The organism is Sinorhizobium glycinis (genome assembly GCF_001651865.1).
GTDB lineage: Bacteria > Pseudomonadota > Alphaproteobacteria > Rhizobiales > Rhizobiaceae > Sinorhizobium > Sinorhizobium glycinis.
The window spans coordinates 1-57671 of record NZ_LPUX01000060.1 but is presented as its reverse complement, the minus strand read 5'-3'; the positions used below and the strand labels follow the sequence as shown (position 1 = coordinate 57671).

Genomic DNA, 57671 nt, shown 5'->3' with positions numbered 1-57671 from the left:
GTGACCGAGGCTGGCGGCAAGTGGTCGATCGAACGATTGCGCCCCTATGTCACGCATCTCGTCGGGGTCTTCGGCGCCGAACGGGTGATGTTCGGCAGCGATTGGCCGGTTGTGCTACTTGACGCCGACTACTCCGAGTGGTTCGCCGCCGCCCGGGCGCTCACTTCCAATCGCACGAAAGCGGAACGGCAGGCGATTTTCCTGGGGACTGCCGCCGGTTTTTACGGAATTTCCGCGCTTTGAGGTACGAACATCATAGCGCGACAGGCCCGCATAATGTTATCTCAATAAATTAGTAATATGATTTCCGTGAGCAGGCCGTCCTCAAATCACGGGGGCGTCTTTGTTGCACTGCACAAAAAAAGTGGTAGTCTGGAAGCGATTGCGGACACCAAGACAAACACTCGCAAGGCTTGCGTCCGACCTGGGAGCGGCGCCGAGATTGATTGAAACAAGGGGTACGCGTCCCATGTTCTACCAGCTCTACGAAATGAACCATGCCATGATGGCTCCGTGGCGCACGGCCGCGGATGCCATGCGGCTCGCCTTCAAGAATCCGATGAATCCGGTCTCGCACACCTATTTCGGCCGCACCGCGGCCGCAGGGCTGGAAGTCTTCGAACGCGCCACGCGCCGTTACGGCAAGCCCGAATTCGGCCTGCCCGAGACGGTCGTCGACGGCCAGCCGGTGCCGGTCCGGGAGAAGATCGTCTGGCGGGCGCCCTTCTGCAATCTCATCCATTTCGAGCGCTCGCTCCCGAAGGGGCGGACGCCGGATCCGAAGGTGCTGCTCGTCGCGCCGATGTCCGGCCACTATGCGACGCTGCTGCGCGGCACCGTCGAGGCGCTGCTGCCCGAGTCCGACATCTACATCACGGACTGGATGGATGCCCGCATGGTGCCGCTCAGCGAAGGCACCTTCGATCTCGACGACTATATCGACTACGTCATCCAGATCCTGCATCACCTCGGGCCCGATACCCACGTCATCGGCGTCTGCCAGCCGGCCGTTCCGGTTCTTGCCGCGGTCGCTCTGATGGAGGCGGAAAACGACCCGCTGTCGCCTGCATCCATGACGCTGATGGGCGGCCCGATCGACACGCGCATCAACCCCACCGCCGTCAATCAGCTGGCCGAGCAGCGGCCGGTCGAATGGTTCCGCGACAACGTCATCATGCCGGTGCCGTGGCCGCAGCCCGGCTTCATGCGCATGGTCTATCCGGGTTTCCTGCAGCTTTCCGGCTTCATGTCGATGAACCTTGACCGCCATCTGGTCGCTCACAAGGAGTTTTTCGCTCATCTCGTCAAGAATGACGGCGATGCCGCCGACAAGCACCGCGATTTCTACGACGAATATCTCGCGGTCATGGACCTGACGGCGGAATTCTACCTGCAGACGGTGCAGGTCGTGTTCATGCAGCATGCTTTGCCGAAGGGCGAAATGATGCACCGCGGCAAGCGCGTCGACCCGACGGCGATCCGCAAGGTGGCACTGCTGACGGTCGAGGGCGAGAACGACGACATATCCGGCCTCGGCCAGACCCAGGCGGCGCAGACGATCTGCACCAACATCCCTGAGCATATGCGTCAGCACTACATGCAGCCGGATGTCGGCCACTACGGCGTCTTCAACGGCTCTCGCTTCCGCGGCGAGATCGCACCCCGCATCGTCGCCTTCCAGCGCCAGCACTCGCGTCACTCACGACCGGTGAAGCAGATCATCAAGGGCGGAAAATCGGCCTGAGGCGCGCATCAAGCGGCCGATCCCGATAACACCCGGAGGCCGTGCGGCAGCGATTTGCTGCCGCAGAGTCAAGGGCTTGTCCGATTCCCATCCGGCGCATCTTGCAGACATCTCCGGTCTTTCCCACATCGTTTTCATCGGGCCGCAACGGGCGGCCCGTTGACTGCGAGGAATACGGAAGATGAACCAATCTGCATTGATCCGTCCGGACTGGACGCCTGCGACCATTGCATTGATGGTGCTCGGTTTCATCGTGTTCTGGCCGCTCGGCCTGGCGATGCTCGCCTACATCCTTTTCGGCGACAAGCTGAAGACCTTCAAGAAGGACGCCAACGACAGCGTGGACCGCATGTGCGCCGGCTTCCGCCGGAACCATCGCGGCCATTGGGCCCACCATCGGACCGGCAATGTCGCCTTCGACGACTGGCGCGAGGCGGAACTTGCCCGCCTCGACGAGGAACGCCGCAAGCTCGACGAGATGCGCGCGGAGTTCGACGCCTATGTCCGCCAGCTCCGGCGCGCAAAGGACCAGGAGGAATTCGACCGCTTCATGCGCGAGCGCAAGAACGGTCGCCCCGGGCCTGCACCCGAGACGAACTGATTGAGAGAAACGGGATCCCGGCGTTTCACATGAAACGCCGGGACAGACTGTAGGGCAGCTGCCAGCGGTCGGCGAATCGGCTAGAAAGGCCTCATGTTTCCTTCTTTCAAGCGCCGCCGCGGCAGTGAAACGCGCCTTGATGTCACACGCGACATCGAGGTGGCCGGCAAGCGCCTTCCCTTGACCATCCGGCAGAACGCACGCGCGACGCGGATGACGCTGCGCATCGAGCCGGGCGGGCGCGCCCTGAAGCTCACGGTTCCCGAAGGCCTGCCGGAGCACGAAGTCAGCGCATTCCTCAGCCGCCATCAGGGCTGGCTGATGACCAAGCTCGCCCGCTTCTCCGGCGAAAGCGAACTCGAGCACGGCGGGACCATCCTGATCCGCGGCGTCGCCCATCGCATCGAGCGGACCGGGCGGCTTCGCGGCCTGACCGAATCCGTTATCGCCGACGACGAGGCGGTGTTGCGGGTGGGCGGCGCCGAGGAGCATTTGCGCAGGCGCATCGCTGATTTCCTGAAGAAGGAGGCGCGCGCGGAACTGGAACGCCTCGTTGCCGTCTATGCAGGCCGGATCGGCCGGCGGGTGCGCTCGCTCAGCCTCAAGGACACCCGCAGCCGCTGGGGATCCTGCTCCGCCGAGGGAGACTTGAGCTTTTCCTGGCGGATCGCGATGGCGCCACCGAAGGTGATCGCCTATCTCGCCGCCCATGAGGTGGCGCATCTCCAAGAGATGAACCACGGTCCGGATTTCTGGGCGCTATGCGAAAGGCTGTGCCCGGATACGAATGACGCCAGGCGCTGGCTGAAGCGCAACGGCACCATGCTGCACGCCATCGATTTTGGTTAGACGAGATCGATGCTGATGGGTTGGGCGGTGCCGCGTAGAGGATTAAGATTGCCCCTCACCCTAGCCCTCTCCCCGCGCGCGGGGAGAGGGGACCTCTGCGGTGCGGCATATCCCTTCTCCCCGCTCGCGGTCCGCTCGCGGGGAGAAGGTCGCGGCAGCGGGATGAGGGGGCAAGCCCACCGGCCGACGCGTTTTCCGTCAGTAGGATAAAATCGTCCGAGCTGGAAACGTCCATCACCGCGGCTCATGAAAGATCACGCCCTGCACTGCAACGGTTTTGCTCGACTCGGGCGGCATTTCGTGCAAGGTCGCTTCCCATGAAAACGGAAGTGAAGATATGTGGACTGAAGACCACGGAGGCCGTGGAGCACGCCGTGGCACATGGCGCTTCGCACACGGGTTTCATCTTCTTCCCCAAGAGCCCGCGCAACATCGAGCCGGACGACGCCGGTCGTCTTGCCGAGCGCATTCGCGGCCGGGCGAAGATCGTGGCCGTCACGGTCGACGCGGACAATGACGATCTCGACGAGATCGTTTCCGCGCTCAGGCCGGACATCCTGCAGCTCCACGGCGCCGAGGATCCGGAGCGGGTGCTGACCGTCAAGGCGATCTACGGTCTTCCGGTCATGAAGGCGCTGTCGATCCGCGAGGCGGCCGATCTCGACAGGATCGACCCCTATCTCGGCATCGCGGATCGTTTCCTCTTCGATGCCAGGCCGCCCGCCGGGTCCGAACTGCCGGGCGGCAACGGCGTTGCGTTCGACTGGAGACTGCTCGACGCGCTTGACGGAAGCGTCGATTACATGCTTTCCGGTGGACTGAATGCAGAAAACATCGGCGAGGCTCTTGCGCTGACCGGCGCACGTGCCGTCGATATATCCTCCGGGGTCGAGAGTGCGCCGGGTGTCAAGGATTTGAAGCTCATGGATGCGTTTTTCGATTCGGTGCGCCGCGCCGAAGCCGTACGGCCACGATCAGGGAGCAAGACGTGAATCAGCTGCCAAAACCGAACTCCTTCAGGGCCGGACCGGACGAGGACGGCCGTTTCGGTATCTTCGGCGGTCGTTTCGTCGCCGAGACTCTGATGCCGCTGATCCTCGATCTCCAGGACGAATGGAGCAAGGCCAAGAACGACCCGACCTTCAAGGCGGAGCTCGAAGGGCTCGGCGCCCACTATATCGGCCGACCCAGCCCGCTCTATTTCGCCGAGCGGCTGACCGCCGAGCTCGGCGGCGCGAAGATCTATTTCAAGCGCGAGGAGCTGAACCACACCGGCTCGCACAAGATCAACAATTGCATCGGCCAGATTCTGCTCGCCAAGCGCATGGGCAAGACCCGCATCATCGCCGAGACGGGTGCCGGTCAGCACGGCGTTGCCTCGGCGACCGTCGCGGCCCGCTTCGGCCTTCCCTGCGTCGTCTACATGGGCGCGACCGATGTCGAGCGCCAGGCGCCGAACGTCTTCCGCATGAAGCTGCTCGGTGCCGAGGTGAGGCCGGTGACCGCCGGCAACGGCACGCTGAAGGACGCCATGAACGAGGCGCTGCGCGACTGGGTGACGAATGTCCACAGCACCTATTACCTGATCGGCACCGCCGCCGGCCCGCATCCCTATCCGGAGATGGTGCGCGACTTCCAGGCGGTGATCGGCCAGGAGGCCAAGGAACAGATTCTCGCTGCCGAGGGCCGCCTGCCCGATCTCGTCATCGCGGCGGTCGGCGGCGGTTCGAACGCGATCGGCATCTTCCACCCGTTCCTGGACGACGAAGACGTGAAGATCGTCGGTGTCGAAGCGGGCGGAAAGGGACTTGACGGCGACGAGCACTGCGCCTCGATCACTGCCGGATCGCCTGGTGTCCTGCATGGCAACCGCACCTACCTGCTTCAGGATGGCGACGGCCAGATCAAGGAGGGCCACTCCATCTCGGCCGGTCTCGATTATCCGGGTATCGGTCCGGAACATGCCTGGCTCAACGATGTCGGCCGGGTCGAATATGTGCCGATCATGGACCATGAAGCGCTCGAAGCCTTCCAGACCCTGACGCGGCTCGAAGGCATCATTCCGGCGCTCGAGCCGTCGCATGCGCTGGCCGAAGTCGTCAAGCGTGCGCCGAAGATGGGCAAGGACGAGATCATCCTGATGAATCTATCCGGTCGCGGCGACAAGGACATTTTCACCGTCGGCAAAATTCTGGGAATGGGGCAGTAACGAGTATGACCGCACGCATGGAGCAGAGGTTCGCCGACGTCGCGGCGGAAGGTCGCCCGGTCCTTGTCACCTATTTCATGGGCGGCGATCCCGATTTTGAAACGTCGCTGGCGATCATGCAGGCGCTGCCGAAGGCGGGCGCCGACGTGATCGAGCTCGGCGTGCCCTTTTCCGATCCGATGGCCGACGGGCCGGCGATCCAGCTCGCCGGCCAGCGCGCGCTGAAAGCCGGGCAGACGCTCGCCAAGACGCTCGAGCTCGCCCGCCGTTTCCGGACCGAGGACCAGCGAACCCCGATCGTGCTGATGGGCTATTATAACCCGATCTATATTTACGGCGTCGAGCGGTTCCTGAATGACGCCGTCGAGGCGGGTGTCGACGGGCTGATCGTCGTCGATCTGCCTCCGGAAATGGACGACGAGCTGTGCATCCCGGCGCTGGAAAAGGGCATCAGCTTCATTCGTCTGGCGACGCCGACGACGGACGACCGCCGTCTGCCCAAGGTTCTCGAAAACACATCCGGTTTCGTCTATTACGTTTCGATGACCGGCATTACGGGTTCGGCTCTGCCCGATCCATCGCTGATCGCCGGTGCCGTGGCGCGGATCAAGTCGCATACGAAACTGCCCGTTTGTGTCGGCTTCGGCGTCAAGACAGCCGAACATGCGCGGGTGATCGGCGCCTCGGCCGACGGGGTCGTGGTGGGGACGGCTATCGTCAACCAGATCGCCTCGAGCCTGACGGAAGAAGGCCGCGTTACGGAGGCGACGGTGCCGGGCGTCGAGGCGCTGATTCGCGGGCTTTCGGCCGGGGTGCGGGCGGCACGCCTTGCGGCAGCCGAATAATCGCCCATATTGGCGCGCAGAAGCCGAGGGACAGCTTCAGGAGTCTATAAGTGAACTGGATCACAAACTACGTTCGGCCGAAGATCAATTCGATGCTCGGCCGCAGGGAAGTTCCGGAGAACCTCTGGATCAAGTGCCCTGAAACCGGCGAGATGGTGTTCCATCGCGATCTCGAAGAGAACAAGTGGGTCATCCCGCAATCCGGCCATCATATGAAGATGCCGGCAAAGGCCCGTCTGAAAGATCTCTTTGACGGCGGAATCTACGAAACGCTGCCGCAGCCGAAGGTGGCGCAGGATCCGCTGAAGTTCCGCGATTCGAAGAAATATCTCGACCGCTTGCGCGACAGCCGCGCCAAGACCGAACTTGAGGACACGATCGTTGCGGGCCTTGGCCTCGTCCAGGGCGTCAAGCTGGTCGCCGTCGTACACGAATTCAACTTCATCGGCGGCTCGCTCGGCATGGCGGCCGGCGAAGCGATCATCAAGGCCTTCGAGAAGGCGATTGCCGAGAAGTGCCCGCTGGTGATATTCCCGGCCTCCGGTGGAGCCCGCATGCAGGAAGGCATCCTCTCGCTGATGCAGCTCCCGCGCACCACCGTTGCGGTGAATCTGCTGAAGGAAGCGGGGCTTCCCTATATCGTCGTCCTGACCAATCCCACCACCGGCGGCGTGACCGCATCCTATGCCATGCTGGGCGACATTCACCTGGCGGAGCCCGGTGCGGAGATCGGTTTTGCCGGCAAGCGGGTGATCGAGCAGACGCTGCGCGAAAAGCTCCCCGACGGCTTCCAGACCTCCGAATACCTCCTGGAGCACGGCATGGTCGACATGGTGGTCAAGCGTCACGACCTTCCGGCGACGCTTGCGCGCGTGCTGAAGATCCTGATGAAGAAGCCGGCAGAGGCCGCAAGGCGCGAGAGCGGCTCCCAGGTTTCGCCTTTGCCGCTCGCAGCCCGGGCATAGCCCGCCGCCCAACTCCTGTGTATTGAGCGTTGCGCGTCCCATCGGGACGCGCAAACGCCGCCGTTAGCGTTTTGATTTGCTGCGAATCCGTTTTAAGGAATCATTGAGCAGCGGATCATCTTTTTCGAGGCAGGAACATGGCGGCGGCACAGGTCAGCGAGGCGGCACAGGAGATCGACAAGCTTCTTGCCCTGCATCCCAAGGGATTCGACCTGTCGCTCGACAGGATCACGCGGCTGCTAGCCGCGCTCGGAAACCCGCAGGACCGGCTGCCGCCGATCATCCACGTCGCCGGCACCAACGGCAAAGGCTCCGTCACGGCATTTTCGTGCGCGATCCTCGAGGCGGCGGGCCTCAGCGTCCATGTCCACACTTCACCGCACCTGGTGAACTGGCACGAGCGCTATCGGCTGGGCGTCAAGGGCGGCAGGGGTGCGCTTGTCAGCGACCCTGTCCTCGCCGATGCGGTGCGGCGCGTCGCAGAGGCCAACAACGGCCAGAAGATCACCGTCTTCGAGATCCTGACGGCGGTCACCTTCCTGCTTTTCGCCGAGCATCCGGCCGATGTCGCGGTCATCGAAGTGGGCCTCGGCGGCCGCTTCGATGCGACGAACGTCATCGCCCGGCCGGCGGTCTCCGTGATCATGCCGATCTCGCTCGATCACCAGGCCTATCTCGGCGATCGGGTGGAACTGATCGCCGCCGAAAAGGCCGGAATCATGAAGCGCGGCTGCCCGGTGGTGATCGGCCATCAGGAGGAGGACGGCGTGCGCGAGGTGCTCGTCGATACCGCCGAGCGGCTTGGCTGCCCCGTGTCCGTCTACGGCCAGGATTTCATGGCGCATGAGGAATTCGGCAGGCTGGTCTTCCAGGACGAGAACGGCCTTGCCGACCTGCCGCTGCCGCGCCTGCCGGGCCGGCATCAATATGCCAATGCGGCGGCGGCGATCCGCGCCGTCCGGGCGGCCGGCTTCGACGTGCCGGAGGCGGCGATCGAGAAGGGCCTGGCCGGCGTCGAATGGCCGGGCCGGCTGCAGCGCCTGGCCGGCGGCAAGCTTTCGCATTACGGGCCGCCGGCCGCCGAGATCTGGATCGACGGCGGCCACAATCCCGGCGCCGGCCAGGTGATCGCCGAAGCGATGGCCACCTTCGAGGAGCGCGATCCGCGACCGCTCTTCCTGATCATCGGCATGATCAACACCAAGGATCCTGTCGGCTATTTCAAGGCCTTCCTCGATCTCGCCGAGCAGGTCTTCACGGTGCCGATCCACGGCTCGGATGCGGGGCTGGATCCGGTGGCGCTGGCCGCCGATGCAGCCTCTGCCGGGCTGGAGGCAAATGCCACCTCCTCGGTCGCGGAAGCGCTCGGCCTCGTCGCCGAGCTTACCGAAGAGGACCCGGTGCCGGCGCGCATCCTGATCGGCGGTTCGCTCTATCTGGTCGGCGATGTGCTTTCGGAGAACGGCACGCCGCCGCGGTAGGAAGACGAGTTCGGCTCAGCCGCGTCTGCCCCTCATCCGGCCTGCCGGCCACCTTCTCCCCATTCTAGAGCATTTTGCAGTCAGGTGGAATCACCTGACGTCGCACAAATGCGGCAAAAACAAAGGTTTAGAGCGGCGACGCGAACGTATGTGAGCGCATCCCGCTCTAGTCTAATGGGGAGAAGGGATTTGCCGCGGCCGCTCAAGTCCCCTCTCCCCGCGTGCGGGGAGAGGGTAGGGTGAGGGGCAAGCGCAAGCCTTCGCTGTCTCCTACGAGCAAGAAAAAAGCCCGGCGAGCCGGGCTTTTCCATATCCCTTGCCAATGATTCCGCAGCTTAGACCGCGTTGGAAATCCAGGAGCTCAGCGCGGTCTTCGGCGCAGCGCCGACCTTGATGTCGGCAACTTCGCCGGACTTGAACATGGCGAGCGTCGGAATCGAGCGGACGCCGTACTGGGCGGCCAGTTCAGGATTTTCATCGATATTGAGCTTGGCGACCTTGACCTTGCCAGCAAGCTCGGTGGCGATTTCTTCGAGGCTCGGCGCGATCATTTTGCACGGGCCGCACCATTCGGCCCAGAAGTCGACGACGACCGGCTCGGCGGAATTCAGGACTTCCTTTTGAAAATTGGACGCATCGACTTTTACAGTTGCCATCGGCTGCTCCTTCGGAATGGCATTGTCCAGATGTTGTGCCTCATGTGAGGCCTCGCCACCGGATTTTCAATATCGTGTATCTCACTTTGTCGCGAGGTCTTCAAGGCTCCCGTCCAGCATCCTGTCGGGAAGCACCCGAACCGCCGGACCCTCGGTGAAGATCAGCACCGAGCGGAATTGCTTGCCAGGATAGAGCGGTTTCAGCAGTTCGCGATAAATGGCGAGCTGCCGCCGGTAAACGGGCGGAACGTCGTCGGCGGACGCCGGCACCTCGCGGTTCGTCTTGTAATCGGCGATCGTCACGATCTCGCCGGCCATCGCCAAGCGGTCGAGCCGGCCGGACACGGCGAACTCGTGGCTGCCGAGCTTGAGGGTCCCCATGACGGACACTTCCGCGCGGCTGTGCTCGCCAAAAAGAGGCTGCAGGTCCGGATGATCGAGCACGTCCATCACGGCACCGGCGAGGGCCTGCCGCTCTGCCTCCGGCCAGCGCGGCACGGCGCGGCTGAGATAGCGTTCCGCCGCACTTCGGCGCTCCGTCGGGTCGATCGTCGGGAGCACCTGCAGCAGCCGATGCAGGATTGCGCCGCGCAGCATCGAGAATTTGGGTGTCGCCGGTTCCGCAAAGAGAGCCGAGCCGACGATCATCTCCTGATCAGGATCGTCGATTGCCACGCTCGTTCCCGAAGGGGCGAGCGGCCGCGGCAGTCGTCGCTGCGGCGGCAAGGGGGTGAAGAGCGCCCGCGGCAGGCCGGAGGCAGCTGCTTCCGCCTGGCGTCCCGCATCGCCACTTCCCGGGATGGTGACCGGCACATGCGCTTCGCGCCAGGCATGACCCGTCCATTCCTCGCCTCCGGCGCAAAAGACCATCGGCGTCGACCTGCCTTTCGGATCGTGCGCCAGCGTCCCCTGAACCATGGCATGCCAGGTATCGAGGTTCTGCCGCTGGCCGCGATAGCCGCAGACGATCAGCCGGTCCGCGGCGCGCGTCATCCCGACATAGAGGAGGCGGCGGTATTCCTCCTCCGCCAGGCGCTTCAACCGGTCGTTGTCGGCGGCGATGAGCGAATTCGTCGCCGAGCCGGGCGCCCGCCAGACGGGCATGCTGACGAGCGAGCCGTCGGCCCGGCGCTGCTCCAGGAAGCGCAGGTCCGAGACCTGCTGGCGGACGAATGCCTCGCCGCCGCCGTCGACCAGGAAGACAACCGGGGCCTCGAGGCCCTTGGCGGCATGCACGGTCATGACGCGCACCTCGTCGCGCTCCTTGTCCTGCTCGCGCTTGACCGTCGGCGCTTCGATTTCGAGCGTCGAGATGAAGGCCTGCAGGCCGGGCAGCCCGCTCCGCTCCTGGTCGAGCGCGAAGGTCAGGAATTCGTCGAGGATGTCGCTGACTTCACTGCCGAGCCGCGCCAGGAAGGCGCGCCGGCCGCCGTTGGCCCCGAGCACGCGTGCATAGAAATCATGCGGCAGCAGGTTGCGGGCGAGCTCGCCGAAGCCTGCGAGGGTCCGCACGACCCGGTGATATCGGCTCGATTCCTCCGCGCCGAGCCGTTGCAGCCGCTGCCAGAGGCTTTCGCCCTCCGCCCGGCGCGCCGCCAGTTCGAAGACATCGTCCTCGCCGAGATTGACGAGCGGGCTCTTCAGCAGCGCCGCGAGCGACAGGTCGTCCTCGGGCAGGAGCACGAAGCGGCCGAGCGCCATCAGGTCCTGGACGGCGATATGGTTGGTCAGCACCAGCCGGTCTGCGCCGGCGACCGGAATATTGCCGCGGCGCTTCAGGGCGCGCGTCAGGGCGTTGACGAAGGCATCGCGCTTCCGCACCAGCACGATGACGTCGCCGGGCCGCATCGGCCGCCGGACACCCTTTTCGATCACTGTCTCCTTGGCGATCCAGTCCTCGAGCACGGCTGCGATTCGGCGGGCGAGAATGTTGACCGGCGCGCGCTCCGGCGTCGCGTCGAAGGGCGCCGTCCATTCTTCTTCGGACACGGTCGGCTCGGGTGCGATGACGTCCCAGATATCGACCGCTCCCGGATGGCCGATCCGGTTCGAGGCATGCACGATCGCCTCGTTCCGGGCGCTTAAGCCCTTGGCGTTGCCCGGATTGGCAAAAACCGTATCGACGGCGGAAAGCACGTCGACGGTCGAGCGGAAAGAGAGCTGCAGCCGGATGGGGCTGAAATACTTGTTGCCGGCGCGCACCCGCCGCTCAGTCAGCGCGCTTTCGCGCGCAAAGCGCTCGGGACGCGCGCCTTGAAAGGAATAGATCGACTGCTTTTCGTCGCCGACCGCAAAGATCGTTCGGTCGTCCATTCGCGCTGATTCGCCGGCGAAGAAATCGGCGGCGAGCGCTTGGATGATCGTCCATTGCGTGGGGCTCGTGTCCTGCGCCTCGTCGACGAGAATGTGGTCGATGCCCTGGTCGAGCTTGTAGTGGACCCAGGCGCCGACGTCGCCGCGCGATAGCAGCGCGGCCGTCCGGTTGATCAGGTCCTCGAAATCGAGTTGGCTGCGCCGCTTCTTGAGGTCTTCATAATCGCAGTTGAGTCTTTCCGCGAAGATCAGCGCCGCGCGCGTCGCCTCAAACATGCGCAGGATGCTGAGGCGATCGGCGCAGGAGACGATGTGCTTGCGCGCTTCGTCGATCAGCGGTGCCAGCTGCGGCGCCCGGGCCAGCATCGCCTTGTTGAAAAACGCAGACTCCGCCTTCGGCTTGCCGCCGCCGTTGAAGAACACGCCCAGCAGCCCTGCAAAGCGCTCTTCCGTATCATCGAGCTTCCCGATGGCCTTCAAGCCCTCTGCAATCTCGCCGGGTTTCACCCCACCGAGGCTCAGCGCCAGCTCGATATATTGCTGAAGCTGGGCGCCGTTGAGACCGGCGAGCGGCCAGGCTCCGGCCATCACGCTCTCCGCCGATTCTTCCGGGGAAAGGCCGAGAAAAGCGCGCAGGTGCCAGTCCCGCCCGCCGTGCTCGGTCGTGCGGTCGAGAAAAGCCTGGAGCGGTCCGCGGTTCGCCACGATCGCCTCGAGCAGTTTTTCAAGGCCGGTGTCGTCGGCGAGGTCGAGGACGGTTGCGAAGGCATCGGCAAGCTCAGCCTCGCCCTCCTCGGCGGTCGCGGTCAGCAAGGCGCGCCGCGCATCGGCGAGCAGCACCGCCGCAGCACGATCGTCGAGGACCGAAAAGTGTCCGGCCACGTTGGCCTCGAGCGGAAACTGGTGGAGCAGCGCTTCGCAAAAGGCGTGGATCGTCTGGATCTTCAGACCGCCAGGCGTTTCGAGCGCCTTTGCAAAGAGCCGCCGCGCCTCTTCGATCTTCGCGGTGGAGGGACGCGTTCCCTCGATCGCCTCGATTCGCTTTTCCAATGCGGGGTCATGGAGCGTCGCCCACTCGGCGAGGCGCTCGAAGATGCGGTTGGACATCTCGGAGGCTGCGGCCTTCGTATAGGTCAGGCAGAGAATGGCGGAAGGCCGGCACCCGGCAAGCAGCAGCCGGATGACGCGTTGCGTCAGCACATGGGTCTTGCCGGAGCCGGCATTGGCCGAGACCCAGGCCGAGCGGGCCGGATCCGAGGCAAGCGATTGCCGCTCGGACGTCCAGTCGAGCCACGCCTTGGGCGTCCTCTCCTCCGGGCCGAAGGCATCATTCCTCATCGTCGTCCTCGCCGTCAGCGGTCGCCCATTCGGCGACGCGCGCCAGGTGATCGTATTCGCCGCCATAGTCCCGTTCCTTCTGGACGATCAGCCGCGAGGCGAAGCCGTATCGTCCGCTGGTGAGCGCGGCGAGCAGCTTCTTCAGTTCGGCAAGCGATTCCTCCGCCAGTTGGTCGGCGGATTTCGTCTCCTTCGACTTGCTGTTCTCGTTGTTGACCGTGTCGATGGCAAAGCGGCTGCCGGGCTTGAGGCGCACGTAGCGCAGCGAATGCGGCCGGGCCGGCCCGACCGTACCGAAGGCTCCCGCCTTGAGCGCGGCCGCTTCGAGCGCGAGCTGCGGGTCGAGCAAGGCCCGCGCTTCCCTGGCCGAGGGGCTGGAGCCGGTCTTGTAGTCGATGATGTCGACGCTGCCGTCCGCGAGCCTGTCGAGGCGATCGGCAATGCCGGTCAGCCTTATGTCCGAGATGCCGATGTCCATGGCAGCGGGGACTTCGGTGAAAGACCTGACGATGCCGGGCCGGCGTTCGCGTTCCCAGGAAAGAAATGCCCTTGCCACGGCTTCGAAGCGCGGCCGCCAGATCGTGTCGATGTGCGCGGGGAGATTCTCCTCGTCGAAGGCTTCCCGGATCAGCCGCGCCATCGCCTCTTGCCCCTCGCGGGAGGCGGGATCGAAGCCGCCCTTGACGAAGCGGTCGACGATCCGGTGATAGAGCAGGCCGCGTTCGGCAGCACCCGGATCTTGATTGAAGGAGTCGATCGGTTCCAGCCGCAATATGCGGCGCGCATAGATGGAATAGGGGTCGCGGCGAAGCTTCGTGACTTCGCTGAAGGAATATTTGCGCGGCTGCAGTTCGGCCGGCGGCTTCGGCTGCGGTCGCTCGCTGAGCGGCTGGCGCTCGCCGTCGTCGAGGATGCGCATCCAGTGAAGATAGCTGGCCCCATTCGCCTTGAGCTGTTCGGTCAAAGTCTTCCCGCCGAGGGCCTGCAGCCGCTGCAGCCATCGCGAGGCGACCGTCGGCGCCGAGCCCTGGCGCATGGATCGGGAAAGGACCAGGCGGCGCGTTCCGCAGGCCATCTGGAAATCATGGGCCAGCTGGCCGATGCGCCGCTCCGGCGGTTCGAGGCCGATGCCCGATTTCATCGTCCGCGACAGGAACGGGTCGTTCGACGTCTGCCCCGGCCAGGTGCCTTCGTTCATTCCGCCGAGCACGACGAGATCGACGCTCTGCAGGCGCGATTCCAGCGCCCCGAAGATGAAGACGCGCGGGTGCCGCATCGATCGCGGCTTGACCGCTTCGCTGGCGGCAAGCGCCTCGATGATATCGCACCATTGCGCCCCGTCGGTCTCCAGCTGCCCGTCGGTTTCGATGATGCCGCGAAGCAGCGTCGCCAATGCTTCGCCGGCTTCCGAACCCCAGAGACCGCCGAGGCTGCCGCGCTCGTTGATGGCGACGGCTTCCAGCGTGCGGCCGGTGCGTTCCGCCCAATCGGCCAGGGTCAGGACTGTCGTGTGATGGCGACCGCTTTCCGTGACGCCGCAGATGGTATTGGTCAGCGGCTCGACCGCTGCGGAAATTCGCCGTGCGAGGGCCCGTGCGAGTTCGATATCGTTCTGATCGATGCCGCCGCGCCACGGCCTCGGATGCCGCTCGGTACGCTGTCTGGCGAGCGCCCTGTCGAGCACGGTGTCGAGGGCGGAAATATCGGGAACGTCGGTGCCGCCGCGCAGCGCCAGAAGCTCCAGCACGTCGGCGGCGCGGCGTGCGGCTTCCGCCGTCTGGCCGAAACGGGCGAGCGGATGCTTGAGCAGCGCGACCAGGGCTACGGGATCGTCCGGCCTGAGGGTCGCCTCGATCAGCAGCCGCGTAAGCCCGCCCGCCGCCGTTGCCGAGAGCGGAACGCCGGCAGAATCATCGGCTTCGATGCCGAATCGGGCGAGCTCGGCGCCCACCCGCCGCGCAAGGCCGCGATCGGGTGTGATCAGCGCCGCCTGGCTCTCTTCGTCACCTTCGAGCGCGAGCCTCAGCGCAATGGCGATCGCGGTCGCCTCTTCGCGCTCGTTCGCCGCCTCGATCAACGCCACGTCGGCGAAGGCGGCAAGGAGCCTCTCCGGGTCGAAACCGTCGCGGGCCTCGGTCCAACCATGGGTGGCCTCAGCCGGCAGCAGCGACCGCGAAAGAACCGCGCTGCGATAGCCGAGATCGTCATCAAGCGACCCCAGCACCGGGACGTCGCGCCGTTCGATACGCATGCGCGTCAGCAAGCGGTGAAAGCCATATTGCGGATGGGTGCGGCTTGCCGGGTCTGGTCCCTTCGAGCCTGTTCCGTCGCCGGCGATCAGGTCCCATTCCGCGTCGCTCATCATGAGGTCCAGGCCGGGAAGCACGATCGTGCCGTTCGGCAGCGCCTTCACCGCGGCGATCAGGGCGGCCGTCGCAGGAATCGAGCCCGTCGAGCCGGCGATGATGATCGGCCCTTCGACCTTGCCGGCGGCGATGCGCTGCGTTTCGGCCTTGAGCACGGCGTTGCGATGCCGCGCCGGCGAGGAATGCTTGAGCTCGTTGAGCCGCTCCGGCCAGTAGGTTCGGGCGATCTTCAGGAAGGCGAGCGTCAATTGCCACCAGAGCGCATGTTCGCCGGCATCGAGCCCGTCGAGCGCATCCCAGTCGAGCTCCTCCGTCTCGATCGCGTCGATCAGCTCGGAGAGATTGCGCGCGAGCCAGATCGCGTCGGCGGGGCTCGCGGGCGCAAGCAGCGGGCTTTCGGCATGAACGTCGAGGACCACCTGCGGCAGGCGGTTGCGCCAGGCAAGAATGAGCCGACCGAGCTCGATCAGCCGTGCGGTGCCGGAAAGCGGCGGCGCAAGATCGAGGATCGCCGGCATCTCGGCATCGAAGAAGCCGCTGTCGTCGTCCGTCTCGCCGAGCGGGCGGATCACCGGCAGGATCGCCGAGCGGCCGCCGAGCAGATCGACGAATTCCGAGCGCAGCACACGGGCCGCACGCCGGGTCGGCACGAAGATCGTCACGCCGGCGAGCGCCAAGGGATCGGCCGGATCGTATCGGAAACCCGGCGTCAGTACGCCGCCCAAGAGCTTTTCCGCCAGCGTTTTCAGGAAGGGCAGGCCGGCAGGAATGGTGAAGACGTTACTGGCAGGGCCGGGCACCTTACCCTCCCGGTTCGAAGCGCCGGACCACGGCCTCCGCCTCCTCGATCGCGTCGGGCGTGCCGACGGTCATCCATTGGCCTTCGAGCATCAGGCCGAACAGCCGTTTCCCGGCGATCGCCCGGTCGAAATAGATGTTGAGGTTGAACGCCTCGGTGGGCGCATCGGCGAAAAGCCGCGAGTCCATCGCGATCGCGCCGGCATAGACGACCGGATTCTCCAGGCCCTCCTCATAGCGCGTCAGCCGCCCGTCCTCGGATAGCGAGAAGTCCTTCTTGCCGTTGTGTCCTGTCGTATCCTCCAGGCGCACGCAGAGCAGCGCCATGTCCATGCGCTCGGGATCGAAGAACTCGGTGAGCCTCCTGAGGTTGCAGGGTTGCCCGGCTTTCTCGCCGACCCAGAAGAGATCGGCATTCATCACCAGGACAGGCCCGTTATCCAGAAGCTTCAGCCCCTTGGCAAGCCCGCCGCCGGAATTCATCAGTGCCTCCCGCTCGTCGGAAATCACGATGCGCGGCGTCTCGCGCCGCATGAGATGGGCCTCCATCTGGTCGGCGAAGTGATGGACGTTCACCGCCGCCTTGGTCACGCCGGCGGCCGCGAGCAGGTCCAGCACATAGTCGATCATCGGCTTGCCGGCGATCCGGACGAGTGGCTTCGGCAGTGTGTCGGTGATTGGCCGCAGGCGGGTGCCCAGACCGGCCGCGAGCACCATGGCATTGGTGATAGGCATGCTTTCCCGTCAGTTGGCTGATTCGCTAGCCAGGATTCCAGCCTTAATGCACCATTCGCGCAAGGGTGTCAGCACTTCATGCGTCAGCGCATGCTGCAGATAGGCGAAGGTGCGCGGCATGTGCTTCATGTAGCCGGGCTTGCCGTCGCGCTCTTTCAGCCGCACCCAGATGCCGGCGAGCTTGCAATTGCGTTGCGCCGCCATGATGTGCCAGTCGCGCAGGAAGGCGGTTTCGTCGAAGATGCCCAGCAGCTTGCGTTCGGCGACATAGGCGCTGAGCAGCCGCTCGGCCAGTTCGGGATCGACGCTCACGCGCGCATCCTGCACCAGCGAAGCGACGTCGTAAGCCGTCGGCCCGATCATCGCGTCCTGGAAATCGATGATGCCGATCCGGTCGAGCCCGGTGCGATCGGGCCGCCACAGGATGTTGGGCGAGTGGAAATCGCGAAGCAGCAGGTTCTTTTCGGCCGAGCCGAGACTATCGATCAACCGGTCCCAGATCGCGAAGTAATCTTTCCGCTCCGCCTCGGAGGCAGGCAGCCCGCGTTTCCACGGCAGGTACCAGTCGATCAGGAGGCTCGTTTCGATCTTCATCGCCGTGCGGTCGAAATCGGGAACGTGGTGGACGATGCCGTCGGCGACCGCGATGCCGCGCTTGGCCGGCCCGGCATGGAGTCGGGCAAGCAACCGGGCGCTCTCCATGTACCGCTCTGCGACAGGCATGCCGTCGGCGTCGACAATACCCTCCGAACCCAGATCCTCGATCAGCAGCAGTCCCTTGTCGAGGTCGCGTGCGTAGATCGCCGGCGCCGAAAAGCCGCGTTTGCGCAACAGTTCGGAAATCGCGACGAAGGGGATCACATCCTCGGCAAGATGGGCGAGCTGCTGGTAGTACTTGCCGTCCTGGAGGATGGGACCGGGCTTGTGCTTCGCCGCATCCATCAGTATCTTCGCCGGCTCACCACCCGCAATATGAATGCGCTCGTAGGCCCGCACCGAGGCATCGCCGCTCAGGTGCCGGCGGCGGGCGCGCGGATGTCCGGCGTCGGCCAGGAAGGTCCGGATGGCGAGAGAGCGGGCAATCCGTTCAAAGGCCGCGTCCGGAGCCGTGATGCGGACGCGACGCCCTTCGCCCTCATGCGTGAAGGAGAGGGTGATCCGGTCCGCTGGCAGCGCCCCCTCGGCCTTCTCCGGCCATTCGACAAGGCAGATGCCTTCCGAGAGGGCCTCGGCGAAACCGAGTTCGTCGAGCTCGGAAGCGTCGGCGAGACGGTAGAGATCGAAATGGGCGACGGGGATCCGAAGCTCGTAGCTCTGCACCAGGGTGAAGGTAGGGCTCGGCACCTCGAGCCCTTCGTCGTCGGCCATCGCCCGGAGGAACGCGCGCGCGAAGGTCGACTTGCCCGCTCCGAGATCGCCCGAAAGCCCGACGCAGTCGCCGATTTTCAAGGCGAGCGCCAGGTCTTCGCCGAGTTCGATCGTGGCGGCCTCGTCTTTCAGCAGGCGTTCGAGAGACTTCATCTATTCCGCCGCGATGATCTTCGGCACCTCGGCGGAAGGGATGCGGCAGGCGACTTCCGTGCCTTCGCCTTCCTTGCTGCGGATCGAGACGGTGCCATGATGCAGGCTGACGAAGCTTTCGACGATCGACAGTCCGAGGCCGGCACCGCCGCGCTGGCCGTAGCTCTCGAAGCGGTTGAACACGGTGTTCAGCACATCCTGCGGGATCCCCGGTCCGGTATCGGTGACCGTGAAGAGGAAATCGCCGCCGTCGCGCCGGCACTTGAGGTCGATCGCGCTGCCGTCCGGCGCGAAATTGGCGGCATTGGTCAGGAGCTTGATGAAGACCTGTTTCAGCCGCTGCTGGTCCGCGGTGATGCGTCCGAGATTGTCTGGGGCGTCGATCCTGAGCGAGACCCCGCTTTCGGCCAGCCTGTCGGCCATCTGCTGCGCCACGTCGTCGAGCAGGTCGATGAGGTTCACCTCGGACATGTCGAGCTCGACGATGCCGGCATCCACCGTCGCAAGGTCGAGGATGTCGTTGACGATCGTCAGCAGCAGCGACGACGAGGTGGCGATGTGGTCGACATATTCCGCCTGGCGCTCGTTGAGATCCCCGAAGGCCGGCGTCTTCAAGAGATCGGCGAAGCCGATGATGTTCGTCAGCGGCGAGCGCAGCTCGTAGGAGACGTGATGGACGAAATCGTTTTTCAGCGCATCCGCTTTGCGCAAGGCTTCGTTCTTTTCTGTCAGCGCCCGCTCGACCCTGACGCTGTCGGTGATGTTGACGAAGGTCAGCATCGTCTGGGCGTTGGGCAGCGGAATGACGGCATAGTCGAGGATCAGCCCGGTGCGCAGCTCCAGGATGCCGCGGCTCGACGGTCGCTCGTCGTCGAAGCTGGTGATGATATGGGCAAAGCGCTTCCAACCGTCCGGCTGGTCGTAGGAGGGAAGGCATGCCTGCTCGACGGCACGGATATGGGTGCCGGGCTTGGCCTCCGCCTCGCTGATGCCCCAGATCGCCCGGAAGGCCGGATTGGACAGCCGGATCCGGCCGTCAGGTCCGAACACCGCCACGCCTTCGGCAAGATGGTCGATCGTTTCGCCCTGAACCTGGACGAGCGTGTTGTAGCGGGTTTCGAGATCGACCTTCTCCGTCAGATTCTCGAAGACCCAGGTCGCGCCGCCCTGGGGCCGCGCGGTCGCGAAGACGCGCAGCGTCTGCCCGTTCGGCAGGTGCCAGAGGTCGGACTGCGTGTCGAGCGCCTGGTAGACCGATAGCGCGTTTGCCTTCCATTGCTTCCAGTTCAGCTGTTCCGGCAGTTTGTTGCCGGCCCGCAGCCGGTCGAGCACCTCGCCATTGTCCGGCTTGCGCTCCAGGAATCCCATGTCCAGTTCCCAGAGACGCTGGAAAGCCTGGTTGTAGAACTGCAGGCGCTGATTGCCGTCGAAGATCGCCACGGGCGTTGCCAGGTGGTCGAGCGTTTCGGCGTGGCTCTTCAAGGTGCGCGCCAGTTCCTCGCGCACCGCTTCGGTGCCGGAAACGTCAATGGCGATCCCCGCCGATCCGCCCGGGGTGCGGGCGTCGACGACGTCGAAGAAGGTCCGGTTGCCTTTGACGACGGTCGAAACCTTGTCGCGGTAGGGCGTCTCGAAGGTCGAGACGGCGCGGATCTTTTCCCGCGCCGCGGTCACCAGCAGTTCGCGTCCCTCGGTGGCGGCCGCCGCCGGACTACGGGCATCGACCGCCTCTGCATAGGCCTCGTTGACCCATTCCAGCCTGCCGTCGGCGCCGCGCTGCCAGACCGGAAGGTCGATCGCGTCGAGAAGCGTGCGGAATGTCGAGAGCGAGGCATGCAGCTGGTCGCGCTCGAGCTTCAGCCCGGCCAGCTCCGCCCTGAGATTGTTGAGGGCGATGAAGCGCACGAAGGCCCGCCCGCCGGAGACGCGGCCCTGCGCCTCCAGAACCTCGTTGCGCTGCGTTTCGAGCACCAGGTCGAAACTTTGCGCCTGGGCGCGCAAGGCTTCGATCGCCTTCTCGAGCTGGCTTGCCGATTGCGGCTTGATCCAGCGCCCGAAGGCAAGAAAATCCCGGTCGTCCTGCGGCGCGCCGGTCTCGACTGGAAGCTGCCCGAGGAATTCCGGCCGCTCTGCCAAGCCGTCCCAGACGACGATACGCCGGTTCTTGTCGGCAATGAGTGCCTGAAAGCGGGAGATCCGCTGGTTGGCGTCGGAAAGGTCGGAACGAAGCGCACGATTGTCCGCTTCGATATTGCCGCGCTGGCGGATGAGCCAGATCGCCGAAAGCATGGCGGCGGAGATCACGCCGATCAGGACGGAGAAGGTCACGACTTCGGAGGTGCCGAAAATCGATCTGGCGACCGGAGCGGAGGCCTGGGCCGCCGCATCGCTTGCCGCCAGAAACGTCGTGCCGGCGAGCAGCCGTCGCATCAGGCGGGAAGCCTTGCGACCGTCGCAGAAAAAGCTTGATTGTTCTCTTCTCATGGCGCCGTCCCCGTTAACCCGCAAGGTGCCGTCGACCTCGCGTCGCCATGCCCGAAACCCTCGAGAAGGGTTTGCGTCCGTTCCGATTGCATCCCCGGTCTGTCTCCGTCTGTTTGCCGCTTCCGACAAGACATCCCCGCTCGTAACGCTACAGCATCCAAAGTGCTACAGCGACTTTTTGTGCGTCTGGGAAGACGCACAGCGCTGTGGGCCCCGCACATGCCGCTCTCCAGTCCCTCGACTGAAAATCCGCACCAGCGTCACGAATCAATGACTTAAACAATACTTCTTTGAAGATTCGCCGGAAAGTGCGCGGCCCAAAAAAGCGGCCGCGATCTCTTGTCAAGATCGCGGCCACAAGATGTTGTGGATTGCCTGGGTAAGGATTAGTACCGGTAGTGTTCGGCCTTGAACGGACCCTGCGGCTTCACGCCGATATAGCCGGCCTGCTCTTCCGAAAGCTCGGTCAGCTTGGCGCCGAGCTTGGCGAGATGCAGGCGGGCGACCTTCTCGTCGAGCTGCTTCGGCAGAATGTAGACCTCGTTCTTGTAGTTCCCGCCCTTGGTGAAGAGCTCGATCTGCGCCAGAACCTGGTTGGAGAACGAGGCCGACATGACGAAGGACGGGTGCCCGGTGGCGTTGCCGAGGTTCAGGAGGCGGCCCTCCGAAAGCAGGATCAGCCGGTTGCCCTTCGGGAATTCGATCAGGTCGACCTGCGGCTTGACGTTGGTCCACTTGAGGTTCCGAAGCGCCGAAACCTGGATTTCATTGTCGAAGTGGCCGATGTTGCCGACGATCGCCATGTCCTTCATCTCGCGCATATGCTCGATGCGGATGACGTCCTTGTTGCCGGTGGTGGTGATGAAGATGTCGGCGGTCGAGACGACGTCATCGAGCTGAACCACCTCGTAGCCGTCCATGGCGGCCTGCAGCGCGCAGATCGGGTCGATCTCGGTGACCTTGACGCGGGCGCCGGCGCCCTGCAGCGAGGCGGCCGAGCCCTTGCCGACATCGCCATAGCCGCAGACCACGGCGACCTTGCCCGCCATCATCACGTCGGTACCGCGGCGGATGCCGTCGACGAGCGACTCCTTGCAGCCGTACTTGTTGTCGAACTTCGACTTGGTGACGCTGTCGTTGACGTTGATCGCCGGGAAGGGCAGCAGGCCCTTGGCCTGGAGCTGGTAGAGGCGGTTGACGCCGGTGGTCGTCTCTTCCGTCACGCCCTTGATGGCGTCGCGCTGCTTGGTGAACCAGCCCGGCGAGGCGGCAAGCCGCTTCTTGATCTGGGCGAAGAGGATTTCTTCCTCTTCCGAACCGGGATTCGAAAGCACGTTCTCGCCGGCTTCGGCGCGGGCGCCGAGCAGGATGTACATGGTGGCATCGCCGCCATCATCGAGGATCATGTTTGAGAAGCCGCCATCGGCCCACTGGAAGATCTTGTCCGTATAGGCCCAGTATTCCTCGAGGGTCTCGCCCTTGACGGCGAACACCGGGATGCCGCTTGCAGCAATCGCCGCTGCGGCATGGTCCTGCGTGGAGAAGATGTTGCAGGATGCCCAGCGGACTTCCGCGCCGAGCGCAACCAGCGTCTCGATCAGGACGGCCGTCTGGATGGTCATGTGCAGCGAGCCGGTAATGCGCGCGCCCTTCAGGGGCTTCGATGCGCCGAACTCCTCGCGGCAGGCCATCAGGCCCGGCATTTCCGTTTCGGCGATGGCGATTTCCTTGCGCCCGAAATCGGCAAGCCCGATGTCGGCGACAAAATAGTCCTGAGTTGCGGTCATGGAGTTCTCCAGGGTGGTTCCTTGGGGCGCGCGCGGCGTCTTGTCCGGCGGCGTAACAATGCCTCCCGCGCTTCAAGCTCACGGGGAGAGTGTGCCCGGTCTATCAGGAATCGGAGGGAAGGGCAACCGCCATATAAAGAGGTCTTTATATGTTTATGTCGCGATTAGGTTCTGCCGGGCGGCCCCTCATCCGGCTGCCGCCACCTTCTCCCCGCAAGCGGGGCGAAGGGACTCGCGGCGCCCTCTTAAGTCCCCTCTCCCCGCTTGCGGGGAGAGGCTAGGGTCAGGGGCAAGCCTCCGATGCAGAAGTCGGAGGCCATGCACGTCGCTCACATCTCCTCGCCGAACTTGTCGCGCACCAGCGCGTCGAGGGCGTTCAAGGCCTCTTCGGCCTGGTTGCCGCTGGCGGTCACGAAGACCGTGCAGCCGGTGCTGGCCGCCAGCATCATCAGTCCCATGATGGATGTTCCGCCGACGGTCATCCCGTCTTTCGAAACGGTGATCTCGGCGTCGTAGGCCTCGACCGTCTGCACGAATTTCGCCGAGGCCCGCGCATGCAGGCCGCGCTTGTTAATGATGAGCAGCTCTCGCGTCAGCGCCGTGTCGGGCAGATGGTCCATCATTTTCCACTCAGGACCCGGCTGGCGACATTGATGTATTTGCGGCCCGCCTCGGAAGCCTCGATGAGGGCCTTGTCCATGTCGCTTTCGCCCCGGACGCCGGCGAGCTTGATCAGCATCGGCAGGTTGACGCCGGCGATCACTTCGACGATGCCGCTGCGCATGACGGAGATGGCGAGATTGGAGGGGGTGCCGCCGAACATGTCGGTCAGGATGATGACGCCGTTGCCCTCGTCGGCACTTTCGACGGCGTCGAGGATATCCTGTCGCCGCTGGTCCATGTCGTCCTCGGGGCCGATGCACACCGTCTCGATAGCTTTCTGCGGACCGACGACATGCTCCAGGGCAAGCCGAAACTCATCCGCCAGCTTGCCATGGGTGACAAGCACAAGTCCGATCATGGGTATCTTTGCTCCAACTGCAGTGCAACTCGTCGATGGTCAGATATCGCAATGCAGCAATTTCGTCCACCTGTTGGGGCGGCCATCTTGGCAAGGAACAGCCGAAGTGCAAGCCAAAAATGCCGAAAAAGCAGTCGCCTTGCCTGCCAATAAGGCTAAAGGCCTGGTTTTCCGGGCAGCAGCGCCGCCAGCGCATCGACCGGCGACAGCAGAGTTTCAACGGGAAGGCGCAGCATCGGCAGGCTTCTCCCAACCTCAAGATGCAATTCCTCCTGCTCCGGGGCGAGGCGCGGATCGAAGGGCGCGCGCACCGGCAGGATCGCCCAGTCGAGGACGCAGGCGGAGAGGGTTTCGACCTCCACTATGCCGCTGCCGCGGATCTCGATCAGGCCGCGAATGGCCGGGGGGCAGCGAGCCACGATCCGGCCGTTCGCGAGCGTCAAGTCCACCCGGTCGTCGGCAATGAGCGCCGCGAAGCGGCCGCGGCGCCGTATCTCGGAAATGCAGGCGAGCGCCAGGGCAGACTTTCCGGATCCGGAAGGGCCGGTGACGAGGAAGCCGGTCGTGCCGAGGACCATGGCGGTGCCGTGGATGTTACAGAGCGGTGTGGTCACGCGTGCGGCTCGGCGGGAAGGGAGAGGATGAAGCGTGCGCCGGTCACCTCGCCGCCCTTGCCGACAATGTTTTCCGCCTTCAGCGTCCCTCCATGCGCTTCGGCGATCTGGCGCGAGATCGACAGGCCGAGGCCGGAATTCTGGCCGAAATCCTCGCCCTCCGGCCGGTCCGTGTAGAAGCGCTCGAAGATCCGGTCGATGTCTTCCGCCCGGATGCCAGGACCGTTGTCCTCGACATAGACGAGGCAGCGCGTCCGCGAACGGGTCAGGCGCAGGATGATGCGGCCGTTCGGTTCCGGCACGAAGGAGCGGGCGTTCTCGATGAGGTTGGTGATGATCTGGCCGATGCGGAGCTCGTAGCCGCTGACGATGAAGTTCGCCTTCGGATTGTCCTTGCGATCGACGACGAAATCGAGCAGCACGGGCTTCTTCTTGCCGCGGATCTGCCGGGAAATGTCGACGAGGTCGCCGAGCAGCTTCTCCAGGTCGATTTTCTTCGCGTCGCTGCGCGCCAGTTCGGCATCGAGCCGCGAGGCGTCCGAAATATCGCTGATCAACCGGTCGAGGCGCCGGACGTCGTGCTGGATGATGTCGAGGAGCCGCTTCTTCGAGTCCTCCGTGCGCGCCAGCGGCAGGGTTTCGACAGCGCTCCTGAGCGAGGTGAGCGGATTCTTGAGCTCGTGGCTGACATCGGCAGCGAAGTTCTCGATCGCTGCGATGCGGTCGTAGAGCGCTGTCGTCATTTCCCGGAGCGCCACCGAGAGGTTGCCGATTTCGTCCTGGCGGGACGAGAAGTCCGGGATTTCCTCGCGCTCCTTGGCACCGCCGCGACGTACGCGGATGGCGGCGGCCGACAGCCGCCGCAAGGGATTGGCGATCGTCGACGACAGGAGCAGCGAGAGAATGACGTTGACGAGCGCCGCCACGCCGAAGACGCGGATGATCGCCAGGCGCTCGGCATGGACGATCTTGTCGATGTCGCCCGCCTGGGTGGAGAGCAGCAGCACGCCGAGCACGGCGCGGAAGCGCTGCACCGGCACCGCCACGGACACGATCAGCTCGCCCTTCTCGGTGACGCGCACGACGGCGCCGCGCACGCCGGTCAATGCGTTCATCACCTCCGGATAGATCGAGCCGTTGCCGCCCGGCGGCTCCTTGTAGAGCGGCAGGTCGCCCGGCTGCAGCAGCCGGTTGAACCAGACGCTGATCTTCTCGGAAACGCTCGATGTCTCCGGATCGACCGGCGGAAGGTCGAAACGAAGCACCTGGCCCCCGCTATAGAGGTGGCGCGAATCGAGCAGGAGGTCGGCATCGGCGTCGAACAGGCGTGCGCGCGTGCGCGTCGGCGAGATCAGCCGTCTGAGGACCGGGGCGACCCGCTCCTGGATGATCGGGAATTCCAGATCCTCGTCGCTCGGCAGCGGGGTTATGCTCTCGCCCGCCTGCAGTTCGAGCAGTTTTTGCGGGTCGATGGTGATCGAGTTGGTGTCGACCGACGCCGAAGCGGAGATGGCGCCGGCGATGATCTCGCCCTGCGTCAGCAGACTTTCCACGCGGGCATCGATGAGGCCTTCGCGGAACTGGTTCAAATACATGATCCCGCCGACCAGGACGACGAGCGCGACGAGGTTGAAGAAGACGATGCGGCGCGTCAGGCTGGAGAAGACGGCATTGCCGAACAGCCGGCGGATCAGCGTAAACGGATGCGCCCATCGGCGCTTCCCACGCAGCGCTGACGACCGCCCGTCAGAATCTTCGATCTCGCCCTGCAAGACTTCTACCAAGTCTTCCGCTCCCACGGCGAAATTTCGCCGCCCGTTTCGTTTGCGCGACCGGCTCGGGCCGGCCGCCGCTCTTGCGTCCAAGATCTTCCTCGGCGCCGCCGGCCGCCGTTTGCGCGATCGGAGCACCGAGGTTACGGCTTGAGGTGCAAGCGTATTGCGGCGCCCTCGCCGAAGCCCGCTTTATCTGGCGGAAACGATCGCATCTACGATCCGAACCGCTCGAGGTGGCCAGTCGCGTGCCGCGATTTCGTTCGGTCGCCGCGCCGGTTCTCAATGATCCACAAACGGCGCGAAGGCAAGCCCCGCTACAGCGCCGTGCGTCTTATCAGACGCACAAAGGTCGCTGTAGCACTTTGAATTGCTGCATGTTTTCACCCTTAAATCGGCTACGATTCAAGGAAACATGCAGTAGCACCGTCTCAGGCGGACTCGCGGAAGCGATAGCCGACGCCATAGAGCGTTTCGATCATGTCGAAGTCGCCGTCGACCATCTTGAACTTCTTGCGGAGCCGCTTGATGTGGCTGTCGATCGTCCGGTCGTCGACATAGACCTGTTCGTCATAGGCGGCATCCATCAGCGCGTCGCGGCTCTTCACGACGCCGGGACGCTGCGCCAGCGAATGCAGGATGAGAAACTCGGTGACGGTGAGGGTGACCGGTTCGCTCTTCCAGGTGCAGGTGTGGCGCTCCTGGTCCATGACCAGCTGTCCGCGCTCCAGCGAGCGGGACGGCGCGTCGGCGCTCTTGGCGAGGCCAACGGCCCCGACCGCGGTGGCATCGCGGGCGGGCGCGCGGCGCAAAATCGCCTTGACGCGCTCGACCAGCAGCCGCTGCGAGAACGGCTTGGTGATGAAATCGTCCGCACCCATCTTGAGGCCGAAGAGCTCGTCGATCTCCTCGTCCTTGGAAGTCAGGAAGATCACCGGAAGGTCGGACTTCTGCCGGAGCCGCCGCAGGAGTTCCATGCCGTCCATGCGCGGCATCTTGATGTCGAAGATCGCCAGGTGCGGCGGGCGTGCCAGCAGGCCCTCGAGCGCGGAAGCGCCATCGGTATAGGTTTCGACCTTGTATCCCTCGGCTTCCAGCGCAATGGATACCGACGTCAGGATATTGCGGTCGTCATCGACAAGCGCGATGGTCTGCATCGTTTTTCAACTCCGTCTTCTTGGGTCCGGCGCCGGGAATCCGCTCTTCAAAACGGCGGCAACCGCGAGTCACGGCTGCGTTACTTGAGTATAAAGGTGGAACAAATTGTGGCGAAGCGCAAAAAGCGCTTGGCAACCCGGCTCGCAAGGTTGGTCGCAAGTGAGTGTTTGCAAGTCGCGATTCAACCGATTAAAAAATGCATATTTTTCTTTAAATCGATTAATATACTGAAATCATTAGTGTTTTAGATTTAGCTCTCTTGTCTTCGCCTAACCTTGCCGGTATGTTCCGAAGATATTCAACGCCATTGGCCAGAGACGAAGGAAGCTTGACCATGGAGCAACTCGGCACCCGCAACCCCTCGAACGGATTGGAAACGATCGGTTTTTCTGACCTCTCGGTCGTTCGCTACAATTTCGAGGCAGCGGAGCTTTACGAGGAAGCCGTTCGCCGTGGCGAGGCGCAATTGACGGCCCATGGCGCGCTTTGCGCGCGCACCGGCCAACACACCGGCCGCTCGCCCAAGGACAAATATGTCGTGCGCGATGCGGCGACCGCCGATCAGATCTGGTGGGACAACAACAGCGCCATCTCGCCGGAGAACTTCGAGCTCCTGCGCCAGGACATGCTGGCGCATGCCAAAGGCATGTCGCTCTATGTGCAGGACCTTGTCGGCGGTGCCGATGCCGAGAATGCGTTGCCGACGCGCGTCGTCACCCAATTCGCCTGGCATTCGCTGTTCATCCGCAATCTGCTGATCCGTCCGCCGCGCGAGGCGCTGGCGACCTTCCTGCCGAAGCTGACGATCATCGACCTGCCGAGTTTCAAGGCAAACCCGGAGCGCCACGGCTGCCGCAGCGAGACGATCATCGCCTGCGATCTGACGAGGGGCCTTGTGCTGATCGGCGGCACCTCCTATGCCGGCGAGATGAAGAAGTCGGTCTTCACGGTCCTCAACTACCTGCTGCCGAAGAAGGCCGTCATGCCGATGCACTGCTCGGCCAATGTCGGCCCGGCCGGCGACACGGCGATCTTCTTCGGCCTCTCCGGCACCGGCAAGACGACGCTATCGGCCGATCCGAACCGCACGCTGATCGGCGATGACGAACATGGCTGGGGCGACAAGGGCGTGTTCAATTTCGAAGGCGGTTGCTACGCCAAGGCGATCCGCCTGTCGGAAGCGGCCGAGCCGGAGATTTTCGCGACGACGCGGCGCTTCGGAACCGTCATGGAGAATGTCGTTCTCGACGAGCGGCGCTTGCCCGACTTCGACAACGGCTCGCTGACGGAAAACACGCGGATCGCCTATCCGCTCGACTTCATTCCGAATGCCAGCGCGACCGGCACAGCGCCGCAGCCGCGCACCATCATCATGCTGACGGCAGATGCCTTCGGCGTCCTGCCGCCGATCGCCAAGCTGACGCCAGAGCAGGCCATGTACCACTTCCTGTCCGGCTACACCGCCAAGGTCGCCGGGACGGAGAAGGGCGTGACGGAACCGGAGGCGACGTTCTCGACCTGTTTCGGCGCTCCGTTCATGCCGCGCCATCCCTCGGAATACGGCAACCTGCTCAAGGACCTGATCGCCAGGAACGGCGTCACCTGCTGGCTCGTCAACACCGGCTGGACCGGCGGCGCCTACGGCACCGGCAGCCGCATGCCGATCAAGGTCACCCGCGCGCTGCTTTCGGCGGCGCTCGACGGTTCGCTGAACAGCGCCACCTTCCGCACCGACGCGAATTTCGGCTTCGCGGTGCCGGTCTCCGTGCCGGGCGTCGACGACGGCATTCTCGACCCGCGTTCCACCTGGGCGGACGGAGTTGCCTATGACGGCCAGGCCCGGCGGCTGGTCGACATGTTCATCGCCAACTTCGCCAAGTTCGAGAGCCATGTCGACGGCAGCGTTCGCGATGCCGCTCCCGGCACCAAACTGGCTGCAGAATAACACTGCAGCCTATGATTCACGTGAAACCCGGTCCCCGTGGCCGGGTTTTCGCGTTTTATCTCCGGGCCGTTCTCAACCGCGCGACTCTGTGCGATAGACCGGCAAGGAGCGGACATGGCAAGCGAACCACTGTACATCAAAGAAACCATCGTCATCGCCGGCTGGGAGCTGACGGAGCAATTCGTTTTGGCCGGCGGTCCGGGCGGCCAGAACGTCAACAAGGTGTCGACGGCCGTCCAGCTCTTCTTCAACATCCAGGCCTCGCCCTCGCTATCCGATCGCGTCAAGTCCAATGCATTGAAGCTTGCCGGCCGCCGGGCCTCGAAGGACGGCGTGCTGATGATCGAGGCCAGCCGTTTCCGCAGCCAGGACCGCAACCGCGAAGATGCCCGCGAGCGGCTCAAGGAACTGATCCTCAAGGCGGCCGAACCGCCGCCCCCGCCGCGCAAGAAGACCAAGCCGACGCGCGGTTCGATCGAACGGCGTTTGAAGGAAAAATCCGGCCGCGGCGAGATCAAGAAGCTGCGCGGCCGGCCGGAGGGCGACTGAAGTCCAGCAAAGCCCCTCATCCCGCTGCCGCGACCTTCTCCCCGCGCGCGGGGCGAAGGGGACTTGCCGCGCGGCATCGCTTCCCATTTCACGCCGAATGCGCTGTCCTTCCGCAGGCGGCAAGCGGGTGAGGCGCTCGGAGCAGGCTGCTTGTCCCCTTCGCCCCGTTTACGAGGTGGCCGGCAGGCCGGATGAGGGGCAAGCCGCCTGCTGCATGTCTACGCGTTCCCGCCAAGGCGATTTTCGGGTCGCCTGCGGCCTCTGCAAGCGCTACATCCCTTGTGATCGAATATGAATGACGGAATGGGCCCATGCAGGTGCTGCCGAAAGGTGTGAGGCATATTCCCGGCTATCTTGATCGCCCGCGTCAGGAGGCGCTCGTCGAATCCATCCGCGACGTTGTCGCCGCGGCGCCGCTCTACGTTCCGGAAATGCCGAAGACCGGCAAGCCGATGTCGGTGCGCATGACCAATTGCGGGTCGCTTGGCTGGGTCACCGATCGCGAGCGCGGCTACCGCTATCAGACGCACCATCCGGGGACCGGCAAGCCGTGGCCGCCAATTCCCGATGTCCTGATCCACATCTGGCGGGCGGTTTCGGCGAGCGACAAGCAGCCCGACGCGTGTCTCGTCAACTTCTATTCCGCCGACGCCCGGATGGGCCTGCACCAGGACCGGGACGAGCGCGACCTGGAAACGGCGGTCGTGTCGATCTCGCTCGGCGATAGCTGCCTCTTCCGCGTCGGCGGCCGGACGCGCGGCGGAAAGACGGTGTCGTTCAGGCTCGAAAGCGGCGACGTCGTCGTCCTCGGCGGCGAGGGCCGGCTCGCCTTTCACGGCGTCGATCGGATCTATCCGAACACCTCGACGCTCCTGAAGAACGGCGGACGGCTTAACCTGACGCTGCGGCGGGTCAATCTTTGAGGCTTTCGAAAAGACCCCTCCCCAACGCCTCCCCACAGGTGGGAGGGGCTTCAGCGACCGCGGCGGGCGCAGTTGCCAGTTCCAACGGTCTGAGCTTTCGGAATGGCTGAAAAAAGAAGGAGCGGGCGCGTCATCGCGAGCCCCTCCCACCTGTGGGGAGGGGTTGGGGAGGGGCCTTTTCCAAAAGAGAACCCTAACCTTCAAAGCTTCCTCAGCGCCACCGTCTGCGTCAGGTGGCTGGGTCCCTTCTGCAGGATGAGATCGGCGCGGGGCCGCGTCGGCAGAATGTTCTGGTGCAGGTTTTTCAAGTTGATGTTGTGCCAGAGCCCTTCGGCGATCGCCCGCGCCGCATCCTCGCTAATCGTCGAGTAGCGATGGAAGAAGGATTGCGGATTCTGGAAGGCGGTTTCGCGGAGCCGCATGAAACGGCTCACATACCAGTTGTGGATGAGGCTCTCCTCGGCGTCGATATAGATCGAGAAGTCGAAGAAGTCCGAGACCATCGGGACGATCTTGCCGTCGGCCGGCAGATCGCGCGACTGCAGCACGTTGATCCCCTCGAAGATCAGGATGTCCGGCCGGTCGATGACCTGGAACTGGTCGGGGATGACGTCATAGGTCAGGTGCGAATAGGTCGGCGCCCTGACGTTCGGCCGGCCGGCCTTGATCGCCGAGAGGAAGCGCAGCAGCGCGCCGATATCGTAGCTCTCCGGAAAACCCTTGCGATCCATCATGTTTTCGCGCTGCAGGATCGCATTCGGATAGAGAAAGCCGTCGGTCGTGATGAGGTCGACCTTCGGGCTCGAGGGCCAGCGTGCCAGGAGTTCGGCGAGGATACGGGCGGTCGTCGACTTGCCGACGGCGACGGAGCCGGCGATGCCGATGACGAAGGGGGTCTTCGTCTCGTCCGACATGCTGAGGAACCGCTTGCGCTGCTGGAAGAGGATCTGCGACGCTTCCACATGGGCGGAAAGAAGCCGCGACAACGACAGATAGATGCGGCGCACTTCGCCGAGGTCGACCGGGTCGTTGAGCGAGCGCAGCCGCTTGACCTCCTCGGCCGTCAGCGTCAACGGCGTATCGGCGCGAAAGCGCGACCATTCCTCGGCGGAGAAGACGTGATAGGGCGAGAATTCGCCTCCCGTAAGATTGCCCGGAATTTCGGCCGGTTCGATGTCTTTCGCGGCGATGCTCATGGATTCTGCCGGTTTGCCTTCTCCTGCAGGCCGGATTGGCTCGTCCGCCTGGAAAGTTCGCTCATCACATCCTGCAACGGGACGGCGGCGATATTCAATACGACCATAAGATGATAGAGGAGATCGGCGCTCTCATCGATCAGATTCTTCCGGTCGCCGCCGACCGCCGCGATCACCGTTTCGACCGCCTCCTCGCCGAGTTTCTTCGCCGCCTTCGGCTGGCCGGCACTGACCAGCTTCGCCGTCCAGGAATCCTCCGGCGCCGCCTTGGCGCGGGTGGCGACGATCCTTTCGAGGTCGGAAAGGGTAAACTCGGTCACGTCTGGCTCCCTTGGGTTTTATGCGGCATCCGGGTGAACCCCCTCTGGCCTGCCGGCCATCTCCCCCACAAGGGGGGAGAATATGTGCGGCCGGCCCATCGCATCATCCGGAACGTTTCGACAAGCGGGACGTCTGGAGCGAGGAGCAAAGCCCGCCACTTGCCTTCTCCCCCCTTGTGGGGGAGATGGCCGGCAGGCCAGAGGGGGTAGCAACGCGCCTGCATCGTTACTGTCTCAATCCAGCCGCATGGCGATGCCGCGCTCGGCCATATAGCGCTTCGCCTCGCCGATGCTGTAGGTGCCGAAGTGGAAGATGGAGGCGGCAAGCACCGCCGTCGCATGGCCGTCGCGGATGCCTTCTACCATGTGGTCGAGCGTTCCGACGCCGCCCGACGCGATGACCGGCGCCCGTACCGCATCGGCGATGGCGCGCGTCAGCGCGATGTCGTAGCCGCTCTTGGTGCCGTCGCGATCCATGGAGGTCAGAAGGATTTCGCCGGCGCCGAGGTCGACCACCTTCCTGGCGAACTCGATCGCATCGATGCCGGTCGGCTGGCGCCCGCCATGGGTGAAGATCTCCCAGCGGTCGGCCTCGCCCGCGCCCGAGACCTTCTTCGCGTCGATGGCGACGACGATGCACTGATTGCCGAACTTGTCGGCGGCCTCGGCGACGAAATCCGGGTTCTTCACGGCGGCGGTGTTGATCGAAACCTTGTCGGCGCCGGCAAGCAGCAGCTTGCGGATATCCGAGACCTGGCGCACGCCGCCCCCGACGGTGAGCGGCATGAAGCACTGCTCGGCGGTGCGGGCGACGACGTCGAAGATCGTCTCGCGGTTGTCCGACGAGGCGGTGATGTCGAGGAAGCAAAGCTCGTCGGCGCCGGCGGCGTCATAGGCTTTCGCCGCCTCCACCGGATCGCCGGCATCGATGAGATCGACGAAATTGATACCCTTGACGACGCGGCCGTCCTTGACGTCGAGGCAGGGGATTACACGGGCCTTGAGGGTCATCGGTTCATCCCTTTCGCGCGGCGCGGATCAGGTCCAGCGCCTCTTTCGGATCGATCCGCCCGTCATAGAGCGCCCGGCCCGAGATCGCCCCTTCGAGCTTTGCCGCATCCGGCTCGGTCAGGCGGCGGATATCGTCCATCGAGGCAAGCCCGCCAGAGGCGATCACCGGAATGGTGACCGCATTGGCGAGTTCCAGGGTCGAATCCCAGTTGATGCCGGTCAGGATGCCGTCGCGGTCGATGTCGGTATAGATGATCGCCGAAACGCCGGCCCCCTCGAACTTCTTCGCAAGTTCGATCACACCAAGCTCGGAGGCTTCCGCCCAGCCCTCGACCGCCACCTTGCCGCCCTTGGCATCGATGCCGACCGCCACGCGGCCGGGGAACTTGCGGCAGGCCTCGATCACCAGCGCTGGGTCGCGCACCGCGACGGTGCCAAGGATGACGCGCTTCAACCCGCGCGAAAGCCAGTTCTCGATGTGTTCGAGGGTGCGGATGCCGCCGCCGAGCTGCACCGGATTGCGGGTCGCCTTGAGGATGGCGTCGACTGCCGCGCCGTTCACCGTCTCGCCGGCAAAGGCACCGTTCAGGTCGACGACATGCAGCCATTCGAAGCCCTGCTCCTCGAAGGCGCGGGCCTGGGCGGCCGGATCAGGATTGTAGACGGTCGCCTGGTCCATGTCGCCGAGCTTCAGGCGCACGCATTGGCCGTCCTTGAGGTCGATTGCGGGAAAAAGGATCATGTGTTCGTCCGATCAGGTGGCGCGAAGCCTCAAGGCTTCCAACGCAGGAAATTCGAAATGAGGGCGAGACCGAGCGTCTGGCTCTTTTCCGGATGGAACTGCGCGCCGGCCTTGTTGCCGCTTGCGACGAAGGCGGTCACCGAACCGCCATACTCGGTCTCGGCGATGACGTGCTCCGGGTTCTCGGCGGCGAGGTGATAGGAATGCACGAAATAGGCGTGCAGTCCGGAATCGCCGGTCGGAATGCCCTCGAAGAGCGCGTGCATTCGGTTGAGCCGCAGCGTGTTCCAGCCGATCTGCGGGATCTTCAGCGACGGGTCCTCGGGCGTCATCTCGACGACATCGCCGGGAATCCAGCCGAAGCCTTGGGTGCTCGTCTTCTCAAGCCCGCGCGACGACATGAGCTGCATGCCGACGCAGATGCCGAGGAAGGGCCGTCCTTCCTTCTCGACGGCCTGCGCGAGCGCCTCTTCCATGCCGGCGACGGCGTCGAGGCCGCGGCGGCAGTCGGCATAGGCGCCGACGCCCGGCAGCACGACGCGGTCGGCCGAGGCCACCCGTTCCGGCTTGTCCGTCAGGTCTATTTCTGCGTCGATGCCGGCTTCGCGGGCTGCCCGCTCGAAGGCTTTGGTGGCCGAGCGCAGATTGCCCGAACCGTAGTCAATGATGGCGACCCGCATCAGCGCTCTCCATAGGATTCAAAGAAGCCGAGGCCAGCGGCCTTTTCCGGTCGTCCCGTGCCGGACCATTCGATCGACTGCAACGGAGTTGCTCTTTGATGTCGGTCCGTTGCGGTGATCTTGGAGAAATAGATCTCCTCGGCCGTTCCGATGTTGCGCGCCGGTATGATCGAGCGGAGCGTCCAATCGTCGGCCGCGAGCTTCCGGGCGATGAAAAGCGGCCCTTCGAGCGATACCAGCAGGCTGAGGGCAAGCTGCATGATCAGCGCGGCCGTGAATCCGCCCGGCGCTTCTGTCAGAAGGATCAACAGAATCTGCAGAACGGCAACGGAGAGTCCAAGGAGCCAGGCGCGCTTGGCGATCAGCCAGAGGGCGGGGAAGAAGAAGGCGGCCCAGGAAAAACCATCGGCGATGAACCGCGCCCTTTCATCGTCGGCCGCAGCACCCGGCGGGGTCATGATCAGATAGGAGGCCATGGTCGTCAGCAGTCTTGGCCGGCTCAGGCGAGCGTGCCCTTCGTCGAGGGAACGCGTCCCGCCTGGCGCGGGTCGATTTCGGTTGCCGTGCGAAGCACGCGGGCGACGGATTTGAAGCAGGTCTCGGCGATATGATGGTTGCTGGCGCCGTAGATGTTCTGCACATGCAGCGTGATGCCGGCGTGCTGGGCGAGCGCCTGGAAGAATTCGCGCACCAGCTCGGTGTCGAATGTGCCGATCTTCGGCGAGGTGAAGGTCACGTTCCAGACCAGAAACGGCCGGCCGGAGACATCGACGGCGGCGCGCGTCATCGTCTCGTCCATGGCGAGGTCGAGCGAGGCGTAGCGGGTGATGCCGCGGCGATCGCCGAGCGCCCTGGCGATCGCCTGGCCGATGGCAATGCCGGTATCCTCGACGGTGTGGTGATCGTCGACATGCAGGTCGCCCTCCGTCTTGATCTCCATGTCGATCAGCGAATGGCGGGCGAGCTGGTCGAGCATATGATCGAAGAAGCCGACGCCGGTCGCAATCTTCGACACGCCCGTGCCGTCGATATTGACGGAGACGGACACGGCCGTTTCATTCGTCTTTCGCGAAACCTGGCCGGTGCGGCTCAGCGTCACGTCTGCCATCAGGCTCTCCTGTCTGCACTCGATAGGCCGGAGCGATCGCGGATGGCAGACCGCCATCCACCGCCTCGTTCCATTCCAGAGCCGCTCCATATCAGGCAAGGCGCGAAATATCCAGAACTGCAACGGAAATTCGATCGGGGCCGATGAACAGGCGTGATCCGCAACGAGTGGCGGATTCCAGCGATTTGCGCCCGGCCTTTGCAATCGCGCCGCGCCGACTTACATAGGCCTCAAGCAACCAGGCTTTTCGAGCCGCAACGCCTTGGGGTCTCCGAGGCTGCAGGATATTCTCATGAGCGAACACAATCCTTACGGAACGATGCATGCCACCACGATCATCACGGTGCGCAAGGGCGGCAAGGTGGTGATGGCGGGCGACGGCCAGGTGAGCCTCGGCCAGACGGTGATGAAGGGCAATGCGCGCAAGGTCCGGCGCCTGTCGAAGGGCGACGTGATCGCCGGCTTCGCCGGCGCGACCGCCGACGCCTTCACGCTTCTGGAGCGGCTCGAGGCGAAGCTCGAGCAATATCCCGACCAGCTGATGCGCGCTGCCGTCGAGCTCGCCAAGGATTGGCGCACCAACAAATATCTGCGCAATCTCGAGGCGATGATGCTTGTCGCCGACCGGTCGGTGACGCTGGCGATCACCGGCAATGGCGACGTGCTCGAGCCGGAGCACGGGACGATCGCGATCGGTTCGGGCGGCAACTATGCATTTGCCGCGGCGCGCGCGCTCATGGACAGCGACAAGTCTGCCGAAGAGATCGCCCGACGCGCTCTCCAGATCGCCGGAGACATCTGCGTTTATACCAACCACAATGTCGTCATGGAGACGCTGGATGCCGACTGACCGGGCAGATGTCAGCTTCGAGCCGGTGGCCGATCGCCATCTGCCGATGCTGCTTGCCTGGCTTTCGGAACCGCATGTTCGACAATGGTGGGGCGATCCGGATGTGGAACTCGGGCTGATCCGCGAGGGCTGTTCCACCGGCGAGGTCGACGGGTTCATTTTTCATTTGGCGGGCGAACCGGCCGGCTACATCCAGTCCTGGATCCCCTCGCAATATGACGAGGAACCGTGGGCCAGGGATTTGTCATCCGACACGCCGGGTGTCGATATCTTCATCGGCCCCCCTGAAATGACCGGCAAGGGCGTCGCGGCCCTCGCGCTCAAGGCCTTTGCCGGAAGGCTGTTCGAAAAGGGTGCCGCCCGCATCGTCATCGATCCGGATGCCGGCAACCGTCGAGCCGTCAGAGCTTATGCGAAGGCCGGTTTCGTGCCCTTCGCCGAATGGATAGACGAGTCCGGCCGGACCCTTCTCATGGAGCTGACGCGGACCGAGTTTGAGAGGAATTCATGACCAATTTTTCACCCAGAGAGATCGTATCCGAGCTCGACCGCTACATCATCGGCCAGAAGGACGCGAAACGCGCCGTGGCGATCGCGCTGCGCAACCGCTGGCGCCGCCAGCAGCTCAGCGACGAGCTGCGCGACGAGGTCATGCCGAAGAACATCCTGATGATCGGTCCGACCGGTGTCGGCAAGACGGAGATTTCCCGCCGGCTCGCCAAGCTTGCCGGCGCTCCCTTCGTCAAGGTGGAAGCCACAAAATTCACCGAGGTCGGCTATGTCGGCCGCGACGTCGAGCAGATCGTTCGCGACCTTGTCGAGGTCGGCATCACGCTTGTGCGCGAGAAGAAGCGCGCCGACGTCAAGGCCAAGGCCCATCAGAACGCCGAAGAGCGCGTGCTCGACGCGCTGGTGGGTACGACGGCGTCGCCGGCGACGCGCGATTCCTTCCGCAAGAAACTGAGGGCCAATGAGCTCGACGACAAGGAAATCGAGATCGACGTCGCTGAAACCGGTGCGCCCGGCGGCTTCGAGATTCCGGGCATGCCGGGCGCCAATATCGGCGTCCTGAACCTGTCGGAAATGTTCGGCAAGGCGCTGGGCGGCAGGACCAGGAAGGTCAAGACGACGGTCAAGGATTCCTACGAGCTGCTCGTCAGCGACGAGTCCGACAAGCTGCTCGACAACGAGCAGATCCAGCGTGAGGCCATGGCTGCGGCGGAAAACGACGGCATCGTTTTCCTCGACGAGATCGACAAGATCGCCGCCCGCGACGGCGGCATCGGCGCCGGCGTTTCGCGCGAGGGCGTCCAGCGCGACCTCTTGCCGCTGGTCGAGGGCACGACGGTCGCGACGAAATACGGGCCGGTGAAGACGGATCACATCCTCTTCATCGCCTCCGGCGCATTTCATGTGTCGAAGCCGTCGGACCTCCTGCCCGAGCTGCAGGGCCGCCTGCCGATCCGTGTCGAGCTGCGCGCGCTGACCAAGGAGGACTTCCGCCGCATCCTCACGGAGACGGAGGCAAGCCTCATCCGCCAGTACAAGGCGCTGCTCGAGACCGAGGGCGTGGCGCTCGACTTCACCGAGGATGCGATCGACGCGCTTGCGGAAGTCGCGGTGCAGCTCAACGCCAATGTCGAGAACATCGGCGCCCGCCGCCTGCAGACGGTGATGGAGCGCGTCCTCGACGATGTCTCCTTCAACGCCCCCGACCGCGGTGGCGACAAGGTGATGATCGACGCCGACTATGTTCGCAAGCATGTCGGCGACCTTGCCGCCAATACGGACCTGTCGCGCTACATTCTGTGACGCCGGCGCCGCAGTGGCGCGCCAAATAGCGTCGATCACCGCACTCTGGGGCGCCTGTCACTCGACAGGCGCCCATTTTTTTTCTAGAGCCATCGACGATCGGTCGAAACGGGGCATTATTCCGACATGATTCTGCCCTACAGCGCCGCGCGTCCAATCGGACGCGGTAAGGTCGCTGTAGCGCTTTTCAGTGCTGCATGATTTTGCCCTTAAATCGATTCCGATTTAAGGAATCATGCAGTGGCCGCGCCCGGACGAATCGGGGCCCCTTCACAGGAAAATTGAACGTGCGTCTTACCGCCTGCCTGCTTCTTATCGCCACGCTTTGCCTTTCCGCGGCGCAACCGGCCGCGGCCGAGATCCGCATGGTTCCCGAAGGCAACCGGCATGCCGAGCAGCCACGTGTTCCCGGCGCTTCGCTTCGCCGCACCAAGGCCGGCCGGACCTCCTTCGATCAGAAATACGAGAAGGTGCGCGAGCTGCTCGCCAACGACCGCAAGCTCGTCGCAAAGATCAAGTCGACTGCCGCCGCCTACGGCATCGCCCCGATCCACATGATCGGCGCCGTCGTCGGCGAGCACACCTATAATGTCGACGCCTATGATCGCCTGCAGGCCTATTACGTCAAGGCGGCCGCCTATGCCGGCAACAGCTTCCATTTCGGCTATGACGGCGAGTCCGTCGATGAATTCGTCAAGCGTCCGCAATTCGCCGACTGTGCCGGCGAGAAGACGTCCTATGCGCTGTGGAGCTGCCGGGAGCGGGTCTGGGAGCGTGAATTCCGCGGCCGCACGGTCGGCGGGCAAACCTTCCCGAACAACCGCTTCAGCGCCGTCTTCTTCCAGCCCTTCTTCGCCGGCCAGACCTTCGGCCTCGGCCAGATCAATCCGCTGACGGCCCTGATGCTCACCGACATGGTGTCGCGCGTCTCCGGCTATGACCGCCTCGACGAGAACAATGCCGGCGCCGTCTACGAGGCGATCATGGATCCGGACGTCTCGCTCGCCTATATGGCCGCCTCGATCCGCCATTCGATCGACGCCTATCGGTCGATCGCCGGCATGGACATTTCCCATAATCCTGGCCTGACGGCGACGCTTTATAATGTCGGGAGCCCGGATGAGCGCGCCGCGGCGCTTGCGGCGAAGAATGCGGGCGGTAAGGTCCATTGGCCGGAAGAAAACTATTATGGCTGGCTCGTCAACGACAAGCTCGCCGAGCTCGAGGGCTTGCTTTAGACGCCGGCATTTTCGATCGTGCTTCACGTGAATCATCTTCTTGATTGCGCCCCAAAAAGCTGAAACGGTAGGCCGTCAGGAAAGGCATGATCATGGACACGCGACCGGAGCCGTTCGAGCCGCCCGCGCCCGTCCCGCGCACCCACATTCCTTCGCGGATTGAGATCATCCGCACGGTGTTGCGCAACCCGCTCGAACTCTGGGGCGAGCCCTCCTACACGCTCCCCTGGATCGAGACGAAGTTCATCAACCAGCGCACGTTGATCGTCAATGATCCGGGTCTGATCCGCTATATTCTCGTCGAGAATGCATCCAATTACGAAATGTCCGAAGTCCGGCGGCTGATCCTCCGCCCCATCCTGCGCGACGGCCTGTTGACGGCGGAAGGCGAGGTGTGGAAACGGTCCCGCAAGGCGATGGCGCCGGTCTTCACGCCGCGCCATGCAAAAGGCTTTGCCGGCCAGATGCTGCGGGTCTCGGAGCATTTCAGGGAGCGCTATGAGCGCGCTGTTTCCGAGCCCTTCGTCACCAATGTCGCCGTCGACATGACGGAACTCACCTTCGAGATCCTCGCCGAGACGCTCTTTTCCGGCGAAATCGCCGTCGAGAAGGAGGGCTTCGCCGCCAATGTCGAGGAACTGCTGCAGCGGATGGGCCGCGTCGATCCGATGGACCTTCTCGTGGCGCCTGCATGGGTGCCGCGCCTCACCCGGATCGGTGGTCGGAAGGTGCTCGATCGTTTTCGCGGTGTTGTCTCCGAAACGATGGCCGAGCGCCGGCGGCGCATGGCGGAGGAGCCCGAAAAAGTTCCGAACGACTTCCTGACGCTGCTTTTGCAGCTCGAGAGGCCCGAGGGGCTTTCAACCTCCGAGATCGAGGACAACATCCTGACCTTCATCGGTGCCGGCCACGAGACGACGGCCCGGGCGCTCGCCTGGACGCTCTATTGCGTCGCCAACACACCGGACTATCGCAAGACGATGGAAGAGGAGATCGATGCGGTTCTGAAAAGCGGCGCCGAGCCGGTCGAGTGGCTCGAAGGGATGCCGCATGTGCTCGCCGCCTTCGAGGAGGCGCTCAGGCTCTATCCGCCGGCGCCCTCGATCAATCGCGCCGCGATCGAGGACGACGAGTGGACGTCGCCGGAGGGCGAGCGCGTGCCGATCCGCAAGGGCATATCGGTGCTGGTCATGCCCTGGACGCTGCATCGTCACGCTCTCTATTGGCAGAAGCCGCGCGCCTTCATCCCCGAGCGTTTCCTTCCCGAAAACCGCGACAAGATCAATCGCTTCCAGTACCTGCCCTTCGGCGCCGGTCCCCGCGTCTGCATCGGCGCCACCTTTGCGCTGCAGGAGGCGGTGATCGCGCTTGCCGTCATCATGCACCGCTTCCGCTTCGACCTGACCGAGGCGACGCATCCCTGGCCGGTGCAGAGGCTGACGACCCAGCCGAGGGGCGGGTTGCCGATGAAGGTGTCGGTGCGGGCGGGGTAGCACTTCGCGGCGCACCCCCTCTGCCCTGCCGGGCATCTCCCCCACAAGGGGGGAGATTGGGCAGCAGCAAAGTCCTGCCCACAGCGAAACTTCTAACGGCCGAGTCGCCAATAAACGAAACGCAATTCGTCGCGCGGGACGTCGCCTCTTGCCGATCTCCCCCCTTGTGGGGGAGATGCCCGGCAGGGCAGAGGGGGGTACCCACCATGCGCAGTAGCCATCTCACCTGATCCGACCGCAAAGGTCGCTGCCACGCGATAGCCTTTCCCGGAAATATGCCTTATCACCGCACGATCCCTTCTTGTCCGGGCTTCGCCCGGTTCTCAATATTGGACTTAAGCAGCAAGTGACCTCGCATCTCCTTCTCGGCATCGATACTGGCGGCACCTATACCGACGCCGTCCTTTTTACCGAAGCGGCCGGCGTCGTCGCCAAGGCCAAGGCGCTGACGACCCGGCACGATCTTGCCGAAGGCATATCGGGAGCGGTGGAAGCCGTGCTCGAAAAGGCGAAGGTCCCCGTCTCGGCCATCAGCCTCGTCTCGCTCTCGACGACACTCGCCACCAATGCGCTCGTCGAAGGGCAGGGCGGCCGCGCCGGGCTGGTGATGATCGGCTTCGGCCCCGAGGATCTGAAGCGCGACGGCCTGCAGGAGGCGCTGGGGGCCGATCCGGTGATCTTCCTTCCCGGCGGCCATAACGTCCATGGCGGCGAGACACCGCTCGACATGAACGCGCTCGACGAGGCGCTGCCGTCGCTTGCCACCGAGGTGTCGTCCTTCGCGATCGCCGGCTACTTCGCGGTGCGCAACCCCGAGCATGAGAACCGAGTGCGCGAGCGCATCCGCGACGTCTCGCATCTGCCGGTCACCTGCAGCCATGAGCTCTCCTCCAAGCTCGGCGGTCCGAGGCGCGCGCTGACCACGCTTCTCAATGCCCGGCTGGTTTCGATGATCGACCGGCTGGTCGGCTCCTGCGAGGATTTCCTGAAGGCGCGCGGCATCGACGTGCCGATGATGGTGGTGCGCGGCGACGGCGCGCTGATCTCGGCCGCCGAGGCGCGGCTGCGGCCGATCGAGACGATCCTCTCCGGACCGGCCGCGAGCCTCGTCGGGGCGCGCTATCTGACCGGGCTCGAAAACGCCGTCGTCTCCGATATCGGCGGCACGACGACGGATGTCGCGGTTCTCGATGCCGGCCGCCCGCGGCTCGATGCGGACGGCGCCGTCGTCGGCGGCTTCCGCACCATGGTCGAGGCGGTCGCCATGCGCACCTACGGCCTTGGCGGCGATTCGGAGGTGAAGATCAACGATCGCGGACTAAAGGCGAGGATCGATCTCGGTCCGCGCCGCTTCCTGCCCTTGAGCCTTGCGGCGGCGCTGTATGGCGATGCGGTAATTTCCGTGCTCGACAGGCAGTTGCGGGCGACGCATGCCGGCCGCCATGACGGCCGTCTTGCGGTGCGCACCGGCTTGCCCGACCACTTGGCGCGCGGCCTGCAGCCTCAGGAGCAGGCCCTCTACGACAGGATCGGCGCGGTGCCGGTCACGCTCGCCGAGCTGATCGTCAGCACGCCGCAGAAGGCGACGCTTGACCGGCTCGTCGCCCGCGGACTGGTGCATATTTGCGCCCTGACGCCGTCCGACGCGATGCACGTGCTCGGCAAGCAATCGCAATGGAACACCGAGGCCGCGCTGCTCGGACTGAAGATCGCCGCCCGGACCAAGGACGGCTCCGGCCAGCCGATCGCCGGCTCTCCCGAGATGCTGGCGCGGATGATCGTCGACCGTCTGACGCGGCAATCCTCGGAGGTGATTCTGCAGGCCTGCTTGCATGAGGATGGCGCCGGCGCCATCGACCCGGCCGCTTCGCTGGCCGTCGACCGGGCGCTGAAGCGCGAGCCCGGCATCGTCCGCTTTTCGCTGGGCCTCGACCGCCCGCTCGTCGGCCTCGGGGCCTCCGCGCCGGTCTATTATCCGGCGATCGCCGAGATGCTGGCGACCGAAGCGGCAATTCCCGCGGAGGCCGGCGTCGCAAATGCCGTCGGTGCCGTCGTCGGCCAGGTGCGCGCCACCGTCACCGTCTTCGTGACGACGCCCGAGGAGGGCATTTTCATCGTCAACGGCGCCGGCGCGAGCGAACGCTTCATCGATCAGGACGAGGCCTTCGGAGTCGCCCGCCGCCGCGCCGAGACGATGGCGCTCGAGACGGCGCGCGCCAACGGCGCGGAAGAACCCGCCGCGACGGCTTGGGAGGAAATCGACGCCCCGGAGGTCGAGGGCAGCCGCAAGCTGGTCGAGGCACGCTTCATCGCTTCGGCAAGTGGCCGGCCGCGCATCGCGCACCACTAGATCACGATGATTTGGGTCGGATCGACCCAAGATCATTTTCTAAGAGTAGAGCGGAATGCGGGCGGAAGACTGCTTCGCACCTTTCCTCACCCCCTCCGATCTTTTCCGATTTGGAAATAATTCTTCGCATCCTTGCGGAATTGACAGCGAACGGTTTGATGAGAGACAGTCCGCGCGCGTGAGCGGGATCGGGAAAGGCTGAAGATGCTTTTCCGAATGCATCTCGCTCCTAATTGTTGGAATCTGGCATTGAGAGATTCAGGAGCTGCCGAATGGACCGCGTTGAGAAACATGATCTGAAGATCGATGCGGGCCTCCACCGCTTCCTGGTCGACGAGGCATTGCCGGGCACCGGCGTCGATCCGGACGATTTCTTTGCGGCCTTCTCGCAACTCGTTCACGATCTCGCACCGAAGAACCGCTCTCTTCTTGCCAAGCGCGACGACCTCCAGGAGAAGCTCGATGCCTGGTATCGCGAGCACGGCGCGCCGGTCGATATCGATGCCTATCAGGCCTTCCTGAAGGAGATCGGCTATCTCCAGCCGGAGGGACCGGATTTTTCCGTGTCGACCGCCAATGTCGATGCCGAGATCGCAACCATTGCCGGGCCGCAGCTCGTCGTGCCGGTGATGAATGCGCGCTACGCGCTGAACGCCGCCAATGCGCGCTGGGGGTCACTCTACGACGCGCTCTACGGCACCGATGCGATTCCCGATACTGACGGGGGCGAGCGCGGCAAGGGCTACAATCCGGCGCGCGGCGCCAAGGTCATTGCCTGGTCACGCGATTTTCTCGACGCAAGCGCTCCGCTCGCCGAGGGGCGCTGGAACGAGGTCATTGCGCTTGCTGTCGATGGGGCTGCGCTGTCGCTGACCCTGACGGGCGGCGCCCGGACGACGCTTCGCAATCCGGCTCAGTTCGCCGGCTATTCCGGCTCGGCTGGGGCGCCTTCCGAGATCGTGCTGACCCGGAACAATCTTCACGTCGTGATCGTTCTCGACGCAACGACGCCGATCGGAAAGGCCGATGCGGCCGGTATTTCCGACATCATCCTCGAATCGGCGATCACCACGATCATGGACTGCGAGGACTCCATTGCGGCCGTCGACGCCGAGGACAAGGTCGTCGTCTATCGCAACTGGCTCGGCCTGATGAAGGGCGACCTCGAGGAAGAGGTTGCCAAGGGCGGCAGCAAGTTCACGCGCAAGCTGAACGCCGACCGCGTCTTCACCAGCCCAGATGGCACGACGCTGACCTTGCCGGGCCGCTCGCTGATGCTGGTACGCAATGTCGGGCATCTGATGACCAACCCGGCGATCCTCGACCGTGACGGCCGCGAGGTGCCCGAAGGCCTGATCGATGCCATGGTGACGGCGCTGATCGCGCTGCACGACATCGGCCCGAACGGCCGGCGGGCAAATTCGCGCTCGGGCTCGATGTATGTCGTCAAGCCGAAGATGCACGGACCCGAGGAAGTCGCCTTCGCCTGCGAGATTTTTTCGCGCGTCGAGGCCGCACTTGAGCTGCCCGCGAACACCATCAAGATGGGCATCATGGACGAGGAACGGCGCACCACCGTCAATCTCAAGGAATGCATCCGCGCCGCCCGCGACCGTGTCGTCTTCATCAATACCGGCTTCCTCGACCGAACCGGCGACGAGATCCATACCTCGATGGAAGCCGGCCCGATGATCCGCAAGGGCGACATGAAGCAGGCGGCCTGGATCGGCGCCTACGAGAACTGGAACGTCGATATCGGCCTCGCATGCGGGCTTTCCGGCCGCGCCCAGATCGGCAAGGGCATGTGGGCGATGCCGGACCTGATGGCCGCGATGCTGGAGCAGAAGATCGCCCATCCGAAGGCCGGCGCCAACACCGCCTGGGTTCCCTCGCCAACGGCCGCGACGCTGCATGCGACGCACTATCACCGGGTCGACGTCGCCGAAGTGCAGGCGGGTCTCAAGAGCCGGCCGCGTGCAAAGCTCGCCGATATTCTCTCGGTGCCCGTGGCGGCCCGGCCGAACTGGACCGAAGAAGAGATCCAGCGCGAACTCGACAACAATGCCCAGGGCATCCTCGGCTATGTCGTGCGCTGGATCGACCAGGGCGTCGGCTGCTCCAAGGTTCCCGACATCAACAACGTCGGCCTGATGGAAGACCGCGCGACGCTGCGCATCTCGGCGCAGCACATGGCCAATTGGCTGCACCACGGCATCGTCAGCGAGGCGCAGATCGTCGAGACGATGAAGCGGATGGCGGCAATCGTCGACCAGCAGAATGCCGGCGATCCGAGCTACGCGCCGATGGCCGGCCGTTTCGACGATTCGATCGCCTTCCAGGCGGCGTTGGACCTGGTGCTCAAAGGCCGCGAGCAGCCGAACGGCTACACCGAACCGGTACTGCATCGCCGGCGGCTGGAGTGGAAGGTGAAGGCGTAAGAAACGGTCACGGAGGGCTACGCCCCTCATCCCGCTGCCGCGACCTTCTCCCCGCAAGCGGGGCGAAGGAGACTCGCCGCGGCCTCTCAAGTCCCCTCTTCCCGCCTGCGGGGAGAGGGTTAGTCCTCGGGTTAAACCCGAGGAGAGGGGCAGCCGAGACGACCACGCTCACCGTCAACGACAAAACGAAAGGGCCGCGGGCATCGACCGGCGGCCCTTCGCATTTCAAGCTGTAGATACTTACTGCTGCACGACGACTCGCGTGTTTCGACCGGGGCGAACCCGCGAATAAAGATCGATGATGTCCTGGTTCATCAGGCGGATGCAGCCGGATGAGGCGGCCGTCCCGATCGAGGCCCATTCCGGCGTGCCGTGCAGGCGGAAGAGCGTGTCCCTGCCTTCCTCGTTGAAGAGGTAGAGCGCGCGTGCGCCGAGCGGGTTGGTGATCCCGGGGCCCATGCCCTCTTCGACATATTTGGCGACTTCCGGCTTTCGTTCGGCCATTTCCTTCGGCGGATGCCAGGTCGGCCATTCCTGCTTCCAGGCGATATAGGCCTCGCCTTCCCAGGCGAAACCGGCCTTGCCGACGCCGATGCCGTAGCGCACCGCCTTGCCGCCCGGCAGCACGTAATAGAGGAAGCGATTGGGCGTGTTGACGACAATCGTGCCCGGCCGCTCCTTGGTGTCGTAATCGACGATCTGGCGGTGGAAACGCTGGTCGAGGCGGTTGATGGGGATCGCCGGCAACGGATAGCCGTGGTCCTCGACGGCGCCATAATTGCCAGTAAAGATCTGGTTGGTCGCCACTTTCTGGCCCTCGGGAGCAGAGCCTGCGGTGGACGTCGTTTGCGAGCAGCCGGCGATGAAGACAGTCGCCGCCAGACTGCACAAAAGGAGAGCGTTGCGGAAGCGCATGGGGGTCTCGTAAAAGGGGATCAGGAAATCTCGGGGGGAGGGTGCCCGGCCGCCAGCTTATTTGCGATTGCAGTGCCCTGCGCAAGAGATCGCGTGGCCGCAATTCGGCCGAAATGTGCAAATTCCGTGACGATGGTTTTTTTGCAACAAGGCGATGTGACAAGACCCGGAGTGGGACGATGACGATCCTATCGATCCATGGCGACAATCCGCTCTGCGACGGACGTCAGTCCGAGCGGGCGCTGAAGGTGCGCCGCGGCGTACAGCGGTTGTTCATGGAATTGCGCCACGCGGTGCTGCCGGAACTGACGCTTGCCAGCGGCCGGCGTGCCGACCTGATCTCGATTTCCCCGAAAGGCGAGATCTGGATCGTCGAGATCAAGACGTCGATCGAGGACTTTCGTGTCGACCGCAAGTGGCCGGACTACCGCCTCCATTGCGATCGCCTGTTCTTCGCCACCCATGCGCAGGTGCCGCTGGAGATATTCCCGGAGGAATGCGGACTGCTCCTCTCCGATGGCTACGAAGCGCATATGCTGCGAGAAGCGCCGGAGCATCGCCTGGCACCGGCGACGCGCAAATCGTTGACCCAGGCCTTTGCCCGCACGGCGGCGCAGCGCCTGATGGTTGCCGAATGGGCGGCCGAGAGAAACGGCGAGCTGGGCCAATCGATTCGCGATATCGTCGCCGGCACGCGAGATGAGCCGTAGCGTTAGAGGGAGATTGGCCCCTCACCCTAACCCTCTCCCCGCGAGCGGGGAGAGGGGACGAGTGTGCCGTTCTTCCTTCCCGACGCAAGATGCAGTGAAGGAGCTGGTCAGGCGCCCCGAGTCCCCTTCGCCCCGCCTGCGGGGAGAAGGTGCCGGCAGGCGGATGAGGGGCACCCGAGCACGCGGACGAGAGGGGGAAACCGGCACACGCCGCCTATTTCGGTGCCCGCTTCGCCAGGATTCGCTGCAGTGTGCGGCGGTGCATGTTGAGCCGCCGCGCCGTTTCCGAGACGTTGCGTTCGCACATTTCGTAGACGCGCTGGATATGTTCCCAGCGCACGCGATCGGCCGACATCGGGTTTTCCGGCAGTTCGACGCGCTCGCCCTGGCGCCGCACGAGGGCGGCGAAAATCTCGTCGGCGTCCGCCGGTTTGGCGAGATAGTCGAGCGCTCCGAGCTTCACCGCGTTCACCGCGGTGGCGATATTGCCGTATCCGGTGAGCACGATCATCCGGGTGTCGTCGCGGCGGCCACGGATTGCCTCGATCACGTCGAGCCCGCTGCCGTCGCCGAGCCTCAGATCGATGACCGCATGTTTGGGCGGCTGCGTCTTGGCCTTGGCGATACCCTCGGCGACCGATTCGGCGATCTCGACCGTGAAGCCGCGCGCCTCCATGGCGCGCGCCAGGCGGCGCAGGAAAGGCCCGTCGTCATCGACGATCAAAAGCGTCCGATCCGGTCCGATCAGTTCGGCATCTGCTGGGGTGACGTGAGCACCCGTCGATTTTTCGATCATTCTTTCAAATCCGGAGCCAAAACTTGGGCGGTTGCGCTGAAACTATGTGGGTTTTTCCCACTACAGCGCCGTGCGTCTTATCAAACGCACAAAGGTCGCTGTAGCACTTTGAAACGCTGCATGTTTTTATCCTTAAATCGAGTACGATTTAAGGAAACATGCAGTGGTCTTCAATAAACTGCCATAAATCACTTCGCCAGTTTCGTATCCATCAGCGCGCGCGGCCATTCGACGCTGACCCGGGCACCGGGGCTATTCTCAAAACGCAGCCTGGCACCGGATCGCTCCAGCAGCGTCTTGGCGATGAAGAGGCCGAGCCCCAACCCTCCGGCGCTGTCTTCCTTCTGTCGCCGCGTGACGTATGGCTCACCGATCCTTGCGAGGATATCCGGCGAGAAGCCATCGCCATCGTCCTCGATCGTCACCTTGACGCGCTCCGCCGTGTGTTCGACCGTCACCGTCACCGCCTCCCGCGCATAGTCGACGGCATTTTCGAGAAGATTGCCGAGGCCGTAGAGGATGCCCGCATTTCGATTGCCGACCGGCTCGCCGGCGCGGTCGCCTTTCTCGACGAGCCTGATCTGGATGCCGAATTCGCGATGCGGCGCCATCACCTCCTCGATCAGCGAGGAGAGTGGCAAGAGCCGCATGTGCTCCTCGCTTTCGGAGGATAGCGTCGTCAGGCGTTTCAGAATGTCGCGGCAGCGCTCGCTCTGGCTTCGCAGCAGGTGGACGTCCTCGCCGAAACGCGGATCGTCGCCAAGCTCCCGTTCCATCTCCTTGGCGACGACGGTGATCGTCGCAAGCGGCGTGCCGAGTTCGTGAGCGGCGGCGGCCGCGAGTCCGTCGAGCTGCGACAGGTGCTTCTCGCGCTGGAGCACGAGTTCGGTTGCCGTCAGCGCCTCGGAAAGCTCGCTCGCTTCGAGCGATACGCGGTAGGTGTAGAAGGCGGCAAAGGCCGTCATCGAGACGATCGCGAACCAGATGCCCGCCGTCAGTACGCGCGGCATCAACAGCACCGTGCCGGGATACCAGGGAAGCGGGAAGGGCGAGAAGGCGAGCGCGGTGACGCCGATCACCGCGAAACCGGCGAGCACGATGCTGTGCGGCTTCGGCTGCGAGGCCGACGAGATGATCACCGGCACGCACAGCAGCGGCGCAAAGGGATTGGCAAGCCCACCGGTGATGAAAAGCAGCGCCGTCAGCTGCGCGAGATCGAGACCGAGCAGCACGAAAGCGGCTGCCGCAGTCAGGCGATGCGTTGGCGGGAATCGGATGGTCAGAAAGACATTGAGCAGCGCAAGGCTGGCGATCAGCAGTGAGCAGGAAACGAGCGGGAGGGGAAACTGCAGCCAAAGAGCCGTGACGATGACGGCGACGGCCTGGCCGCCGACCGCCAGCCAGCGCAGACGCACGAGCGTCTGCAGCCTGAGGCTGCGATTGCTGTTGAGTTCGTTGTCGAGTGTCATCGTCGCCATTCTACCCGCCGGTCCCCTCGTGCGCCCGCTACAAAGTCTATCGCGATACGGGAACGACAAACCAGCCTTATGTGCCGCGCGGCTTGGCGCGCGTCGTCGGCACGGCGTTGGCCGGGTCCTCCGGCCACGGATGCTTGGGATAGCGCCCGCGCATGTCGGCTCGGACGTCCTTCCAGGAGCCGGCCCAGAAGCCCGGCAGGTCGCGCGTCGTCTGGATCGGCCGCTGGCCGGGCGAGATCAGTTCGAGCAGCAGCGGCAGCCGCCCGTCGCCGATCGCCGGATGCGCCTTGAGCCCGAAGAGTTCCTGGACGCGGATCGAAAGCAGCGGTTCGTCGCCGTCGTAATGGATCGGGTGGCGCTGGCCGGTCGGCGCCTCGAAATGTGTGGGAGCGAGCCTCGCGAGATCGCGCTGCAGCTCATAGGGAACGAGCGACATCAGACCGTCGGTGAGGTCGCGGGCCTTGATTCCGTCGATGCCGCCGGCCTCCCCTTGAAACGGTACGAACCATTCATCGAGACGGGAAATGAGCGCCGTATCCGACATGTCGGGCCAGGGCTCGCCGATCAAGCGGTGAAGAAAGCCGATGCGGTCGCGCAATTGATCCACGTCCTTCGGAAACGGCACGGCAGCCAGTCCCAACTGGCGAACGCCGTCTGCGATCGCCCGGGCGGCTGCCTCGCCCCGCGGTCGCGGCAGCGGCGCCTCGTCGAAAATGATCGCCCCGAGCCGGGTCACACGGCGCGCCCTGACCTGGCGGCTCGCCCGGTCGAAGAAGCTTTGCTCCTCCGTGACGATCGCCTCGGGCATATGCGACTCGACATCGGCCCTGGTGATTTCCGCAGCCGCCAGCACCCGCTGGGCGCCGGCTCGTCCCGTCAGGTCGGCGATCACCAGCATCCCTGCCGCGGCCAGCCGCTCGGTCTCCGGCACTTCCGCGCCGCGGCCGTTGGCCATCACGAAGCGGCCGCGGCCGCCGCGCTGGAGCGCAATTCGATCCGGAAAGGCGTGCATGAGCAGCGGACCCGGCGGGGCCGGCTCGCCCCTGGCCCTCGACGCGGCGAGGTCCGCGGCCATGCGTCTAGCAAGCCCCCGCGCCGCCTCCGCCCGGTCGGTCCGCTCGCTCCGGAACCGCCGCATCCGATCCTCGATGTCGAGGCTGTTGCCGCCAAGGCCCTGCTCGGTCAGCATTACCGCGAGGAGGCAGGCTTCGTGCGCCTGCCCCTCTTCCGCCGCCGAAACGGCCATCGCCGCCAGCCTGACGGGCAAGGCCAGATCGCGGATGATCCGCCCCCTCGGCGTCAACGCCCCATGCGTGTCGAGCGCCCCCAGTTCGACGAGCAGGCTGCGCGCTTCGCGCAGCGTCGTTTCCGGCGGCGGATCGATGAAGTTCAGTGACGACGGGTCGGCGACGCCCCAATGGGCAAGGTCGAGCAGCAGGCCTGAAAGATCGCTGGCGAGAATCTGCGGCGGCGTGAAGGCGGCGAGCGCGGCCGTCTGGCCGGCGTGCCACAGCCGGATGGCGACGCCCGGCTCGGTTCGCCCGGCGCGGCCGGCACGCTGGTCGGCGGAGGCCCGCGACACGCGGACGGTCTCCAGCCGCGTGATCCCGGTCGATGCCTCGAAGACAGGAAGCCGCTGCAGGCCGCTGTCGACGACGATGCGCACCCCGTCGATGGTGATCGAGGTCTCGGCGATCGAGGTCGCCAGCACGATCTTGCGCATGCCCGTGGGCGGCGGCCGGATCGCCGCATCCTGCTCCTTCTGGCTGAGATTTCCGTAGAGCGGGACGATCACCGTGTTCTGGTCGAAACGGCCGGCGAGGCGCTCTGCCGTGCGCGTGATTTCGGCCTGGCCCGGCAGGAAGGCGAGGATCGAGCCCTCCTCGGACCGGTGCGCCTCGACAATTGTGCGGACCACCGCATCCTCGACGCTTTCACCAGTGCCTCTGCTTTCGTAGCGGACGTCGATCGGGTAGCTCCGTCCCTCGCTCTGAAGAACCGGCGCATCCCCAAGCAGTCCGGCGACGCGGTCGACATCGAGCGTCGCGGACATGACGATGATCTTCAAATCGTCGCGCAGCGCCGATTGCACGTCGAGCGCCAGCGCCAGACCAAAATCGGCGTCGAGCGAGCGCTCGTGAAACTCGTCGAAAAGGACCGCCGAAACGCTGGCGAGTTCCGGATCGTCGAGGATCATCCGGGTGAAGACGCCTTCGGTCACCACCTCGATCCGCGTCTTCGCCGAAATGCGGTTGTCGAGCCGCATGCGGTAGCCGACGGTTTCGCCCAGCTTCTCCCCGAGCAGCTCGGCCATCCGCCCGGCCGCAGCCCGAGCCGCGAGCCGCCGCGGCTCGAGCAGGATGATCTTGCCGCCGTTCAACCACGGCTGATCAAGCAGGAAAAGCGGCACCAGCGTCGTCTTGCCGGCCCCGGGCGGCGCGGACAATACGGCGGATGGCGATACTCCGAGCGTTTCGCCAAGCGCAGGCAGGATCTCCCGGACGGGGAGGGGCGGAAGCTCGCACCTCATGGCTTCTCCTCCCCGCCGATTTCGATCACCCTGCCGCCGGCGGCCTCCGCATCGGCGCTGTCGTGGGTGACAAGGAGGGCGGGCAGGCCCGCCGCCTTCGCCCTGGAAAAAACGAGCTCGCGCATCTGCTGCCTCAGCGCCGCGTCGAGCTTCGAGAAGGGCTCGTCGAGCAGCAGGAAGTGCGGGGCCGAGACCAGCACCCGCTGCAGCGCCACCCGCGCCTTCTGGCCGCCCGAGAGCGTTTCGGGATCGCGGTCGAAGAAACCGGCGAGCCCGACCTCGTCGAGCGCCCGCTCGGCAAGCGCGCGCCGCGCCTCACGTCCCCTGACCGCAGGCGGTATGGCGAACACAATGTTGCCGCCGACAGAGAGGTGGGGGAACAACAGGGGATCTTGGAACAGTATGCCGGCGTGCCGCCGGTTGGCGGGAACGACCGTCAGGTCTCCCTTGCCGATCAGCAGCCGCCCGCTGGCGTCGAATGCCGGATCGAGGAAGCCGCCCGCAAAGGCGAGCAAGGCGGATTTGCCGGAGCCGGACGGTCCCATGATCGTCAGAACCTCGCCCGGCATCACCGTCGCCGAAACGGCAAGCAGGGTCCGTCCCGCCAGCCGGATGGTCACGTCCGCCAGCGTCAGGGGTCTTGTCTCGGCGATGTCCAGCATTCATGTCCTCATTGCCCGGCGGTTGCGGAATAGCAACTGGGGGCCAAGCGAGGCAATGAGAAATGCGAGGAAGGGCAGGGATGCCTGGACGAGCGCATAGACGCCGATCACCCGCCGGTCACCGCCTGACGAAAGCGCCACCGCCTCGGTGGCGATCGTCGTCAGCCGCCCCGCACCGATCAGCAACGTCGGAAGATAGAGGCTGATGGAGACCGAAAAGCCGACGGCAAAGGCGGTAAGGCATGCGCGAAGAAGGAGCGGCAGTCGGACAGTCAACAAGATTTGCAGCGAGGGCTTGCCGAAGCCGGCCGCGATGTTTTCAAAACGCCGATCGAGCTCGCGCCACGGCGCCGAAAGCGACAGCAAGACGTAAGGCAGGACGAACAGGAAATGCACCGCCAGCACGCTTGCAAAGGCTGGCTTCAGCCCTGCCGAGACGATCAGGATCTGTAAGCCGAATACGAAGCTGATCTCCGGCAGCAACAGGGGAAGATAGAGCAATCGGTAGCGAGGCCCGTTCCCGCCACGGCCCGACGCGCCATTGTGATGGAGCAGCAGGATGGCGGAAAGCAGGGCGAGCGCCGCCGCCGCCAGAGCGAGCGCGATCGTGGTTTGGAGTGCCGGCCAGAGCTGCGGCAGGGTGCGCAGCCAGGTTTGCGGGGTCAACTCTGCCGGCAAGTCATTCGGAAACGGCCAGAGCCCGGCGACCGACCAGATGCAGAGGATCGCGATGCCGAGAAAGATGAGAGCGGCGCAGGCGGCCATTGCGCAAGCCGAGACGAACCGAGGCACGGCGTCGTTTCGCAGGCGCCGTCCTGAATAGGTCAGCCGAGCGAGGGCAAATCGTCCCAGCCGCTCGACGAGGAGCCAGATCACCACCGCCGCAAGGACGATCGCCAACTGCAGCAGGGCGGCCGCCGAGGCGAGAAACCGTGCGCCGAGGTCGTGATCCGCCGTCCATTGGGCGATCCGCACCGGCAGCGTTGCCGGCAGTTGCGGCCCGAGGATGATGGCGAGGTCGACAACGGAGACGGAGTAGACAAGGACCGCGAACACCGCCAGGCGGATCTGACGGTAGAGGGCCGGCCAGAGGCTGACGAGAAAGCCGCCCAGGCGCCCGTAGCCAAGCGCCGCTGTCAATTGTCGAGATTGGCGAAGCGGGAGCTGCGGCAAAGCTGCAAGCGCGATCAGGAAGAGGAAAGGAACTTCCTTGGTGATCAGTCCCGCGACCATCGACAAGCCGAGCGGATCGTTCGGAACGAGCCATTGCGGTGGCCGCGTGAAGCCCGTCAGTTCCGGCGAAACCAGCCGAACGAGAAAGCCCGACGGCGCCACGAGGAACGCCAGCGCAAAGGCGGCGGCCGCATGCGGAACAGCGAGCAACGGGGATACCAAATGCTGAATCCGCGAAAAGACCGGCGTCCCGGCAAAGCCCGCCAGGAAAGTGCCGACGATCGCAACGGCGGCGCCGGTTGTGGCAAGGCCGGCCAGGAGACCGGTGAGGCTGGAGCGCAGGATATGCGGCTGGCTGGCAAGCTCGGCGAAATGGTCGCGTTTCAACCCCGAACCGCCGAGCGCCGGAAGATAGCCGAATGCCGGCAGGATGACCCCCGCCAGGCCGGCAAGGATCGGCAGCCCCAGGATGAGGGCAAGAAGCGTGTCCGCGGTAAGAGCGCGCGATCCTGCCCGCGGCGCCTTGATCCTAATTCGCTGCCCCATATCGCCGGATCCATTCAGCCTCGATCCGCGTCATCCAGTCCGGGTGCGGTTCGTCGAGCGCCGGTCCGAGTTCGTCGGGATTCAGCGTGGCGATGCCGAGGTCCAGACTTTCGAAAGCGGATCGATCCTCGGGTGAAAGCTTTGCCAGCGAAAGAACGGTCGGGTCGCCCCAGACCTTCGGATCCTGCTTGCGCAGCTGCGCTTCGGGCGAAAGCAGGAAATCGGCAAGCAGCAGCGCGCCGGCCTTCGCCGTCGCGTTGTAGGGGATGGCAAGGAAATGCGCGTTGCCGAGCGTGCCGCCGGAAAAGACGAAGGAGCGCACCGTCTCCGGAAGCTCGCCATTGGCGATTGCCGATGACGCTTCCGCCGGATTGAAGGCGAAGATGATATCGAGTTCGCCATCGGCGAGCTTCTGTTTCATGTCGGGGTAATTCTGCGGATAGGCTTTCCCTTGCCGCCACAGAAGCGGGGTCAGCCTGTCGAGATATGCGAACAAGGGCGCGGCATCGGTCGCGAAGGTCGCGACGTCGACCGGGCGCTGCAGCTTGGCCTTGTCGTCTATGAGTTCGACCAACACCTGCTTCAGGAAGGACGTGCCGGTGAAATCCGGCGGCTGCGGATAGGAGAAGCGGCCCGGATTGGCCTCCGCCCATTTCAGGAGGCCTGCGGCTGAATCGGGCAGGTCGACTTTCGGCGTTCGGGCCGAATCATGGAAGAATACGAGTTTGGCGCCGCCCCAGGGGCTCTCCAGTCCCTCGGTCGGAATAGTGAAATCCCTGAGCACAGTCGGCTTGGTTTCGTGATCGACATAGCGCCAGTTCGGCAGCCTCGTCGCCCAGCCGGGGCCGAAGAGAAGGCCTTCGCGTTTCATCGCCGCGAAGTTTTCGCCGTTGATCCAGATGAGGTCGACGGCGCCGTCGTCGTTCTTCCCCGCCGCCTTTTCCGCAACGACCGTCGCGACCGCTTTCGCCGTATCGTCGAGCTTCACATGCACGACGTCGACGTCGTAGCGGGCCTTCATCTCGCCGCCCGCCCAGCGGATATAGGCGTTGATGTTGTCGGAGCCGCCCCAGGCGTTGAAATAGACCGTCTGGCCCTTCGCTTCGGCGACGACGGCCTCCCAATCGCCAGCGTCGGTGGCGGACGCATCGACCGCAAAACCAAGCGCCAGCGTCGCCGCCGCGATGATGATTTTTCCTGCCCGCCGGATCATATGGCTGCCGCTTCCTCCCGCCTTGCTGTTGACCGAAAGTACGGCAAGGCCATCCGGCGTCAATGCAGGTCGCTGCGGTCCGATGTCACGTTTCGGTGAAGCGCCTGCCGGACAAGGCAGAGCCTCGGACCTATGCCTTGGCCAGACGCGCCTCGAAGGCGAGCACGGCGCCGGCAAGATCTTCGAGGGCGGCGCCGACGGACTTGAACAGCGTGATTTCGTCCGGTGCGGTGCGTCCTGGATGTGTGCCGCGGGCAAGCTCGAAAAGGTCGGCACGGATTGCGGCTTCCGTGATGATGCCGGCCTTGAGCGGCTGGACGATATCGCCGCCTTCGCTGAGCGCGCCCGCGCGCGTGTCGACGAAGATCGTGGCGCGGGCGACGGCGCGGTCGTCCGATTCGCGCATCGTCGGCTTGAAGGCGCCGATCAGATCGAGATGCGCGCCGGGCTTCAGCCAGTCGCCGCGGATCAGCGGCTCGGAAGAGAGCGTCGCGCAGGAGATGATATCCGCCTCGCACGCAGCCGCCTCGAGATCCGTCGCAACCGAAACCGCAACGCCCTCGAGGTCGAGTTCCCTCGCGGTCGCCTCGGCTTTCCTCGGGTCGCGGCCCCAGACCGCCACCTCTCGGATCGGGCGGACGGAGGCGTGCGCCTCGATGAGATTGGCCGAAAGCCGTCCGGTTCCGACCATCAAGAGCCGGCTCGCATCTCCGCACGCCAGGTAACGGGCCGCGAGCGCGGAAGCCGCGGCTGTTCGCCGGGCCGTCAGCTCGCCGCCGTCGACGATCGCCAGCAACTCGCCGGTCTTGCCGGAGGAAAGCAGGTAGCTGCCATGAATCGCCGGCAGGCCGCGGGTCTGGTTGCCGGGAAAGACCGAAACCATCTTGACGCCGATATAGGCGCCTGGCTGCCAGGCGGGCATGAGGAGCAGCGTCGCATCCGCCTCGCCGGGCACTTCGACATCGTGATGATGGCGCACCGGCATGACGCATCCTTTTGCGAACATGTCATGAAGCGCCTGGACGAGCCCCTCCCAGGGCAGAGCCGCGCGTGTCTGAGCCGTATCCAGTACCAGCATTTCCGAATTCTCCTCTCTAAGATGCGCCGGAGACTAGCAGCCTTTGGCGACCGCGGAAAAGCGGCTTCGACGGCGAGCATATCGCGTTTCAACGCGAGAATGCGCGAGACGAGGCGATTTTACCAAACGATCAACATTTCGCGGCCGACCTTAGGGCCGATTCCCGACGCGCTTCGAGGTCATTTAAAATACATCTTTAAAATCAGCAACTTGTCGTTTTTTGAAGTTTTTTTGAAGAAGGTTGTTGACGTCTCAAAGGGTGTGGGTCTATAAGCCCAATCACTGACGAGGGCGGCGGCGCTGCTGGCGACGACGACTTTCGCTCTAGAGTTTCCTTACGGATTGGCGCTGCTGATTTAGGGGCTGGGACGCGAGTTTTGGCTTGATTGGGAACGTTGACGGGACTTTCTGTTTCGTCGGTTATTTGACAATTGAAGATAGAGAAAGAGAAACGTGGGCGGCGGAGCTCGCGGGACCTGAGAGATCGGGTCCTGGAAAGAGACTTTGGCGGTCACGTTTATCAAGAGACTACACCAGTTTTCTCGGTGCCGACTTAGGTTGGTGCCGATTGAAGAAGGGTGTGAGTTCTCGTCGATTCAGACGTGACGTAATGCCAATGATTGAATTCTCAACTTGAGAGTTTGATCCTGGCTCAGAA

At 64.4% G+C, this 57671-nt stretch carries 47 protein-coding genes (1 of these 47 running past the window's edge); 20 read left to right on the top strand and 27 right to left on the bottom strand.

Annotation, left to right across the window (positions count from 1 at the left end):
• The 9 genes from AU381_RS13855 to AU381_RS13815 form a co-directional block, all read left to right on the top strand.
• Positions 1–243, top strand: partial view of an amidohydrolase family protein gene (locus tag AU381_RS13855; protein ID WP_064242337.1) — the 3' end only. The gene continues 594 nt to the left of window position 1, outside the view; 243 of the gene's 837 nt are visible here — the last part of the coding sequence; its start codon lies beyond the left edge, outside the window; it ends in the stop codon at positions 241–243.
• A gap of 226 nt (positions 244–469) precedes the next feature.
• On the top strand, positions 470–1744 hold the full coding sequence (gene phaZ / locus AU381_RS13850) for a polyhydroxyalkanoate depolymerase (protein WP_064242336.1): 1275 nt from the start codon (positions 470–472) through the stop codon (positions 1742–1744).
• Positions 1745–1925: 181 nt separating this feature from the next.
• A complete protein-coding gene (locus tag AU381_RS13845; protein ID WP_064242335.1) occupies positions 1926–2345 on the top strand; it encodes a DUF2852 domain-containing protein in 420 nt (139 codons plus the stop codon).
• 93 nt (positions 2346–2438) lie between these two features.
• On the top strand, positions 2439–3194 hold the full coding sequence (locus AU381_RS13840) for a M48 family metallopeptidase (RefSeq protein ID WP_064242334.1): 756 nt from the start codon (positions 2439–2441) through the stop codon (positions 3192–3194).
• A gap of 317 nt (positions 3195–3511) precedes the next feature.
• Positions 3512–4186 (top strand): phosphoribosylanthranilate isomerase, encoded by a 675-nt coding sequence (locus AU381_RS13835; protein ID WP_064242333.1) that lies wholly within the window; start codon positions 3512–3514, stop codon positions 4184–4186.
• Entirely contained in the window at positions 4183–5403 is a 1221-nt protein-coding gene (gene trpB / locus AU381_RS13830; protein ID WP_064242332.1) for a tryptophan synthase subunit beta, read from the top strand. Before AU381_RS13835 ends, trpB begins: the two co-directional genes overlap by 4 nt.
• A 5-nt stretch (positions 5404–5408) precedes the next feature.
• Positions 5409–6248 (top strand): tryptophan synthase subunit alpha, encoded by an 840-nt coding sequence (trpA, locus tag AU381_RS13825; protein ID WP_064242331.1) that lies wholly within the window; start codon positions 5409–5411, stop codon positions 6246–6248.
• A 50-nt stretch (positions 6249–6298) separates the two neighbouring features.
• Positions 6299–7213 carry an acetyl-CoA carboxylase, carboxyltransferase subunit beta gene (gene accD, locus AU381_RS13820; protein WP_064242330.1) on the top strand — a complete coding sequence of 305 codons (915 nt, stop codon included), beginning with the start codon at positions 6299–6301 and terminating at the stop codon, positions 7211–7213.
• Positions 7214–7350: 137 nt separating this feature from the next.
• Positions 7351–8694, top strand: coding sequence for a bifunctional folylpolyglutamate synthase/dihydrofolate synthase (locus tag AU381_RS13815; protein ID WP_064242329.1), 1344 nt, complete (start codon positions 7351–7353; stop codon positions 8692–8694).
• A 335-nt stretch (positions 8695–9029) separates the two neighbouring features.
• On the opposite strand, the gene trxA is transcribed toward AU381_RS13815, so the two are convergent.
• The 12 genes from trxA to AU381_RS13755 form a co-directional block, all read right to left on the bottom strand.
• The gene (gene trxA, locus AU381_RS13810) at positions 9030–9350 is read right to left on the bottom strand and encodes a thioredoxin (RefSeq protein WP_064242328.1); all 321 of its coding nucleotides are present in this window, start codon (positions 9348–9350) and stop codon (positions 9030–9032) included.
• Between the two features lie 81 nt (positions 9351–9431).
• Entirely contained in the window at positions 9432–13001 is a 3570-nt protein-coding gene (addA, locus tag AU381_RS13805) for a double-strand break repair helicase AddA (protein WP_064242327.1), read from the bottom strand.
• On the bottom strand, positions 12991–16167 hold the full coding sequence (gene addB / locus AU381_RS13800) for a double-strand break repair protein AddB (RefSeq protein WP_064242326.1): 3177 nt from the start codon (positions 16165–16167) through the stop codon (positions 12991–12993). The genes addA and addB overlap by 11 nt, the downstream gene beginning before the upstream one ends.
• A 1-nt stretch (position 16168) precedes the next feature.
• Positions 16169–16900, bottom strand: coding sequence for a nucleotidyltransferase family protein (locus AU381_RS13795; RefSeq protein WP_064242325.1), 732 nt, complete (start codon positions 16898–16900; stop codon positions 16169–16171).
• Between the two features lie 9 nt (positions 16901–16909).
• Complete coding sequence (gene tsaE, locus AU381_RS13790) at positions 16910–18421, bottom strand: tRNA (adenosine(37)-N6)-threonylcarbamoyltransferase complex ATPase subunit type 1 TsaE (RefSeq protein WP_064242324.1); 1512 nt, start codon at positions 18419–18421, stop codon at positions 16910–16912.
• Positions 18422–20905 carry a PAS domain-containing sensor histidine kinase gene (locus AU381_RS13785; protein WP_064242323.1) on the bottom strand — a complete coding sequence of 828 codons (2484 nt, stop codon included), beginning with the start codon at positions 20903–20905 and terminating at the stop codon, positions 18422–18424.
• Positions 20906–21291: 386 nt separating this feature from the next.
• Positions 21292–22692 (bottom strand): adenosylhomocysteinase, encoded by a 1401-nt coding sequence (gene ahcY, locus AU381_RS13780; protein ID WP_064242322.1) that lies wholly within the window; start codon positions 22690–22692, stop codon positions 21292–21294.
• Between the two features lie 329 nt (positions 22693–23021).
• Positions 23022–23315, bottom strand: a complete 294-nt coding sequence (locus AU381_RS13775; protein ID WP_064242321.1) for an HPr family phosphocarrier protein — start codon at positions 23313–23315, stop codon at positions 23022–23024.
• Positions 23312–23713: a PTS sugar transporter subunit IIA gene (locus tag AU381_RS13770; RefSeq protein ID WP_064242320.1), complete on the bottom strand. Its 402-nt coding sequence runs from the start codon at positions 23711–23713 to the stop codon at positions 23312–23314. The genes AU381_RS13775 and AU381_RS13770 overlap by 4 nt, the downstream gene beginning before the upstream one ends.
• A gap of 155 nt (positions 23714–23868) precedes the next feature.
• Positions 23869–24327 (bottom strand): HPr kinase/phosphorylase, encoded by a 459-nt coding sequence (locus AU381_RS13765; protein WP_082909982.1) that lies wholly within the window; start codon positions 24325–24327, stop codon positions 23869–23871.
• Positions 24324–26111, bottom strand: coding sequence for a sensor histidine kinase (locus AU381_RS13760; protein WP_064242318.1), 1788 nt, complete (start codon positions 26109–26111; stop codon positions 24324–24326). Before AU381_RS13760 ends, AU381_RS13765 begins: the two co-directional genes overlap by 4 nt.
• A gap of 419 nt (positions 26112–26530) precedes the next feature.
• A complete protein-coding gene (locus tag AU381_RS13755; protein ID WP_064242317.1) occupies positions 26531–27256 on the bottom strand; it encodes a response regulator transcription factor in 726 nt (241 codons plus the stop codon).
• A 335-nt stretch (positions 27257–27591) separates the two neighbouring features.
• Here AU381_RS13755 and AU381_RS13750 point away from each other — a divergent pair, with 335 nt between their 5' ends.
• The 3 genes from AU381_RS13750 (at position 27592) to AU381_RS13740 (ending at position 30674) form a co-directional block, all read left to right on the top strand.
• Positions 27592–29202, top strand: coding sequence for a phosphoenolpyruvate carboxykinase (locus AU381_RS13750; RefSeq protein WP_064242316.1), 1611 nt, complete (start codon positions 27592–27594; stop codon positions 29200–29202).
• A 114-nt stretch (positions 29203–29316) separates the two neighbouring features.
• Positions 29317–29751 carry an alternative ribosome rescue aminoacyl-tRNA hydrolase ArfB gene (gene arfB, locus AU381_RS13745; protein WP_064242315.1) on the top strand — a complete coding sequence of 145 codons (435 nt, stop codon included), beginning with the start codon at positions 29317–29319 and terminating at the stop codon, positions 29749–29751.
• A 311-nt stretch (positions 29752–30062) separates the two neighbouring features.
• Positions 30063–30674 carry an alpha-ketoglutarate-dependent dioxygenase AlkB gene (locus AU381_RS13740; protein ID WP_064242314.1) on the top strand — a complete coding sequence of 204 codons (612 nt, stop codon included), beginning with the start codon at positions 30063–30065 and terminating at the stop codon, positions 30672–30674.
• Positions 30675–30874: 200 nt separating this feature from the next.
• On the opposite strand, the gene coaA is transcribed toward AU381_RS13740, so the two are convergent.
• The 7 genes from coaA to hisB form a co-directional block, all read right to left on the bottom strand.
• Entirely contained in the window at positions 30875–31870 is a 996-nt protein-coding gene (gene coaA / locus AU381_RS13735; protein ID WP_064242313.1) for a type I pantothenate kinase, read from the bottom strand.
• Complete coding sequence (locus tag AU381_RS13730) at positions 31867–32190, bottom strand: phosphoribosyl-ATP diphosphatase (protein ID WP_064242312.1); 324 nt, start codon at positions 32188–32190, stop codon at positions 31867–31869. Before AU381_RS13730 ends, coaA begins: the two co-directional genes overlap by 4 nt.
• A 234-nt stretch (positions 32191–32424) precedes the next feature.
• Positions 32425–33201 carry an imidazole glycerol phosphate synthase subunit HisF gene (gene hisF, locus AU381_RS13725; protein ID WP_064242311.1) on the bottom strand — a complete coding sequence of 259 codons (777 nt, stop codon included), beginning with the start codon at positions 33199–33201 and terminating at the stop codon, positions 32425–32427.
• A gap of 4 nt (positions 33202–33205) precedes the next feature.
• Positions 33206–33943: a 1-(5-phosphoribosyl)-5-[(5-phosphoribosylamino)methylideneamino]imidazole-4-carboxamide isomerase gene (gene hisA, locus AU381_RS13720; RefSeq protein ID WP_064242310.1), complete on the bottom strand. Its 738-nt coding sequence runs from the start codon at positions 33941–33943 to the stop codon at positions 33206–33208.
• Between the two features lie 29 nt (positions 33944–33972).
• Positions 33973–34623, bottom strand: a complete 651-nt coding sequence (gene hisH, locus AU381_RS13715) for an imidazole glycerol phosphate synthase subunit HisH (RefSeq protein ID WP_064242309.1) — start codon at positions 34621–34623, stop codon at positions 33973–33975.
• On the bottom strand, positions 34623–35099 hold the full coding sequence (locus AU381_RS13710) for a DUF2628 domain-containing protein (RefSeq protein WP_064242308.1): 477 nt from the start codon (positions 35097–35099) through the stop codon (positions 34623–34625). The genes hisH and AU381_RS13710 overlap by 1 nt, the downstream gene beginning before the upstream one ends.
• A 23-nt stretch (positions 35100–35122) precedes the next feature.
• Positions 35123–35731 (bottom strand): imidazoleglycerol-phosphate dehydratase HisB, encoded by a 609-nt coding sequence (hisB, locus tag AU381_RS13705; RefSeq protein WP_064242307.1) that lies wholly within the window; start codon positions 35729–35731, stop codon positions 35123–35125.
• 292 nt (positions 35732–36023) lie between these two features.
• On the opposite strand from hisB, the gene hslV reads away from it, so the two are divergent.
• From hslV to AU381_RS13670, 7 genes are all read left to right on the top strand, one after another.
• Complete coding sequence (gene hslV, locus AU381_RS13700; RefSeq protein WP_064242306.1) at positions 36024–36581, top strand: ATP-dependent protease subunit HslV; 558 nt, start codon at positions 36024–36026, stop codon at positions 36579–36581.
• Complete coding sequence (locus AU381_RS13695; RefSeq protein ID WP_064242305.1) at positions 36571–37092, top strand: GNAT family N-acetyltransferase; 522 nt, start codon at positions 36571–36573, stop codon at positions 37090–37092. The genes hslV and AU381_RS13695 overlap by 11 nt, the downstream gene beginning before the upstream one ends.
• On the top strand, positions 37089–38393 hold the full coding sequence (gene hslU, locus AU381_RS13690) for an ATP-dependent protease ATPase subunit HslU (RefSeq protein ID WP_064242304.1): 1305 nt from the start codon (positions 37089–37091) through the stop codon (positions 38391–38393). Before AU381_RS13695 ends, hslU begins: the two co-directional genes overlap by 4 nt.
• Before the next feature lie 287 nt (positions 38394–38680).
• On the top strand, positions 38681–39631 hold the full coding sequence (locus AU381_RS13685) for a DUF1402 family protein (protein WP_064242640.1): 951 nt from the start codon (positions 38681–38683) through the stop codon (positions 39629–39631).
• A gap of 92 nt (positions 39632–39723) precedes the next feature.
• A complete protein-coding gene (locus tag AU381_RS13680; protein WP_064242639.1) occupies positions 39724–41124 on the top strand; it encodes a cytochrome P450 in 1401 nt (466 codons plus the stop codon).
• 346 nt (positions 41125–41470) lie between these two features.
• Positions 41471–43474 carry a hydantoinase/oxoprolinase N-terminal domain-containing protein gene (locus AU381_RS13675; RefSeq protein ID WP_064242638.1) on the top strand — a complete coding sequence of 668 codons (2004 nt, stop codon included), beginning with the start codon at positions 41471–41473 and terminating at the stop codon, positions 43472–43474.
• A gap of 272 nt (positions 43475–43746) precedes the next feature.
• On the top strand, positions 43747–45912 hold the full coding sequence (locus AU381_RS13670) for a malate synthase G (protein WP_064242303.1): 2166 nt from the start codon (positions 43747–43749) through the stop codon (positions 45910–45912).
• A 240-nt stretch (positions 45913–46152) separates the two neighbouring features.
• On the opposite strand, the gene AU381_RS13665 is transcribed toward AU381_RS13670, so the two are convergent.
• Complete coding sequence (locus AU381_RS13665) at positions 46153–46827, bottom strand: L,D-transpeptidase (RefSeq protein ID WP_064242302.1); 675 nt, start codon at positions 46825–46827, stop codon at positions 46153–46155.
• Between the two features lie 179 nt (positions 46828–47006).
• Here AU381_RS13665 and AU381_RS13660 point away from each other — a divergent pair, with 179 nt between their 5' ends.
• Positions 47007–47537, top strand: coding sequence for an MmcB family DNA repair protein (locus AU381_RS13660; RefSeq protein ID WP_064242301.1), 531 nt, complete (start codon positions 47007–47009; stop codon positions 47535–47537).
• A gap of 214 nt (positions 47538–47751) precedes the next feature.
• On the opposite strand, the gene AU381_RS13655 is transcribed toward AU381_RS13660, so the two are convergent.
• The 7 genes from AU381_RS13655 to lhpI form a co-directional block, all read right to left on the bottom strand.
• The gene (locus AU381_RS13655; protein ID WP_064242300.1) at positions 47752–48333 is read right to left on the bottom strand and encodes an ActR/PrrA/RegA family redox response regulator transcription factor; all 582 of its coding nucleotides are present in this window, start codon (positions 48331–48333) and stop codon (positions 47752–47754) included.
• Between the two features lie 188 nt (positions 48334–48521).
• Positions 48522–49811 (bottom strand): ActS/PrrB/RegB family redox-sensitive histidine kinase, encoded by a 1290-nt coding sequence (locus AU381_RS13650; protein ID WP_064242299.1) that lies wholly within the window; start codon positions 49809–49811, stop codon positions 48522–48524.
• 67 nt (positions 49812–49878) lie between these two features.
• Positions 49879–52341 (bottom strand): ATP-dependent helicase HrpB, encoded by a 2463-nt coding sequence (gene hrpB / locus AU381_RS13645; protein ID WP_064242298.1) that lies wholly within the window; start codon positions 52339–52341, stop codon positions 49879–49881.
• The gene (locus tag AU381_RS13640; RefSeq protein WP_064242297.1) at positions 52338–53003 is read right to left on the bottom strand and encodes an ATP-binding cassette domain-containing protein; all 666 of its coding nucleotides are present in this window, start codon (positions 53001–53003) and stop codon (positions 52338–52340) included. Before AU381_RS13640 ends, hrpB begins: the two co-directional genes overlap by 4 nt.
• A complete protein-coding gene (locus AU381_RS13635; RefSeq protein ID WP_064242296.1) occupies positions 53004–54722 on the bottom strand; it encodes an ABC transporter permease in 1719 nt (572 codons plus the stop codon).
• On the bottom strand, positions 54706–55935 hold the full coding sequence (locus AU381_RS13630) for an ABC transporter substrate-binding protein (protein ID WP_064242637.1): 1230 nt from the start codon (positions 55933–55935) through the stop codon (positions 54706–54708). The genes AU381_RS13635 and AU381_RS13630 overlap by 17 nt, the downstream gene beginning before the upstream one ends.
• Before the next feature lie 130 nt (positions 55936–56065).
• On the bottom strand, positions 56066–57013 hold the full coding sequence (gene lhpI, locus AU381_RS13625) for a bifunctional Delta(1)-pyrroline-2-carboxylate/Delta(1)-piperideine-2-carboxylate reductase (protein WP_064242295.1): 948 nt from the start codon (positions 57011–57013) through the stop codon (positions 56066–56068).
• Positions 57014–57671 lie beyond the last annotated feature (658 nt).

Excerpts from the sequence above, each read along its gene's own strand:
- AU381_RS13755 (WP_064242317.1), bottom strand. The coding sequence starts at position 27,256 with ATGCAGACCATCGCGCTTGTCGATGACGACCGCAATATCCTGACGTCG.
- trpA (WP_064242331.1), top strand. The coding sequence starts at position 5,409 with ATGACCGCACGCATGGAGCAGAGGTTCGCCGACGTCGCGGCGGAAGGT.
- trxA (WP_064242328.1), bottom strand. The coding sequence starts at position 9,350 with ATGGCAACTGTAAAAGTCGATGCGTCCAATTTTCAAAAGGAAGTCCTG.
- hisF (WP_064242311.1), bottom strand. The coding sequence starts at position 33,201 with ATGACCCTCAAGGCCCGTGTAATCCCCTGCCTCGACGTCAAGGACGGC.
- AU381_RS13670 (WP_064242303.1), top strand. The coding sequence starts at position 43,747 with ATGGACCGCGTTGAGAAACATGATCTGAAGATCGATGCGGGCCTCCAC.
- arfB (WP_064242315.1), top strand. The coding sequence starts at position 29,317 with ATGGCAAGCGAACCACTGTACATCAAAGAAACCATCGTCATCGCCGGC.
- AU381_RS13650 (WP_064242299.1), bottom strand. The coding sequence starts at position 49,811 with ATGGCGACGATGACACTCGACAACGAACTCAACAGCAATCGCAGCCTC.
- AU381_RS13655 (WP_064242300.1), bottom strand. The coding sequence starts at position 48,333 with ATGATCGAAAAATCGACGGGTGCTCACGTCACCCCAGCAGATGCCGAA.
- AU381_RS13640 (WP_064242297.1), bottom strand. The coding sequence starts at position 53,003 with ATGCTGGACATCGCCGAGACAAGACCCCTGACGCTGGCGGACGTGACC.
- hisA (WP_064242310.1), bottom strand. The coding sequence starts at position 33,943 with ATGATCCTTTTTCCCGCAATCGACCTCAAGGACGGCCAATGCGTGCGC.
- hisB (WP_064242307.1), bottom strand. The coding sequence starts at position 35,731 with ATGGCAGACGTGACGCTGAGCCGCACCGGCCAGGTTTCGCGAAAGACG.
- AU381_RS13710 (WP_064242308.1), bottom strand. The coding sequence starts at position 35,099 with ATGGCCTCCTATCTGATCATGACCCCGCCGGGTGCTGCGGCCGACGAT.
- tsaE (WP_064242324.1), bottom strand. The coding sequence starts at position 18,421 with ATGAAGTCTCTCGAACGCCTGCTGAAAGACGAGGCCGCCACGATCGAA.
- AU381_RS13815 (WP_064242329.1), top strand. The coding sequence starts at position 7,351 with ATGGCGGCGGCACAGGTCAGCGAGGCGGCACAGGAGATCGACAAGCTT.
- AU381_RS13660 (WP_064242301.1), top strand. The coding sequence starts at position 47,007 with ATGACGATCCTATCGATCCATGGCGACAATCCGCTCTGCGACGGACGT.
- phaZ (WP_064242336.1), top strand. The coding sequence starts at position 470 with ATGTTCTACCAGCTCTACGAAATGAACCATGCCATGATGGCTCCGTGG.
- AU381_RS13845 (WP_064242335.1), top strand. The coding sequence starts at position 1,926 with ATGAACCAATCTGCATTGATCCGTCCGGACTGGACGCCTGCGACCATT.
- AU381_RS13695 (WP_064242305.1), top strand. The coding sequence starts at position 36,571 with ATGCCGACTGACCGGGCAGATGTCAGCTTCGAGCCGGTGGCCGATCGC.
- AU381_RS13835 (WP_064242333.1), top strand. The coding sequence starts at position 3,512 with ATGAAAACGGAAGTGAAGATATGTGGACTGAAGACCACGGAGGCCGTG.
- AU381_RS13630 (WP_064242637.1), bottom strand. The coding sequence starts at position 55,935 with ATGATCCGGCGGGCAGGAAAAATCATCATCGCGGCGGCGACGCTGGCG.
- hslU (WP_064242304.1), top strand. The coding sequence starts at position 37,089 with ATGACCAATTTTTCACCCAGAGAGATCGTATCCGAGCTCGACCGCTAC.
- hisH (WP_064242309.1), bottom strand. The coding sequence starts at position 34,623 with ATGCGGGTCGCCATCATTGACTACGGTTCGGGCAATCTGCGCTCGGCC.
- AU381_RS13750 (WP_064242316.1), top strand. The coding sequence starts at position 27,592 with ATGGAGCAACTCGGCACCCGCAACCCCTCGAACGGATTGGAAACGATC.
- AU381_RS13770 (WP_064242320.1), bottom strand. The coding sequence starts at position 23,713 with ATGATCGGACTTGTGCTTGTCACCCATGGCAAGCTGGCGGATGAGTTT.
- AU381_RS13795 (WP_064242325.1), bottom strand. The coding sequence starts at position 16,900 with ATGCCTATCACCAATGCCATGGTGCTCGCGGCCGGTCTGGGCACCCGC.
- addA (WP_064242327.1), bottom strand. The coding sequence starts at position 13,001 with ATGAGGAATGATGCCTTCGGCCCGGAGGAGAGGACGCCCAAGGCGTGG.
- AU381_RS13665 (WP_064242302.1), bottom strand. The coding sequence starts at position 46,827 with ATGCGCTTCCGCAACGCTCTCCTTTTGTGCAGTCTGGCGGCGACTGTC.
- lhpI (WP_064242295.1), bottom strand. The coding sequence starts at position 57,013 with ATGCTGGTACTGGATACGGCTCAGACACGCGCGGCTCTGCCCTGGGAG.
- AU381_RS13775 (WP_064242321.1), bottom strand. The coding sequence starts at position 23,315 with ATGATGGACCATCTGCCCGACACGGCGCTGACGCGAGAGCTGCTCATC.
- hrpB (WP_064242298.1), bottom strand. The coding sequence starts at position 52,341 with ATGAGGTGCGAGCTTCCGCCCCTCCCCGTCCGGGAGATCCTGCCTGCG.
- hslV (WP_064242306.1), top strand. The coding sequence starts at position 36,024 with ATGAGCGAACACAATCCTTACGGAACGATGCATGCCACCACGATCATC.
- AU381_RS13840 (WP_064242334.1), top strand. The coding sequence starts at position 2,439 with ATGTTTCCTTCTTTCAAGCGCCGCCGCGGCAGTGAAACGCGCCTTGAT.
- AU381_RS13635 (WP_064242296.1), bottom strand. The coding sequence starts at position 54,722 with ATGGGGCAGCGAATTAGGATCAAGGCGCCGCGGGCAGGATCGCGCGCT.
- AU381_RS13740 (WP_064242314.1), top strand. The coding sequence starts at position 30,063 with ATGCAGGTGCTGCCGAAAGGTGTGAGGCATATTCCCGGCTATCTTGAT.
- AU381_RS13680 (WP_064242639.1), top strand. The coding sequence starts at position 39,724 with ATGGACACGCGACCGGAGCCGTTCGAGCCGCCCGCGCCCGTCCCGCGC.
- ahcY (WP_064242322.1), bottom strand. The coding sequence starts at position 22,692 with ATGACCGCAACTCAGGACTATTTTGTCGCCGACATCGGGCTTGCCGAT.
- coaA (WP_064242313.1), bottom strand. The coding sequence starts at position 31,870 with ATGAGCATCGCCGCGAAAGACATCGAACCGGCCGAAATTCCGGGCAAT.
- AU381_RS13785 (WP_064242323.1), bottom strand. The coding sequence starts at position 20,905 with ATGAGAAGAGAACAATCAAGCTTTTTCTGCGACGGTCGCAAGGCTTCC.